The organism is Pseudarthrobacter sp. 1G09, from assembly GCF_050038305.1.
Taxonomy (GTDB): Bacteria; Actinomycetota; Actinomycetes; order Actinomycetales; family Micrococcaceae; genus Arthrobacter; species Arthrobacter equi.
In genome coordinates this window covers 1-56,377 of sequence record NZ_CP188306.1, presented here as the reverse complement: position 1 = coordinate 56,377, position 56,377 = coordinate 1, and the positions used below count along the sequence as shown (strand labels likewise).

The window sequence follows — 56,377 nt, the reverse complement described above, 5'->3', positions numbered from 1 at the left end:
AGGGCGGAAAGCTCTCCATTGCCAGCACCGTCCCGCTGTCCAACAAGCGCGACCTGTCCATCGCCTACACCCCCGGTGTGGCCGAGGTCAGCCGCGCCATCCACAAGCAGCCGGAGCTCGCCCGCACCCTGACCTGGGCCGAGCGCCTGGTGGTCGTGGTCAGCGACGGCACCGCAGTCCTGGGCCTGGGCAACATCGGTGCCAGCGCCTCCCTGCCCGTGATGGAGGGCAAGTCCGCACTCTTCAAGAGCTTCGGCGACCTTGATTCCATTCCCCTGGTCCTGAACACCAGCGACGTCGACGAAATTGTGGAGACCCTGGTGCGCCTGCGTCCCAGCTTCGGCGCCGTCAACCTCGAGGACATCGCCGCACCGCGCTGCTTCGAGCTCGAGGAAAAGCTGATCGAGGCCCTGGACTGCCCGGTCATGCATGACGACCAGCACGGCACCGCCGTGGTGGCGCTGGCCGCCCTGACCAACGCCGCCAAGGTGACCGGCCGCAGCCTGGACAGCCTGAAAGTTGTGGTTTCCGGTGCCGGTGCCGCGGGCATCGCCGTCGCCGAAATCCTCCTTGCTGCCGGCGTCCCGGATGTCGTCCTGCTGGATTCCCGCGGCGTCATCAACAGCACCCGCGCCGACCTTGCTGCGGACACGTCCAGCAAGAAGGCTGACATCGCCGGCCGCAGCAACCCCCGCGGTGTGGAAGGCGGCCCGGCCGAGGCCCTCGCCGGAGCCGACGTCTTCATCGGCGTCTCCTCCTCAAAGCTGGACGAGGCACACCTTGCCCTGATGAACCAGGACGCCATCGTGTTTGCCCTCTCCAACCCGGACCCCGAGGTCCTGCCGGAGGTCGCCGCCAAGTACGCCGCCGTGGTGGCCACCGGCCGCAGCGACTTCCCCAACCAGATCAACAACGTCCTGGCGTTCCCCGGTATTTTCCGTGGCGCCCTGGACGCCGGCGCCCGCCGGATCACCCCGGCCATGAAGCTGGCGGCGGCCAACGCCATCGCCGAGCTCGCCGCCGAAGACCTGTCTGCCGACTACATCGTGCCCAGCCCGCTCGATCCCCGGGTTGCCCCCGCGGTGACCGCGGCCGTCGCCGCGGCGGTGGAAGCGGAGTAGTCCACCCCCTGATCACGCCCGACGGCGGTGCCTCCTTCCCCGAAAGGAGGCACCGCCGTCGGGCGTTAACGCGGTCCGGACCGGCAGGCGCGCCACCCTAGACTGGGTGCCATGACTTCCGAGACCGTGGTGACCATCCTGTGCGGCCTTGCGATCCTGGTGGGTGTGGCGGGGACCATCATCCCCATCCTGCCGGGCAGCATCCTCATCGGGGCCAGCCTGCTGGCGTGGGCGATCTGGGGCGGCGCAGGTCCAGCCGGATGGGTGGTCTTTGCCATCGGCATCATCTTCGTGGCAGCCGGGATGGCCGCCGGGGCCGTGCTCACCGGGCGGAAGCTCAAGGAGCATGCCATTCCCAGCCGCAGCATCGTGGTGGGCCTGGTGGCGGGTGTGGCCGGCATGTTCATCATCCCGGTGGTGGGCCTGTTCGTTGGGTTCGCCGCAGGCCTGCTGCTCAGCGAAGTCCTGCGCACCCGCAACCTGCCCACCGCGGCCCGGTCCAGCTGGGCCGCCCTCAAAGCCACCGGCATCGGGATGCTCGCCGAATTCGGGCTGGCGTGCCTGGCCGCCAGCGCCTGGGTCATCGGGGTGTGGATTGCAGCTGTGAACGGGTAGGTTCCCCTGCGCCGTCCGGCAGCGGCCCGGCGTTCGTTAGCATGGAAAGATGACTGCCGGGGACAGCGCACCGATCTACTGGGACAGCCGTGACCTGACGCCGTTCGGCCAGGCCCACCTGCGCACGCCTGTACACGACCTTGCCGGGGGAGTGGGCGGCCTGCTGACCGGAGTGCTGGGCGCCCGCAACCCGTCGCTGCTCGCGATCAACGGCGAGGTACCGCGGCTCCGGCGGATGCCCCGGCCGGCCAAGGAGGTGCACGACGCCGTCTTCTCCAGCCGTGAACCCGAGCGGCTGATCGCCCTGGCCCGCACCTACCCGGGCTGGGCGGGCCTGTGCTACCTGATGTCCGGGCTGCTGGTGTACCAGCACGGCGGGTACCTCCGCGCCTCGGAGCTGCTGCAGCGCGGGCTCACCACCCGGAACGACGACGACGCGAACCGCTACTCCGCCACCTACCTGCGGCGCATCGTCACCCGGATCGAACTGGCCGAACGGGTGGAGGTTCCGGTCCTGTTCAGCGAGGAATCGGTGTTCCTGGCGCTGGCCCACGCGCTGCGCGAGACCGGCCGGACCGAGGCGGCGCTGGACGCCCTCACCGGGCTGCCGCCGTCACTCCCCATGGCCCTGGCCCGGTGCTCGCTGGCCCTCAGCCTGGGCCGGAGCCGCACCGTGATCGACTGGACCGAGGGGCTCCTGAACGCCGATGACCTGTCTGCCGCGCTGCTCCTGGTCCGTGCCCGCGCCCTGCGCCGGGAAGGCCGGCTCGACGCCGCGCAGCAGGCCATCACCGAAGTGCTGCGGCGCCGCAAGACGCACCTCGCGCTCCGGAACGATGCCCTGACGGATAAGGCGCTGCTCCTGCTGGACTCCAGCCGGCGCTCGCTCAATCCGCGCGACTGGGGCCGGCGGCACGAGGATCCGGTGCCGCAGCGCGAAATCGCCGCACCGGTTCCCATCCGCAAGGACGAGGAAATGCGCCGCATCTGGGAACAGGACTGGAAGAACCTCAGCGAGGACTAGGCGCGGCCCGCCACCAGGGGAACCAGCTGTTCGCCGAGCAGCACTGTCCCCAGCAGGACCATGATGATCCCGCTGGCCAGGGTCACGGCCCGCGCCGCCCCGGGCCTGCTTTGCAGCAGCGTGCGGGACAGCAACGCCACGGCCGTGTAGACCAGCCCGGCCAGCGCCACGAAGGTCATGCCCAGCAGCCCGGACTGCACCGGCACCGGCAGTGAAGCGTCAGCGCTGACGAACTGCGGGATCAGGGCAACGTAGAACAGCAGGCCCTTCGGGTTGATGCCGCTGGTGCCCATGCCTTGCAGGAAGGTGCGCAGCCGCGTTGCGCCGGGGCGTCCGGCGGCGCCTGCCGCACTGAAGGACGCCCCGCGCCACGAGCGGAGCGTGCTGATGCCCAGCCACATCAGGTAGCCGGCGCCCACAAGCGTCAGCCAGCCCAGGACACCGGGCATGCCGGTCAGCACCGCGGCGAGGCCAGCCACCAGCAATGCGGTGTGCAGGACGTAGCCGCCGCACAGCCCGGCCACGGCGGGCACGAAACTGCGCTGTCCAAGCCCTGCCGTGATGGAGTAGGCCCAGTCCACGCCGGGGGTGCAGGCGAGGGCCGCGGCCACCAGCACAAAGGCCAGGAACAGCTCCGGATTCATGGTTTCTCCTGTCAGGGGATCTTTCAGGAGTAACTGTAGGAACTTTCGGGCCGGAAGTGCTGTCCGGTTTTCGCGCGGCGCGCGCGTCCAGCAGTAGGATTTTTGCGTGATAGATGCCATTGACAGGAATATCTTGCGCCACCTCAAAGAGGATGGGCGGATGACCGCCACGGCGCTTGCCGCCAAAGTGGGATTGACGGTGGCTCCGTGCCACCGCCGGTTGCGCGACCTGGAGCAGTCAGGGGTGATCCGGGGCTACAAGGCGGACATAGATCCCGGGGCCGTGGGCCTGGGGTTTGAGGCGATTGTCTTCGTCACCCTGCGCCAGGTGGACCGGCCCACCATGGAGATCTTCGAGAACCGCGTGGCGGGCAACCCGAACATCGTGGAGGCGCAGCGGCTCTTCGGTTCGCCGGACTACCTGCTGAAGGTCATCGCTGAGGACCTGCCCGCGTACCAGCGCTTTTACGACGCGGAGCTGACATCCCTGCCCGGCGTGGAACGGCTGACCTCCACCCTGGTGATGAAGAACCTCAAATCGAACGCCGGCCCGCCGGTGTAGCGGCCGCCCGTTGCCTTAGGCGGCCGGGCGGACGTGGACGATGATCACCTGGGTGTCCTTGCCGCCGTCGTACCTCAGGTCGTAGTTTACATCCAGGCCGGTGGCCGTTCCGGAGGTGATGGAGAAATCGCTCTTTCCCTGCGGGTCGCGTTCGGTGCTGCTGATCCACCGTTCCGCGGAGTCCTCATCGATGCCGTACCGCTGCACGCCGCCACGGATCAGGGCGAAGTACTCCTCGGCGGACTTTGCGGTGAGGAAGTAGGTGACCTCGCTGAAGTCCGTGCGCTTGTCAGTGGTGTTGAACCGGATGCGGTCCGTTTCGCCCGTAATTTCGCCGTTGGGCGCCACGATGGTCAGGTTGATCTTTCCGGCCCCGCGGGTGTTGATCTCGGGTCCGTAGCTGTCCGGAGTCACCTGGACGGTGGCTTTTTCCAGCGTGCCGGAGCTCATGTCCAGACGTGCGGCCCCGGTGCTGCGGATGGTCTCTACGCCGGTGGCATCAAGGGTGGAAAATTCAGAGGTTTTCACGGTACTCCCTGCAGAAGGTGATGAGGCGGAGGACGGAGTGGCGGGATCGGGGGCGGACAGCTGACAGCCGCCCAGGGCGACGGCGGCGGCCAGGACCGGCAGGAGGAGTACGACGCCGGATGCACGCCTTTGCTTCCCGGCTGCGGCCGTGTGGGGGGTCGTCACTGGTGGACCTCCGCGTCGAAGCCGTCCAGGAAGCGGTCCATGATCTGGGGGATGTTGTTGGTGGGCCGGTACTGGTCCACCCGGGTGTCAAAGTCGGAGCCGATGATCTGGGCCGCCCGGTCCGGGTCCGAGGCCAGCAGGTCCTGGTAGGCGGGCAGGGTGTCCTGCCGGATGAGTTCCCAGCGCTGGTCTGCGTTGGCAATGTTGCCGTCCGGGAAACCGGTGGTGAAGTCGGTGCGGAACTGCGTGGGGTTGTCCCAGTTGGTGAACGGCACGTTCTCCGGCCCGGGGCTCTCCACGCTGAAGGTGTAGGGGAACACCTCGGCGTAGCTTCTGGCCCCGGGGATGGAGGGCTCACCGGCCAGGGTCACCATGTACGTCACGGCTTCACCGCCGGGGTGGCTGCGCATGTTGTCGTAATCGTCGGCGATGATTTCGTTCTGCTCGCGGTAAAGGAGGGCGGTGTTGCCTTCCTGGACGCGGTCCGGGTCGCCGGAATCGATATTGGCCCAGGCCTCCGCCGTTCCGGCATCGATGGCGCCGGAATCATGGAGCCGGTTGATCTCGGCCAGGCCGCCGTTGAGGTACGCCTGGTGCTGGCGCGCCTGGTCCAGGAAGATCTCCTTGTTCATGTCCAGCATGCTGGTTTCGTAGAAGCGGATCTCGTCATCGGTCATTCCGGCCAGCTGTTCGATCTGGTCCAGGATGGGTAGCGGGACGTTGGACGCCGGATTGTTGGCGATCTGCTGCGCCAGGTCCCGCATCATGGCAATGTCGCGGAAGCCGCCCGCGAAGGACGGCCCGATCATGTTGGCCATACCGGCCCACTGCAGGTCCGGGTTGGCGAGGTAGGCCTGGCCGTAGAAGTCATAGACGCTGCGGATGGTGTCCCAGTTGGCTTCCGTGCCGTTGGCGGTGTCCCAAGTGGCCGGATCGATGCCCATGTCCAGCATGGCCTGGTTGTTCCAGTAGGAGCTGAGAAAGTCGGCATACTCCGGGGAATTCTTGTCGATCAGGCCGGAGTCTGCGGCCGCGTCCATGGCAGCCTTGGCGGCTTCCGGGTTGGCCAGGGCCCACTGCCTGAACTCCTCGCCCTGCAGGTAGTCACGGCGCTCGTCCGGCGTCATCGAGTTCAGGGTGTCGGTCAGGTCCTGCGCTGTTCCGCCGCCCCCGCCCGCCTGGCCCGCGCCCCCACCACCGCCGGCGCCGTTGCTGGCCCGTTCCTGTTCGTCCGCGTTGGCCAGCAACGCATTGGACGCCGTTTCGAGCCCGGCCGTGGCGGACCTCAGCAGCTTGATGTGGGAGGAGGTCCATTCGCTGCGGAACCTGTCGCCGTCGTGCCCTTTCCACAGCCCGGAGCTGATGGTGCTGTTGAGCTGCTGGCCCAGGGCGTTGAGCCGGTTGGCGCCGCCGGCGAGGTCCTTGGCGAGCTGCCGGAGCTGGGCCACGTCGCCGCCGTAAAAGGTACCCGCCATGATGATTCCCCCTGTGTGGATGTACCGTGCCAGCCTAGCCGGGAAGGTAAGGCGGGGCGATGGGGAGGGCTATCCGTCCAGCAGCCCCGTGGTGCGGTAGGGAATGACTTCGCGCAGGAACATGCTGGTGGAGGTTCGGACGATTCCCGGGCACAGCCGGATTTCCTCCGATACCCGGTAAAGGTCATCCGGGCTGGTGGCCACCACCCGGATCAGGAGGTCCGTGTCGCCGGCGGGTGCGTGGCATTCGAGGACCTCCGGAATGTTCCGCAGGGCGGCGATGGCCTCATTGAGGTGGCTTTGGTCCAGTTCTGCGCTCACCGACGCTGCCACACCGCGGCCCAATGCCGCGGGAAGGACCCTGCTGCTGTTGGGCCGGAGCGCGCCGGCCGCCGTCATCCGCTCCAGGCGAGACTGCACCGTCCCGCGCGCCAACCCCAGCCGCTGGGCCAGCACCATGATGGGAACCCGGGGGTCCTCGTCCAGCGCCCGGAGGATCCGCCGGTCCGTGGCGTCGAGTCCCTGCAATTTGCCCACTTTCTGCTGACGGGGTCAGCCTGGATTAGTCAGATTGACTACCGAATGAATGGCCGGTTGCACCAACTGTATGGCTGGTGCTGAAATGTTGGCAACACGGCAGCGGCTACCGCCACTGCCCGCAGGCCACCGGCCTCCGGCACACCACCCGGGCGCCGCGCACAGCTTCCCGCAAGGAGGCCGCCGCTGATTGACTCTTGTTCACGCATCGTCTTTCCGCACCCACTGACGAGAGCCCCTGGGCTACCGATCCGCCGGATGTCCGGTCATATCGGTGGCTGAGGGGCTCTTGTGGTGTTCCGCATAGGCTGGAGGAATGACTTCGGCCGGACGCTTCGCCCCCAGCCCCTCCGGCGAACTGCACGTGGGCAACCTACGTACCGCCATCCTTGCCTGGCTCTTTGCCCGCTCCACCGGCCGCAGCTTCCTCCTGCGCGTTGAGGACCTGGACAGGGCCCGCGCCGGGGCCGAGGCCGTCCAGTTGCGTGACCTGGCCGCGATAGGGGTGGACTGGGACGGTGCGGTGGTCCGGCAGACTGCACGCGGAGCCTTGTATGAGGAGGCCATCGGGCGCCTGCAGTCAGCAGGCCTGACCTACGAGTGCTTCTGCACCCGCCGTGAAATCCAGGAAGCCCCCTCCGCCCCGCATGCTCCCCAGGGCGCCTATCCGGGCACCTGCCGGAACCTTGAACCCGCGGAGCTGGAGTACAAGCGGTCCACCCGGCCGGCGGCCATCCGGCTGCGCGCCGACGTTGCGGAGTTCACGGTCCGGGATGTCCTGCACGGCGCCTACACCGGAGTGGTGGATGACTTTGTGCTCCGCCGCAACGACGGTGTCACCGCATACAACCTGGCAGTAGTGGTGGACGACGCCGAGCAAGGAATTGACCAGGTGGTCCGCGGCGACGACCTGCTTCCCTCGACCCCCCGGCAGGCATATCTCGCCTCGCTTCTGAATATTCCGGTGCCGGAATATGCCCACGTCCCGCTGGTCGTGAATTCCGACGGCGTCCGGCTGGCCAAGCGCGACGGCGCCGTGACGCTCGGCGACCTTGACGCTGCGGGCGTGCCAGTGGGTGAGGTCCGGAACCTGCTGCTGGCGTCGCTCGGGCTGCCGCCGGGGACGCTGAGCCAGGCGCTCGGGGCATTCCACCCCGCCGAACTGCCCACCGCGCCCTGGACCTGGAAAGGCGTCGTCAACAATCGTTGACGTCCGGCTTTTTGTCAACTAATGTTGACGCCATGGAGGTGGACCGGATGAAGGCACTCGTTGGATCAATGGACGGCAAAGGCCCCGCCGAGGCCCTATATGCCGTTGCGGAGCTGCAGAAGGAAGTCAGCCGGGCGGAGGCGGCCCTGGTGCGCGGCGCCAGGCAGGCCGGCTTGTCCTGGGAAGCCATTGCGCTGTGCCTGGGCGTCACCAAGCAGGCGGTGCACCGGAAGTACGGCAAACAGTAAGCCTTAGGCAGGCAGTTCAGGCTCCGCTGTCTCCAGCTTCGACAGGGCCGCGTGCACCCGGTCGCTGCCGCGCTTTTCGTCGATGACGATCGAGGCGGCCAGGGCGGCCACGATGACCAGCAGGCACACGGGGACGGAGGCGCCTGCTGCCGCCAGGGCTACCGCGCCGCCCTGGACAGCGATGACGCCCGCTGCGGCCGCGACGACCGTGCGGTCGGTTCCCATCATCACGCTGTACAGCCAGGTCAGGGTTGCCTTGAAGACAGCCACCGGAATGGCGATGCTCGCCACGGCCGCCGCGGCGCTGATGTGGGCCTCGTGGTCGATGTAGTAGGCGGCCACATGGAGGCCGGCGCCGGTGGCGGCGATGGCCGCGAAGATGGGGATGTGGCCGTAGCCGAACAGGTAGGACCGGTGCCGCCGCAGGTGCAGGGCCCGCCCGGCAGGCAGCATGAAGTACACCCACCACATTCCGAAGGCCAGCGCCGTTCCGCCGAATCCCACCAGGGCCGCGTCCATGGTCCAGCCGCTGTTGGCTACAAACGCGCGCAACGTCTCGATGGCCCCGATCAGGCACTCACCCAAGGCAATGATGGCGAGCAGGCCGTACCGTTCGGCGATGTGGTGGGCATGCCACGGCGTGGTTGCCCTGCGCTCGGCAAAATAAGGCGTGGCCATTTCCAGCGCCACCAGCGGAACCACCATCAGGAGGGTGGCTGCAACGCCGGTGTCGAGGATCAGCACCGCCACCCAGCCCAGCTGGACGATGGCCAGGTACCGGGCGTAGCGCAGGCAGGTCTCGCGGCGGGCAGGGTCCTGGCGGGCAGCCCGCATCCACTGCGCCACCAGGGCCAGGCGCATCAGGATGTAGCCGCCCACAATGACCCGGTTGTCCATATGCTGCCCCTCGACGATCGAGTGGAACATCGGTTCAATTCCCATGGTGAGGATCAGGACGCCCACGATCTGGACCATGGTGACCACGCGGAACACCCAGTCGTCGGTGTCATAGGCGCTGGCGAACCAGGTGAAATTGATCCAGGCCCAGATCACGGCGAACATCGCGAACGCGAACCCGATCAGCCCGGGCAGCACGTGGGCCTCCGCGATTTCGTGGGCGAACTGGCTTCCCGCGACGCCGAAGGCAATCACGAACGTCAGGTCGAAGAAGAGTTCCAGCGGGGTGGCTGCCCGGTGTTTCTCATGCGGATCGCGGCCGCCCATGCGCGCGAACGCATGCCGGAGGGGGTTTGAGGACATGCCTCAAAGATAGCCGGACAGTGCCGCTCAGACCCTTCCCAATGCGTCGATGTCTTCGAGGAAGTCCTGATGCACTTCGGCGCTGACGGTGGTGCGGGTTTCGGCGATCGCGGCGAGGTAATCCTTGGTGGAGGGCCCCTTCCGCACCGCTTCCCGGACGGACGGCCGCGCATCCGAGCCCAGCCCGCCGTCGCTGTCCTTGCCGTAAACAACGTTTTCCAGGGCCCTCTGCGAGGCGCTCCGTGCCGCGTACTCGATGTCCGCCGGCGAGAACCCCTCGGTCCGCTCCACGAGGAGCTCCACGTCCACGTCATCCGCCACGGGCGCGGGGATGAAGCGCTGCCACATGGCGTTGCGGGCCTGGCGGTCCGGCAGGCCAATAGGGATCACGTAGTCGAACCGGCCGTGCCGCAGGAACGCGGTGTCCAGGGCGCGGATGAAGTTGGTGGCGCAGACCAGGAGCCGGCCGGGCTGTTCCCGGAACGCCGGGATAATCTTGAGCAGTTCGTTGGTGACGCCCTGCAGGGGTGACGGCGGGTCCCCGGCACGCTGGGAGGCGATCTCCTCCACCTCATCAATGAAGACCACCGCGTGCTCAAGCTCGGCGATTTCCAGGAACGTTTCACGCAGCGCCCCGGCCAGGCCCTGCGGGTCCGCGGCGAGGCGGGACGGGAACACCTCCACGAAGGGCCATTCAAGGCGGGAGGCGATGGCTTTGGCGAAGGTGGTCTTGCCGGTGCCGGGAGGGCCGAAGAGTACGACGGCGCGCGGCGGCACCACGCCGAATTCGTCCGCGAGGTCCGCTTCGGCGAGTGGAAGCACCAGCCGGCGCTCCAGGAGTTCCTTTTCCTTGCGCATGCCGGCGACGTTCTCCCAGAGGTCGCGGGCGAGGACGCGTCCGCCGAGCTGGCCGAGCGCGCCGAGTTCCTGCCGCTGCACGGGGATGGTGCGTTCGAAGTAGCGCAGGTTCTTCTTCAGTGCGAAGCCGCGGCCCAGGAACGCTTCCACCCGGGTTTCGGATTCGGGCATCAGGGCCGAGAGCTTGTTCAGCCCGTGCGGTGCCATCCGGTTTTCGACGGCGGCCAGCAGCGAGGTGCCGATGCCCCGGCCCCGGTACTCCGGCAGGGTGGCCAGGAACACGATCCAGCCCTGGTCATGCGCGGCACGCCCTACGGCGGCGCCCACCACCTGGTCACCCAGCACCGCAACCACTGCATGGTCCTTCTCGCAGGAGGCCAGGACCTCGGAGAGTGCGTAAACCGGCTCCACGTTGGTTGCCTTGAGCGTCTCCCACAGGTGCAGGATCCCGTCCAGGTCCGCCGAATGGAAATCCCTGATCCGCCAATTGGTCATGCCGTCACTCCTGTTGGTTCCCCGTTGAACTGCCCATGGTCTCTACTGCAGCGAGCATAAGCGATGTGATGGACGTTGCCCGTTGCGGTCCCGTTGCATGACGGGCTGCCGGCGGCGGTTCCTTTGGGTGCCAAGCAACTCCGGGGTGCTCCGCAGGGTAGCCGGGGGCGTTGAGCCTGTCCGGCCCGAAGAGTAGCGTGTGATGGACATCACCCAAACCCCTAGGAGCAACCATGCCACATCTGGGACGCCGGGTAGGAGCCTTAACGGCTGCGCTGGCGATGAGCGTGACGTCCGGAGCCATCATGAGTCCGGCCTCGGCCCACAAGTGGGACGACGAACCCGAGAAGAAAGCCACCGCCACCGGATACGGGGGAGCGGTCAGCACGGTGGACGCCGATGCTTCCGCCGCCGCCATCACCGTGCTCCGCAAGGGCGGCAACGCCGTGGACGCCGCCGTCGCAGCAGCGGCAACCCTGGGGGTGACGGAGCCCTACTCTGCCGGCATCGGCGGAGGCGGCTACTTCGTGTACTACGACGCGAAGAGCGGCGAGGTGCACACGCTCGACGGCCGGGAGACTGCACCCGCGGCGATGCCGAACGATGCGTTCATCGATCCTAAAACCGGAAAGCCGTACAACTTCTCCCCGGAACTCGTCACCAGCGGCGTCTCCGTGGGCGTCCCCGGCACGGCGGCCACGTGGGAGCGTGCGCTGGAACGCTGGGGCAGCCTGAGCCTCGGCGATGCCCTGAAGCCTGCCATTGACGTGGCGGACAACGGGTTCACCGTGGACGGCACCTTCAACCTCCAGACTGAAGAAAACAAGGTGCGCTTCTCAGCCTTCCCGTCCACCAGCGAGCTCTATCTTCCGGGAGGGGCAGCCCCCGCCGTGGGGTCGGTCCTGAAGAACCCCGACCTCGCCGACACCTACCGCTTGCTCGGCGATGAGGGCACTGACGCCTTCTACAAGGGGCCCCTCGCCGAAGAGATTGCCGCCACCGTCCAGGAACCACCGAAGACGGCTGATACTGCGCTTCCGGTGCCCAAGGGGTACATGACCGCCGAGGACCTGGCCGACTATGAGGTACTGAACCAGGACCCCACCCACGTCAGCTATCGGGATTACGACGTCTACGGCATGGCACCGTCCAGCAGTGGCGGCACCACGGTGGGCGAGGCCCTGAACATCCTGGCCCCGTTCGAACTGCCGGACCTCGTGAAGGGCAAAGGCAACGCCAAGAACCAGTCCGATGTCCTGCACTACTACCTTGAAGCGTCAGCCCTCGCCTTCGCTGACCGCGCCAAGTATGTGGGCGATCCGAACTTCGTGAGGGTTCCCACCGAAGCCCTCCTTGACGACGTCTTCGGCAAGGAACGCGGCTGCGAGATCGATGCCCGGAAGGCGGCCGTCAAGCCCGTGGCAGCCGGTGACGTGGAGAACTACGACGGCACCTGCGACGTAAAGCCGGCAGCGGCCAGTGACGTGCCGGACACCGAGAACATCAACACCACCAACCTCACCGTCTCGGACAAGTGGGGCAACGTGGTGGAGTACACGCTCACCATCGAGCAGACCGGTGGCTCGGGCATCGTGGTTCCCGGCCGTGGCTTCATCCTGAACAATGAACTCACGGACTTCTCCACCGAGTACAAAGCGGACGACCCCAACCGGATCCAGCCCGGCAAGCGGCCCCGTTCCTCGATGTCGCCCACCATCGTGCTCAAGGATGGTGACCCGTTCCTGGCCCTCGGCTCACCCGGCGGCTCCACCATCATCACCACGGTGCTGCAGACCCTGGTGAACAGGATCGACCTCGGCATGAGCATTGAAGACGCCGTGGCCGCTCCCCGCGCATCGCAGCGGAACACCGCCAATGTGACAGCGGAACAGGGCTTCATCGACTCGCCCTCGGGCAAGGTCCTGGCGGCGCGGTACGGGCATACGTTCACCGCCGCCGGAACTCCCGGCACGTCGACGGCTGAAATTGGCGCCGCAACGGCCATCGAGTTTCATCGGGACGGCCGCGTGACGGCGGTCGCCGAACCGGAACGGCGCGGTGGCGGATCGGCCATGGTGGTCAAACCCGCCAGGTGATCCGCGGCTGCCGTCTGGCAGCTGCCCTTAAACCCCGACGGCGGCACCCGGGCTCTGTATTCCAGAACCCGGGTGCCGCCGTCGGACGTTGAGAAGCGCTATTTCTTGAAGGTGCCTGCCGGGGGGTTGGCAACCACCGGTGCGATGCCGGTGTGGCCTTCGCGGGTTTCGGCGATTTCGTGGATGCGTTTGCGGCAGGCGTACCAGCCGAAGACCATCAGGACTGAGGCGATGGCTGTGACCATCATGGTCAGGGGTGAGTCGATGAAGACCATGATCAGGACGCCTATCAGGAAGACCAGGGAGAGGTATCCGGTGTAGGGGGCGCCGAACATCCTGAAGGAGGGCCGTTCCACCCATCCTTTGTCGGCCCAGCGTTTGAGCTGGATCTGGCACAGGACGATGGTGGCCCAGGTCATGATGATGCCCACGGAGGCGATGTTCAGGACGATCTCGAACGCTTCGGCCGGGACCAGGTAGTTCAGCGGCACACCGAGGAGCGAGACGGCGGCGGTGATGGCGATGCCGCCGTAGGGGACGCCGGCTTTGTTCATGCGGGACGCGAACTTCGGGGCGGAGCCGTTGACGGACATGGAGCGGAGGATCCGTCCGGTGGAGTACAGGCCGGCGTTCAGCGAGGACAGTGCCGCGGTGAGGACCACCAGGTTCATGATCACGTCCACGCCCTGGACGCCGATGGAGCCGAAGAACGTCACGAACGGGCTGACGCCCTTCTGGTAGGACGTGTACGGGAGCAGCAGGGCCAGCAGGATCACGGAGCCGACGTAGAACACCGCGATGCGGAAGACTACGGAGTTGATGGCCTTGGGCATGATTTTCTCGGGGTTCTCGGTCTCGCCGGCGGCGGTGCCGACCAGTTCGATCGAGGCGTAGGCGAACAGGACGCCCTGCATGAGGATGATCATGGGCAGCAGGCCGTTGGGGAACACGCCGCCGTTGTCCGAGAGCAGGCTCAGGCCCACTTCCTGCCCGTCCACGGGGGTGCCGAAGATGACGAAGTACGTGCCCACCAGCAGGAACGCGACCAGGGCGGCGACCTTGATGAGGGCGAACCAGAATTCCATCTCGCCGAAGACCTTCACAGAGACCAGGTTCAGGCTCAGGACCACTACCAGGGCGATCAGGGCCCAGGCCCACTGCGGCACGTCAGCCATCCAGGGGACGTAGTTGCCGAAGAAGTGCATGTAGAGCGCCGCAGCGGTGATGTCCACGATGGTGGTGGTGGCCCAGTTGATCCAGTAGAACCAGCCGGACACGAACGCGGCCTTCTCCCCGAAGAACTCACGGGCGTAGGACACGAAAGACCCGGACGAGGGGCGGTGGAGCACCAGCTCGCCCAGGGCCCGCAGGATCAGGAACGCGAAGAAACCACACACCGCGTAAGCGATCACCAGCGACGGGCCGGCCGCGTTCAGGCGCCCGCCGGCACCAAGGAACAAACCGGTACCAATGGCGCCGCCGATGGCGATCATCTGGATCTGCCGCGGCTTCAGGCTCTTGTGATAACCCTTATCCTCGGCATGCAGCGAGGACTCGGAAGCGTGGGCATGACCACCATCGATGACGTGGTCTGGGAGTTGGGACTGACTCATGGGTGTCCTTACAGACGGGGGATGTTGGGTGGGCCCATGCCCGCCGGGTTCCCTGGCCGAGCTTGCGAGGCCAGGGGGCGGGTGGGGACTACTTGCTGAGGTTGGCGAGCCGTTCGGGGCTCAGGAGTTCCTGCAGTTGGGTGGCGGTGAGGAGTCCGTGTTCCAGGACCAGCTCGGCCACGCCCTTGCCGGTGGCGAGGGCTTCCTGCGCGATGGCGGTGGCGGTGGCGTAGCCCAAGTGGGGGTTCAGGGCGGTGACCAGGCCGATGGATTGCTCCACCGTGAGCCGCAGGTGTTCGGTGTTGGCGGTGATGCCGCGGATGCAGCGGGCCGTCAGGGTGCGGCAGGCTGCTTCGAGGTGGGAGATGCTCTTGTGGAGGCTGTGGACGATGACGGGTTCGAACGCGTTGAGCTGAAGCTGCCCGGCTTCGGCGGCCATGGTGATGGTGACGTCGTTGCCGATCACTTCGTAGGCCACCTGGGAGACCACTTCCGGGATCACCGGGTTGATCTTGCCGGGCATGATGGAGGAGCCGGACTGGACTGCCGGCAGGTTGATCTCGCCCAGGCCGGCGCGCGGGCCGGAGGAGAGCAGGCGGAGGTCGTTGCATATCTTGGAGAGCTTGACGGCCACCCGCTTGAGCACGCCGGAGAGGTGGACGAACGCGCCCACGTCCTGGGTGGCTTCGATGAGGTCGGCGGCGGTGACCAGCGGCAGGCCGGTGACCTCGGCCAGGTGCCGGCAGGCTGCGTCGGCATAGCCGGCCGGGGCGTTCAACCCGGTCCCGATGGCGGTGGCACCGAGGTTGATTTCGTGGATCAGGAGTTCGGCTTCGGCCAGCCGCAGCCGGTCCTCGCCGATGGTGACGGCGTAGGTGCCGAATTCCTGGCCCAGGGTCATGGGGACGGCGTCCTGGAGCTGGGTGCGGCCCATCTTCACCACGGTGCGGAACTCCTGGGCCTTGGCGGCACAGGCCTCTTCCAGTTCAGCCAGGGCGTCCAGGAGTTCCCGGGCGGCGAAGATGGTGCCGAGCTTCACCGCGGTGGGGTAGACGTCGTTGGTGGACTGGCTGAGGTTGACGTGGTCGTTCGGGTGCAGCCGCGCGTAGTCGCCCTTGGGGTGGCCAAGGATTTCCAGGGCGCGGTTGGCGATGACCTCGTTGGCGTTCATGTTCGACGACGTTCCCGCGCCGCCCTGGATGACGTCCACCACGAACTGCCCGGCAAGCTTGCCGTCCAGGATGTCCTGGCAGGCCTGCTCGATGGCTGCGGTGCGTTCGGCATCCAGCAGGCCAAGGTCCCGGTTGGTTCGGGCAGCGGCAAGCTTGACCGCTGCCAGGCCGCGGACCAGGTGCATGTTGGTGGAGAGCGGCTGCCCGGTAATGGGAAAGTTCTCCACAGCGCGCAGGGTATGCACGCCCCAGTACGCCTCCGCGGGAACGTCGCGGTCACCCAGCAGGTCGTGTTCGGACCGGAAATCTTCGGCGGTTGGTGTGATGGTCATAGGGGGTCCTTACGGGCGTCGTTGTCTGGTTCGGACAGAAATTAGTTGAGGAAGTCGGTGGCCTGCAGCCGGCCCACCTCGTGGCCGCCGCCCAGCACGGGGGCGGTGGCGATGGGGGCCAGGGGTCCGGTATCAAGTCCCAGCGCGTCGAGGAGCCGGACGGTGGCGGGCATCCTGGCGCGGTCGCCGCCGTCGGAAATCTTGACGGCTGCTGCGCTGCCGTCGGCCAGGCCCACCAGCTGGACGCCTTCGAAGCCGTCCTTGGCCACGGCGCCCGGCACCAGGCGCATGAGTTCGGTGACGTCCCGTCCCTCGCCCGCCACCATGTGGGGGTGCTGCTGCATGGCGAGCCCGACGGCGGCTTCCGCGCTTCGGGAAGCCGGCCCGCCGTCGTCGGAGGTTCCGTCCGCCTGGCCGGCGGCGCGCGCAATGATGCCGAAAGCGCGGGCCATGCCGCGGAGGGTGAGGGCGAACAGTGGGGTTCCGCAGCCGTCGGTGCTGATGGCGGCGGGTTCTTCGCCGGTCAGTTCGTTGACGGTGGTGGCAACGAGCTGCTGGAGCGGGTGGGACGGCTCAAGGTAGCCCCGGACCGGCCAGCCGTTGATGACGCAGGTGGCGGCCATCGCGGCGTGCTTGCCCGAGCAGTTCTGGGTGATCTGGGTGGTTTCGCCGCCGTTCCGCAGCCATTCCCCGCGTTCGGCCGTGCCGTAGGGGAGGTCCGTGCTGTTTTCGAGGTCGGCGGTGCTGAGGCCGTGCAGTTCCAGGATGCGGAGGGCGCCGTCCCGGTGGCGGCTGTCGCCGGAGTGGCTGGCGGCGGCCAGGGCCAGGAGGTCTGCGGGGAGGTCCAGCCCGGCCCGGACCATGGCCACGGCCTGGAGCGGCTTGAGCGAGGAGCGCGGGTAGAAGGGGGCTTCCGGATCGCCCGCGGTTGCGGCGGTGGAGCCGTCCCTGCGCAGGGCGAGGGCCGATCCGTAGTGGACGCTTTCCACCAGGCCGCTGCGGACGGCCGCCACCAGGGGAGCGTGCTGCGGCAGGGCCAGATGGTCCGGGGCAGGGGTGCGGGCAGCGGAAAACGCGGGGGAGGGCATGGTGTCCTTGGGGTTGCTGGCGGGTTATTTGTTGAGGATGGAGTCGAGGGCGTGGCCCACGGCTTCCAGATGGCTGGCCATGGCGGTCCGCGCGTCCTCGGCGGATCCGGCCTCGATAGCGGCGAGGATGAGCTGGTGTTCGATGTCCGAGGCGTGCTGGCGGTCAGCCACCATGTTAAGGGTCTCCGACTGGTGGGCCAGGGCGTCGCGGATATCGGCCACGACGCTTTCGAAGACCTTGTTTCCGCTGGCGCGGGCGATGGCGGCGTGGAAGGTGGAGTCCAGTGCCACCCAGGATTCGGGGTCGGTTTCGGTGGCCATGGCGGCCATGATCTGGCGGAGGGTGTCCAGCTCGTCCTCGGTGCGCCGCTCGGCGGCCAGGCCGGCGGCGGGGACTTCGATGTGCGGACGGGCCTCGGTCAGGTCGCGGGCGGAGTACTGCCCCAGCGTCAGGTCGTTGGCTACCTTGTTGGCCACCACGAACGTGCCTTTGCCGGTCTTGGTGACCGTCAGGCCCAGTGCAGTGCAGGAGCGGAGCGCTTCCCGGATGACGGAGCGGCTCACGCCATACTGCTGGGCGAGGGTGGCTTCGGAGCTGAGTTTGCTGCCCACGGGAACCAGGCCGGATTCGATGTCCACGCGGATCGCGTTGAATACCGCTTCGGCGGCGCTGAGCCGCGCGAGGGGGAACGCAGGCTGTCCTGCTGTCCGGCTGTCTGACAGGTTCACGCTTAAAATATGGCACCGGTCACATGGGGGTGTCAAGCCCCACTTTGCGGCCGCCCTGGAAGACCGGTACGAACGTGCCGTTCATGCTTTGCAACCCCCTATCGCGACCAGTTCAGCGCTGCTACATTGGGCTTAACCGGCACGATCGTGCCTCAGGAGGTTGGCATGACCACAGCAATGGACCTGGTTGCCACGGAGGTCCGCGCCAGGCGCACATCATTGCGGCTCACCCAGCGGGACCTCGCCGACATGGCGGGCGTATCGGAGCGGTTCGTCAGGTTCGTGGAGCGGGGAAAGCCAAGCGTCCAGCTGGATTCGTTGCTTGCGGTCCTCGATACCCTGGGCCTCGAACTGCGCATCGCTGACAGGGCCAGCCAGGCGGAGCGTTCCCTGGTCGGCCAGGGCCGTTCCGGGAGTGAAGCGCCGTGAGGCACCGCGTCGCGGACGTCTACAAGGCAGGGGTTTTGGCTGCGCGGCTGGAGCGGTACGACGGCGGAACGAAGTTCAGCTACCTTCCCGCCTATCTGGCCGGCGGCAGGCCCGCCGTCGCATCCTCCCTTCCCCTTACCGGGGAACCGGTCGTGTCCGCCGCAGGTGCTGCACCGCCATACTTCACCGGCCTGCTGCCGGAGGGCCGGCGCCTGAATGCGCTGCGCCGGTCCATCAAAACCAGCGCCGACGACGACCTGTCCCTGCTGATCGCTGCCGGCGGGAACCCCGTGGGCGACGTCCAGATCATCGGCCACGGTGAACCGCTGGATCCGGATGAGCATGCGGTGGAACTGGACCCGCGGCAGCCGGTGGACTTCGACCAACTCCTCGGCGACCCGGACCTGATCGACCCCGTGGCACTCGCCGGCGTGCAGGACAAGCTGTCCGCCGGGATGATCTCGCTGCCCGTGGCCGCCAAGGGGAAGCGGTTCATCCTGAAGCTCAATGCCCCCGAGTTCCCGCACGTGGTGGAGAACGAGTTTGCCATGTTCCGTTACGCGGCCAAGCTGCGGCTTCCGCTGAGCCGGGTGGGGCTGATCCGGGACGTTGCCGGGCGGCCGGGCCTGCTGGTGGAACGCTTCGACCGCGTGCCGCCGTTGGAGGCAGCGGCCGGGGCCGGTTCCGACGAGGTCCTGCGGCTCGCCGTCGAGGACGGGGCCCAGGTGCTCGGTCTGTACCCGGCGGACAAGTACAACGTGGGGTACGGGCAGGTGTGCCGGGCACTCGCTGAGCACTGCGCCGCGCCGCTGCCGGCACTCCGCAACCTTGCCCTCCAAGGAGCGTTCGCCTGGCTGACCGGCAACGGCGACCTGCACGCCAAGAACGTGTCTATGGTGCAGGATCCCCGGGCCGGCTGGGTGATCGCGCCCGTCTACGACATCCCCTCCACGGTCGTCTACGGCGACAAGACGCTCGCGCTGGCCATCGACGGCAAGCGGATGGGCATTTCCCGCCGCCACTTCCTGGGCTGGACCGCGGGCCTCGGGCTTCCGGAGCGCGCCGCATCTAATATCATCGACCTGGCGTTACGGGCCTCGGGGCCGCTGCTTGCCGACCTTGAGGCAGGCACAGCATTCGCGGGCGCCGCACCTGATGGAAAGAACGACGACGGCAGGTCGCCGTTCCCGGACATGGTCACCAGGACCTGGGTCAAGGAGCTGAAGCACCGCCGCCGCCTGTTCGAAGGGTAGGCCTTCGCGGCCCAGGGCGGCCGTGCTGCCCGCCCGGGCTGGTTCACAGGTGCTGGATGCCCGCCCGCTGCATGGCGTCCTTGTAGATCTCCACGTTCTTGGTGAGGATCTCTTCCTGCTTTGTATCCGAGACGGCGAAGGCACGCCCGCCAAGCGCGGTGGCCTTGTAGATCTTGATGCCGCTGTTCTTCAGCGCCGAGTGGTAGGTCTTCTCGTAGAGCGTCAGGAAGGTGGACGCGTCCGTTCCGTGGGCGATGATGGCCGAGACGCGGGAGTTGATCTTGAGGAACTGACGGAACGGGCGGAGGCCATCCGTCTTCTCCTGGATACTCAGCGCCGAGGGGCTGCCGCTTTCCCGCACCCAGGGGTATGCGTTCCAGGGCATGACGTAGCGGGGATCCAGCTCGGCCAGTTCGTAGATCTGGGTTGCGCGGCGTGCCGCCTCATCGTCGTTGTTGTGGGACACGAATCCGGATTCAGTGCCCTTCCCCGGGCTCACCTGGAGGCTGACGATCCGGCATTCATCCTCGTCGTGCACCGGGTCGATGTACGGGACGGTGGAGCCGGGCTTCTTCTCCATGAGTTCCTCGCAAAGCTGGGTTACCTTCGCGATGTTCGGTTCCTGTAGCAGGGCTTTCTTTTCGTCCCAATCAATCGTCACGATCTCTCCCTCAGCAGCACGGCGTCCAGAAACAGGCGTCTGATGCCACTCTACGCTTCTCCGCAGAGGGGTGGGCAGGGGAAAAACACGGACTGGTTCCGGCTGCCGGGCTGGCCGCCGCCGGCGATGCTGTTCAATAAGGAGCGTGCAGTTCACCAGGAAAGGCCTGAAAGCCGATGGTTTCGCAGGCTTTAGACCCATCGACGATCTCGACATCACGCGCATCCCAGAGGGAACCGGGCTGTTCGTCGTTATTGCGCCGGCCGGGTTTCTGCCCCGCTTCCTGAAAAGGAGCACCGCCGGCGTCTTCAAGAAAAGACAGCCGTCCCTCCCCGAGCCGGCTCTCCGGGCCGAGTGGGTGGAGTCGGCATCAGTCCTCTACCTCGGCAAGGCCGGCCCCGGCAGCAAGGGCAACCGGGGACTGAGGCGCCAGATTCAGGAGTTTGTTGATTTCGGTCGAGGGAAGCCGCCAGGTCACTGGGACGGGAGGCTCATTTGGCAGTTGGCCGATGCGACCGACTTGGTTGTGGCCTGGAAAGAGCTGCCGGCTGAGCAATTGAACCTGGTGGAGGCCGGCTACCACGCAGGCTTTGTGGCGGAGTTCGGGAAGCTGCCGTTCGCGAATCTTGTCCAGGCACGCGGCAACACCACCCGTTGAACGGCAAAGCGGCCCGGCAGGCTCCGATACCTAGTGCTGCGAAGCCGCCCATCCGCCGTCGTACGTAAAATGGCCGCCCACCAGCGTCGCCGCGACGGGCATCGCCGCCAGCCCGGAGTCCGGAACAGCCAAAGGATCAGCGTCAAGAAGCACCAGGTCTGCCGGGCTGCCCACCTGCACGGTGCCGCGGCCCCTGGTGGAGGCGGCCAGGGCCTGTTGGCGGGTGATGGCCTCCTGCGGCTGCCACGGATCGCGGCCGTCGAAGGAAGACCGGGTGGTGGCGGCCGAAACCGCTGCCCAGGGATCGAGCGGGGCCACCGGGGCATCCGATCCCAGCGCCAGGGTGGCACCTGCGTCCAGCAGTGACCGCAGTGGAAAGGCCCGGTCTGTCCGCCCGCTCCAGTTGGCGTCGGCGGCGTCCCGGTCATCGAGCGCATGCACCGGCTGCACGCTGGCCACCACGCCCAGGGCGGCGAAACGGGCAAAGTCCTCCCGCCGGACAAACTGGGCATGCTCGATCCGGCCGCCGATGCCGGCATACCCGAACGCGTCCAGGGCCACCCCGTTGGCGGCATCACCGATGGCGTGGACTGCCGGCACGAACCCGGTGTCCCGCGCCCGCCGCAGCAGGGCACGCAGCTCGTCAACGGGAACGGTCAGCAGGCCGTGCCCGCCAAAAGGGTACGGCTCCACGCAGTACGCGGTCCGGGTGTTCAGGGACCCGTCAATCAGGACTTTCAGCGGGCCTGTGCGCAGCAGGCCGTTGCCGCCGGGTACCTCCCTGCCCGTCCGCAGGCCCTCGGCCGCAGCCCGTTCCAGGTCCGCCGGGTACACGCCGGCCTCCACGCGCAGGCTGTCGAAACCGGCGGCCATCCGCCGCAGCCACGGATCGCGGTTCCACGTCATCTCAAAATCCACCACACCCACCACGCCCCTGGCGGCGGCATTCCTTGCCGCCTGGCTGACCCAGCCGTCCACCACGGCAGCCGGCAGCCGGCCCAGCTCGCGGGTCAGGAGGAAGGCAGGTTCCTCGCGGAGCAGCCCCGTGCCGTCCACCCGCAGCCCGTAACGGCGGGCGGCAGCGGTGTTCACCCACACGCAGTGCAGGTCGTGGCTGATGAGCGCGGCCGGCCGTTCCCCGGCGGCGGCATCGAGCATGGCCAGCGTGGGCGTATCCGGCCACAGGGCATCACGGAAGCCCACACCCACAGCGGTGATCGGGTGGCCGGGTCCGGCCCCGTCCGCACCAGCGGGATCCGCGGCAATGAAGCGTCCGACGGCGGCTGCCGCCTCCCGCGCGGACGTCGCCGCGGCGAGGTCAAGCCGGTTCGCGTGCAGGGCCCACTGGGTGACATGGACGTGTTCGTCCCACAGGCCCGGGATGATGAACCGGCCGGCGCAGTCGACAGTCCTGAGGGGCCGGGCCTTGTGCGCCAGCGTCCCCGCCGGGCTGATCCCAGCCACCACCCCGCCGCGGAGGTGCACATCGAGGGGTGCCTTCGAACCGGGGCGGCGTACGGAGGCCAGGACAAGTTCCACGGCAGCCGGCATCACTGTGCTGCTTTCACTGTGTTGCAGCCATAGGTGATCTGCTCACTGCCCGCGGCACGTCATGCGGACCCGCGGAGGCGGTCCATCTCCCGGCGGTCCTTCTTCGTTGGCCGGCCGGTGCCCCGGTCCCGCTGCGGGATGCCCAGGGCTGGGGCCACGGGCCGTGGCGGAGTGTGGTCGGTGAAACAGTGCGACGCCACTTCCGCGCCGACGCGTTTGACGATCAGGCGGCGGACCTCGAGGATCCGTTCGTAGCCGGGCATCCGGACCGTCACCGTATCGCCAGTGACGAGGGTGGCGGATGCCTTGGCCGGTGTGCCGTTGAGCCGGACGTGGCCGGCGCGGCAGGCTGCGGTGGCGGCCGAACGCGTCTTGTAGGCGCGGATGGCCCACAGCCACGCGTCAATGCGGGCGCTGGCGGGGGAGGAGGGAAGGCTCGTCATGGTTGGCACCGAGTATAGCCCCGGCACCCGCGCGCCAGCCCTAGGCGACCGTTACCCGGACCTGCTGCACCATGTTGTTGGCCATGCCCTGGTAGTTCCAGTTCTGCTCCAGGGGCTGGGTGGCGCCGGTGGCATCGGTGGCGCGGCAGGACAGCACGTGTTCGCCGGGCCCGGCCACCCACGGCAGGGTCCACTTCCGCCACGCGAATCCGCCGAGCGGCTTCCCGAGCTGCGCCGGCAGCCAGGCCCCGTCGATGCCGATTTCCACGCCGGTCACAGCACCTTCACCGGACCACGCCCTGCCCTGCAGCAGGACAGGGCCCGCGGCCAGGGTCCGGTTCCGTGTGAGGAAGTCCGGAATGCCCGGCGGAACCATCAGCGAACGTACCCTGATGCGCGAAACCGGCGTGCCGGCGTCGTCCGCGGAATCCTGGTAGCGGTAGGCGACGTGCTGCTGGAAGCCCGTAAAGGGGGCGGTGACCACTTCGATGGATTCCAGCCACTTCACGCTCGTCATGCCGTACCAGCCGGGGACCACCAGGCGCAGGGGGTAGCCGTGCTGGGGTGGGAGCTCGAGGCCGTTCATCGTGTAAGCAAGCACGACGTCCGCCCGCATGGCCTCGCGGATCGGCAGGCTGCGCGCGTACCGCTGCCGGACGCCGCCCTGGATCCCGGCGTCGGCACCGGTGAAGACGACTTCCCGGGCGCTGGGCAGGACGCCCGCCCTGGCCAGCAGGTAGGCGAGCGGGACACCCGTCCAGTACGCCGTCCCCACGGCTTCAAGGACCCAGGGCTGGCTGATGGGCCGGGGACTGAGCAGGGAACGGCCGTTGCCGGCGCACTCAAGCGTCACGGGGACGGTGATGGCAGGGTCCTTGTGCAGGGCCGCCATGCTCAGTTCCAGGGACCGTTCCACCGCCCCGCCGATCAGCAGGTGCCAGGACGTTGCATCGATGTCCGGAATATCGAAGTGCGTGAGGACATAATGCAGGCCCGGTGGAGTGACGTCACGGCGCATCGCCTCCAGCGGCATGGAGTGGTTGCGGGCCGAGAGCTGGAGTTCCTCCGCGGTCAGCGGGCCGGTGGTGGGACCCGCGGGCGCCATGCCTTCCGGAGTTTCCGCCTGGACGGACTGCAGGTTGTGTTGGGTCTGCGTCATGGCGCTGCGATTCTGTGGGGCGGATGGCGGGGCGGTGGTTCCTTGCCTCTGGTTTACGCCCGCCCCGCGCGCCCGTCAACGCCCTAAAGACGCAAGAAAAGCTACAGCACGGGCCGCGTCAGGAACTCCGCGAGGCTGATGGGGTCCTGGCCCGTCAGCCCATGCACGTCGAGTGAAATGCCCGCCATCTCGCCTGCCGCCATGGCGGTGTACGTGCTGACCCAGGCATCCACCTGCCACTTCGGCGCGTTGTAGGGTGCCCGCGACGCGTAGGCTTCCTCCAGCGTCTCCGCCTGGTAGGTGACGTCCCTGCCGGTACCTTCGCTGATGATCTCCGCAGCCCGGGCCATGGAGAGCTCTTCGGGGCCGGTGAGCTGGTAGGTCTTGCCCTTGTGGATGGCGGGGTCCCGCAGCACCGCAACCGCACTGCGCGCAATGTCCTCCCGGGCCACCCCGGAAAACACGCCATCACCGGCCGGTCCCTTGATGACCCCCTGGTCATCGGTCATGAGGGGCAGGAAGTCCAGGTAGAAGTTGTCCCGCAGGAACGTGTAATCCATCCCGGAGGCCCGGATCCGCTCTTCGGTGGCGTAATGGTCCCGGGCCAGCGTGAACGTGGCATCCGGGGCCGCCCCGTAAAAGGATGTGTACACCACGTGCTGCACCCCGGAGCCGGCCGCGGCATCCACGAACGCAAAGTGCTGCTGCAGCCGGTCCTCCGCCTCGGCTGCGGACACCATGAACAGCACCCGGACCCCCTCAAGGGCAGTCCGGGTGGCCTCCGCGTCCCCGTAGCTGCACACGGCGGTGGCGGCCCGCTCCAGCTCAGGCGCGCGGGACGGGTCCCGCACCAGTAGGCGCTGGGCGAAGCCGGCGCCTGCCAGTTCCCTGGCCACCATGCCGCCCAGCCCGCCGGTAGAGCCGGTGACCGCAAGGTCCGGCAGGTCCGCCGCCATGCGCCTAGGCTTCCCGCGTGGCGGGCGACTTGGTCTGGGCGGGGTCGCGTTCGGCGAGGGCACCGATGGCGTCGTCGATCTTCTTCAGCACGTCCGGCTCCAGCTTCACACCCGCGGCAGCCACGCTGTCGGCGATCTGCTCCGGCCGTGAGGCGCCCACGATGGCGGAAGCCACGTTGGGGTTCTGCAGCACCCAGGCCACAGCCAGTTGCGGCATGGACAGGCCTGCCTCCTCCGCGATTGGCTTGAGGTCCTGCACACCCTGCAGGACGTCGTCGCGCATCCACCGCGAGATCATCTTGGCGCCGCCCTTTTCGTCGGTGGCACGGCTGCCTTCGGGTGCCGGCTGGCCGGGCAGGTACTTGCCGCTCAGGACACCCTGTGCCATGGGTGACCAGACGATCTGGGACACGCCCAGTTCCTCCGACGCCGGCACCACCTCGGCTTCGATGACGCGCCAGAGCATGGAGTACTGCGGCTGGTTGGAGATCAGCTGGAAGCCCAGTTCCCGGGATAGCTTGTGCCCCTCCCGGAGCTGGTCCGCGGTCCACTCGCTGACGCCGATGTAGAGAGCCTTGCCCTGGCGGACGATGTCCGCGAACGCCTGCATGGTCTCCTCGAGCGGCGTTTCGAAGTCGTACCGGTGGGCCTGGTAGAGGTCGATGTAGTCCGTCTGCAGCCGGCGCAGCGAGCCGTTGACGGAATCCATGATGTGTTTGCGGGACAGGCCAAGATCGTTCTTGCCCTTGGGCCCGGTGGGGCCGAAGACCTTCGTGAAAATCTCCAGCGATTCGCGGCGCTCTCCCTTCAGGGCCTCGCCGAGGACCGTCTCCGCCGCGGTGTTGGCATAGACGTCGGCAGTGTCGAAGGTGCTGATGCCGGCGTCGAGGGCAGCGCGCACGCACTGGGAGGCGACGTCATTCTCCACCTGGGAGCCGTGCGTCAACCAGTTGCCAAAAGTGATTTCCGAGACTTTGAAACCGCTGTTTCCGAGGTATCTGAATTCCATGGGCTTCACGCTAGCGGAGATGGTTGCTCAGGGTAAGGGCCGTCCACCGTTGCGTGCAGCGTCGGATTCCGTCCGCTTCTGCTCCTGGCCGTGCTTGAGTACCTGCTGGGCGGAAAGGGACACCAGCGATCCGGTGTCCAGCGGCGGCAGCACCTGCGGAGCCTGTGGCTTCGTGAAGGAATGCGGGACTTCGCGGACGGGGCGGTGGTTGTGCAGCGCTGATTCCACGAGCGGTGCCACGGACTCCACCTTCTCCGCCGGAACGGCTGGATCCGGGAGGTCCCGCACGGAGAGCTTGATTTCGGGGTTCGCGGCGCGCTCCCGGGCCGTGGCGCGGGCGTCGGCTTCAGCCACGGCGGAAGCCCAGTCCTCGGCCAGGACGGGTTGCTCGCGGCGGGTTCCGGAATTACGGGCGACGGCGGTGCCCACCGCCGATTTCGCCAAGCCGGACTTCGCGAAAGCAGACTTTATGCGTGCTGGCTTGAGTGCCCCGGGCCAGCCGCGCGGTGCTGGTGCGGAACCTGCCGGAGCGCCGTTGCCGGACTCGCCAAGGCGGGTGCCGTACAGCTGGACCAGGGGCATCCCGTCTTTCCGTTTGCCCTTGCCGAACAGCCGCATCATGACGACGGCGGCCAGCCGGCCCACACCCGCGAGGAGCAGGGTGATGACGCCCAGGAGGAAGAGGATGAAGAAGATCAGGAAGGCGACGCCCACCGTGCCCAAAAAAGTTAGGTTGAGGACGAGCGTGTCCGGATTTTCCACGTTTCATCTCTCCTCTCTGCCTTCAGCTGGGCCCGCGGCGGCGCCCCCACGCACGGCAGCAGCTTCGTATCCACCTTACGGATTTTTGCGCCGCCTTGCCCCCGGCGCGGCGGCCGTCCGCGGGGTTGTAGCAAAGCCGTTACCGGATATGACAGCACCCCGGTATGACAAAAATCGGAGCACAGGACCGTTGCCCCTGCCTGTCCGGGGATCAGTACGCCTCCTGTTGCGGCCGGTTCCATTCAGGCGGGGCCGAAGCATCCACCGCGGAGCAGCTGATGCGCTCCCGGTACACGGCTTTCGTGCTACTGGACCGGGACTACCTGCTCAGGACGTGGCACCCGAATACGGCCCCGAGGAATCTGCAGCTGGACCCGGAAATGCAGTGGCGGCGGCTGGACATTGCCGCCACCGGGGGTGGTGGGCCTTTCGACACCGCGGGGACGGTGGAGTTCAAGGCGCACTACCGGCACACCGGGGAGCGGGGCGTGCTGCACGAGGCCAGCAGGTTCGTCCGTTCGGACGGCCGGTGGTTTTACGTGGACGGGGACATCCTCGACTGACTACTCGTCGTAGTCGCTGTCCGGTGTGAATCCTGCCCGGTCAACCTTCCGGTGGAAGTGCATCCCGGCCAGCCCGCCCAGCACCGCGCCCACCAGCGCAACCACGGCCACCACGACGGCGGCGATGATGCTGGTCGTGGTCAGCTCACCCTCGTTGATGGGGATTCGCGGAAAGCTGTTGAGGTTGGCCAGCACGTTGAACTGCTGTCCGGCCACCAGGCCCAGGACAGCGATGACGATGGCGGCGATCAACGCCCAGACCCACACCATGAGGCCCTGCTTGGCGCCGTTGAAGCGCGCCATCCGGCCGGCCACGTAGCCGCCGGAGTAATAGGAAACAAACAGAATCACCAGCAGCACAATGATGCCCACCAGGCCCACCGTGCCGCTGTTCCGGGCGGCCTGGTTCACAGCCTCGTTGACATCCGTGTTGTTGGCCAGCCCCACGGCGGTGCCGGCTGCGGCCACCAGGGCAGTGAGCAGGACGGCCATGCCGGTTGCGGTCAACCAGCCAAAGAAGGCGGAACCCACCTTGATGCCGCCGAACTGTTCCTTCTCCCGGGCGATCGCGGTTTCGCGGTCGGTCAGGTTCGGGTTCACGGCCGCGGCCGGGACAGCTGCGGTCCGCGTGGCCCCCATGGATCCGCTGCGGTCCGCATAATCCCGGTCGGCGTCGGCCCGCTCGGCGTAGACCTCCCGGGGGTAGTCGCGTTCGGCGGATGCGGCCGGCGCCTCGGAGTACGAACGCGTGGCGTCGCCGGCGGACGTCCGGTCGATGGGACGCGTTGCATTGTCAGCCGGGGTCCGGTCGATGGAGCGGGTGGCCTGGCTCTCCGCGTCACCGGCGCGGCCGTTTTCGCTGCGCCCGTCCTGCCGCGCTCGCCGGGGAGGGAGGTTCTCTGGGTCCGTTGAGCTGCTCATGGATCCACTCAACCACCGCCCCACCCCGATAGCAAGGATGCTTACGATTCTGTGACCTGCGGTTCTACCGGTATCTGCGGTGCAGGTTCTCCTTCGCCGAGGGCCCGTGGGAGGCGTCGGCAATCCACGGTCCGGTGCCCTCGGACTGGTCCAGGACCCCTTCCTCCAGCCAGGCGTAATCCCCGGCGAGGACCTTGCGCGTCAGGTTGTGGTCGCCGTCGTCCGTATTACGCCAGAGCTGGTCGAAATATTCGTCCACGCGCACCCGCGCCTGCTCGCAGTAGGCTTCGGCCAGTTCGTAGGCGCCCGCCGCCCGCCCGGGATCTGTTCGCAGCAGCATCTCCGCACGCGAGCAGCACGCGGTCATGGCGAACAGTTCAGCACCGATGTCCACCACGCGGCCCAGGAAGACCTGTTTGCGCTCGAGCTTCGCCTGCCACCTGCCCATGGCATAGAAGGTCTGGCGGGCCAGGCGCCGGGAGGAGCGTTCCACGAACCGCAGCTGCCGGGCCAGCCGGCCGAACTCGCTGTAGGAGCGCGGGTCCATCCCCGCGCCGGCCACCAGCTTGGGCAGCCATTTGGCGTAAAAGCCGGAGGCGCCGAGGGCGGCCCGGGCTTTATCGGACAGGCTCGCATCCATTGAGGCCAGGTCCCCCGCGGCAGCCAGGTGCGCGTCAACGGCTTCACGCGCAATCAGCAGGCGCATGATCTCCGAGGACCCTTCGAAGATCCTGTTGATCCGCAGGTCACGCAGCTGCTGCTCGGCGGGCACTGCACGCTCCCCGCGTGCGGCCAGGGACTCTGCGGTCTCGAAACCACGCCCGCCACGGATCTGGACCAGCTCGTCAGCGATCCGGCAGCTGATTTCCGTGGCCCACAGCTTTGCCAGGGCGGCTTCGATCCGCACGTCCTTCTGGCCCGCGTCCGCAAGCTCGGCGGCGAGCTCGAACACGGCATCCAGTGCGAAGGCGGAGGCCGCGATGAAGGCAATCTTCTTTCCCACCGCCTCGTGCTCGCCCACGGGCCGGCCCCACTGGGTGCGGGCGTTGGACCATTCGCGGGCGATCTTCAGGCTCCAGCGCCCGGAAGCGACGCACAGCGCAGGCAGGGCCAGCCGCCCGGTGTTAAGGGTGGTCAGGGCAATTTTCAGGCCCTGCCCCTCGCGGCCCAGCCGGTTGGCCGCGGGCACCCGCACCTGGTGAAAGCGGGTGACGCCGTTTTCGATCCCGCGCAGGCCCATGAAAGCGTTACGGTTCTCCACCGTGATCCCGGGGGAGTCCATCTCCACCACGAACGCGCTGATCCCGCCCTTATGCGGGGTGCCGTCGGCGTCCGTGTGCGCCGGGACCACCGCCATCACCACCACCAGTTCCGCGATCACCCCGTTGGTGGTCCACAGCTTTACGCCGTCCAAAAGGTAGGCCTCGCCGTCGTCCGTGGGTGTGGCGGTGCTGCCCAGCCTGGCGGGGTCGCTGCCCACATCCGGTTCGGTGAGGAGGAACGCGGTGATGGCGCCGGCCGCGCAGCGCGGCAGGTACTCCTTCTTCTGTTCCGGTGAGCCGAACACCTTGACCGGCTCGGGCACGCCAATGGACTGGTGCGCCGAAAGGAGCGCGCCGAGGCTCGGGTGGACGCTGCCCAGCAGCGCAAGAGCACGGCCGTAGTACACCAGCGAGAGGCCCAGCCCGCCGTACTCCTCGGGGATCTTCATACCGAAGACGCCCAGGTCCGCCAACCTGCGGATGTACTCGTCGGGAATCTGTGAAGCACGCTCAATCACTCGGCCGTCCATGGTCCGGGCATACGCGGTGAGCCTGGCCATGAACGCTTCACCATGCTCCACATCCGCAGGATGGGGCGTGGGCCACGGGTGGACCAGGCTGAGGTCGAAGTTGCCCAGGTAGAGGCCCTTGGCGAAGCTGGGCCGGTCCCACCCGGTCTCCCGGGCGGCCTCGGCCACGGCACGGGCTTCATCCGCGGTGACGCCGGAACCGATCTTGCCGGCGGGGACGGGCGTTTCTTCAGCCGGTGCGTCAGTGGACGGGCTGTGCGTGGCGGAGGTCATGGGTTATCTCCTTGGCCGGAATGGCCGGTGAAGCCATGGATCCGCCGGGTTGGAGAACCCTTCAGCTGTCCCTCAATATTACCCGCGGGTAAGTTCCGGTGCCAGGGGAAGGCTGGGCCGGAAAGTCCGCAGCCACGTCCACGCTCTTTGCATGGTGCACCAGCCGGTCCCAGCCGGCATTGATGCCGTGGACCACCGCCAGGAGCGTGCTGGACACCAGCACCCAGGCGAGCTTTCCCGTACCCAGCACCAGGAGCGCAACCAGCCCCGATGCCAGAACGAAGGCAGCCAACAGGCCGCCAAAAGCCAGGGTCCCCATGAAGACCAACGTGGATGTGTCCAGAGCGCTCAAATCAAACTGCATGTGTCCCCCTGCGGCGTTGCTGTGGTGAGAATCTGCTGTGGCCAAGCGGCGAAGGCCGGTAGCAGAAAGCGTAGGGTGGGCCCCGCGCGGCGAGCCAGAGCGCGGCAGCAGGAAACAGCTGTTGATACGGGATCGATACCCTACCGCCAGGTAGGTCACGGAGCGGTTGCGGCGGTCCCCCCGAACGCGCTGCGTTAACCTTGTAGTTGGCCGTTTTCCGGTCCGCCCCCACCGCCCGCCCCGCCAACAGTCCAAGGAGAATGTGTGCCCCGCTCCGCCAGGTCATCCGCTGACGCCATCAGCGCCCGGCTCCGGGACCTCGAACTCCTCACCAAGGGACCCGCCTGGGCCCTCACCCGTTCGGCGCCGTGGGTCATCGCGGTGCTGCAGGCGTCCTTCACCCGCACCCGCCCGCAGCTTCCGCTCGAGGAATTCCATGCCGACGTCGACTCCTTCCTTGAGGAGCTCCGCCGGCAGGACCCCGGGCTGGGTGGCGGCGCCAACGGCAAGTCGTTCGGCGACGAGTGGACGCGCCGGCAGTTCCTGACCCGCCGGAACCAGTCGGGCCAGATCGTCTACGAAGTCACCGAGCCCGCCGCCCGCGTGCTCGCATTCCTGGACAGCCTTTCCAGCGAACGGTCCACCCTCAACGGGTCCCGGCTGGGCACGCTGCTCGGCGATGTCGAAAAGCTCGCCAATGAGACCAACCCGGACCAGAGCGCCCGGCTTGAGGCCCTCGAGGAGGAAATCGGCGAGCGGCAGCAGCTGATCGAGGACATCAGCAGCGGCGAGTTCGACGGCCTGCTCGATGACGACCAAGCCGTGGAGGCCGCGGGCAACATCCTGGACCTGGCCGCCAGCTTGCCCGCCGACTACAAGAAGATGCGCGACCGGATCGAGGAACTGGTGGGCGGCCTCCGCAACCAGATCATCGAGGAGTCGCTGACCAAAGGCGCCACGATGGCGCAGGTGCTGGAAGCGGACAAGCGGCTCCGCCAGAGCCCGGAGGGCAGGACATTCCGTTCGTTCACCGCGTTCCTGGAGGATCCGCAGCAGCAGCTTCGCTTCCGCTCGGCCATCGGCGAGGTCCTCGGCCGGCAGTTCGCGGACGACCTCTCGCCGGAGGACCGCGAGACACTGAAGAACCTGGTGGCAGAACTCCGCCAGCAGCACAGCCAGATCCAGCGCATCTACGGCAAGCTCAGCGAAAGCCTCAACACGTACGTCCAGAGCGATGACTTCCGCCAGTCGGTCCGGTTGCGGCAGGTCCTGCGCGAAGCCGAGCACGCCATCCGGTCCCTGCCGTACGAGCGCGACCGGCCAGGCCTGGTTCCCGGACCGGTCCTGTACAACGCGGGTTTCGAGGCGCTGTCCATGGTGAAGCTGTTCGACCCCGACGAATTCGCCGCACCGCCCAAACTGGCCGACCCCATCGCGTTCAGCGACTCGGACCGCGTGCGCTCGCCAAGGACCGGCAAGGCCAAACCGGCGGTGGTCCGCGCCACCATGGCAGGAGCGAGGACCCTGGGCGACGCCTGGGATCAGCTGCCGCCGGAAGAGCGGCACATCAACTCCATCCGGGCCCTCCTGTCCGAGGCGCTGCACGGGGGCGCCACCTTCAACCGCGAAACGGTGGACGGCCTGGACTTTGAACAGATAGACGGCACAACCCGGCGGGCCTACCTGCCGGTGGTCACGCTCGCAAAGGATTCACATGACTGAAGAGATGACGGCACCGCCCGCCGAGCCCGTACCCGCCCCATCGGTTGAGCCTGCCGAAACCCGTGATCCGGTGGTTGAGCCTGCCGAAACCGCGGAGGCCCCGATGCCGGCCAGCCACGTCACCGGCGTGGTCACCCCGCGCGACACCTTCGTGGACGGAGCCGCGCTGTTCCCCGGCGACACCGGCGTGCTGAACATGAAGGTGCGGCAGGCGCTGGTGAAGCTTCTCAAAGGCCCTTACATTGACGGCGGCCGGGACGAAAAGCTGTGGACGGTCCTCCTGGACAACCAGGTGATCCTGCGCAGCCGCCTTTCGGAGCTGTTCCTCAGCATGCAGCTGGACCATGAACGGAAAATCGCCGTCCTGCGCCCGGTGGACCCGGACGTGATCGGTGGCAGCGCCCGGTCCAGCATCCTGCGGCAGCAGCGGGCCCTCAGCCGGGTGGAAACCATCGTGCTGCTCCGGCTCCGGCTCCTGCTGGACCGGCACGTCACCGCCCAGACTGACCCCACCATCACACGCGAGGAAATCACGGACCTCGTGGCGCACTACCAGCCGTCCGGCCAGCAGGACGCCCTCCGCGACTCGGACGTGGTTACCCGTGCGATCACCAAGCTCCTGGCCCGCCAGCTCCTGCTGCCCACGGGCCTTGACGACGTTTACACCATCTCCAACGCCCTCCCGCTGGCCCTCCCGTTCGAGAACATCGGCGACATCCCGGCCCACATCGAAGCCCTGGTGGCCGCGTCAACGGACCAGTCCGGAACGGAACCGCTCCTGGACCTCGACGCAGATCCGGCGGCTGAGCCCGCCGATAACGAGGACGACGACACCGAGGCCGCCAAGTGACCATTCCGAGCATGCTCCCGCTGGGCGAAGAGACGAACCCCGGCCAGATGAGGCTGGCGCTGGTCCAGGTGGTCAACTGGGGCACGTTCCACGGCGCGCACACCATGCGCGTGGACCGGAACGGAACCCTGCTGACCGGCAACTCCGGCGTGGGAAAGTCCACCCTCTTCGACGCCATGCTGCGCGTTTTCGATGCCAGGCCGCGGTCCAACGAGGCCGCCGCCCAGCGGTCGGGCGGTGCTGTGGAGGACAAGCGCACCACCTTCACGTACATGCGCGGCAAGGTGGGCGACAAGGCCGTGGGCGAGGGCTCGGCGAGTGCCTTCCAGCGCCCCGGTGCCACCTGGTCCGCCGTCGGGCTGACGTTCGACAACGCTGCGGGCACCCGGGTGACCGTCTCGGCCCTGTTCGACCTGCCGAAGAACGGCACGGAATCGAGCGTGGGCCGGTTCTACCTGATCGACAATGTTCCGCTGGACCTTGATGCGCTCGAGGGCATCGCGGACAAGCGGTTCACCAAGGGCGCGTTGGAAACGATCTTCCCGCACGCCCAGGTGTTCGATGTCCACAAGGCCTTCGCCGAGCGGTTCCGGCGCCTGCTGGGCATTAGCTCGGACCAGGCGCTTCCGCTGCTGCGGGTTATCCAGGCGGGCAAAGGCCTGGGCGGCAGCGTCAACACGTTCTTCCGCGACCAGGTGCTGGACGCCCCCGCAACACTGACGGCGGCTGACGACGTGGTGGAAGAGTTCAGCAACCTGATGTCCATCCGCCAGCGCCTCGAGGACGTCCGGCAGCAGCGTGACCAGCTGGCGCCGGTTCCGGGGCTGAACCGCGAATACGCCCAGTCGCTCCTGGACGCCAACCGGCTCCGGGAGCTGGCGGGCGGCGAATTCGAGGCGTACAGGCAGCGGCTCGCAGTCACCGTCCAGCAGAAGATCCTGGCCCGGTTCAAGGAACTGGCGCAGGCCAAAGCCAAGGAACTCGGTGCCGAGCGCTCGGTCCGTGATGGCCTGGCCAAGGACCTGCGGCAGCTGGAAACGGACTACAACAGCCAAGGCGGCAACGCGATTTCCGCCATTGAGCAGTCGCTGGAGAACGCCAGGGTGGGGCTGCGCCTCCGCCGCCAGGTTGAACAGGCTGCACAGCAGGCACTGTCCGACGCCGGGCTGCAGCTTGAGTGGACGGCCTCAGGCTGGGAGCAGGCACACGAGCAGGCCGCCGCCCGTTCCGCGGAGCTGAAGGACGATTCGCAGGCCCTGCAGGAGCTGAGGTTCGAGGCGTTCGACGCCCACGCCAGCCGCAAGCGCGAACTGGCCGCGGCTGAGCAGGAACTCGTGTCGCTGAAGACGCGCAAATCCCTGCTGCCGCCGTCGAGCATTGAAAACCGTGCCGCCATTGCCGCGGCCACCGGCGTCCCCGAGGACAGGATGCCGTTCGCCGGCGAGCTGATGGACCTGGCCGAAGGGGAGGAGCGGTGGCGGCCGGCGGCCGAGCGTGCGCTCCGCAACCTGGCCACCACGCTGCTGGTCCCGGGCGAACATTTTGGTGCCGTCACCCGCTACCTCAATGACCACAACGTCCGGGGTGCGCTGCGGGCCGTGGACGTCTCCAAGCCACTTGCCGGTGGTGCGCTGGCAGTGGAGGACGCACGCGACGGCGACCTGCTCACCAAGCTGGACATCCTCGCCAGCGGTGCGGCTGCCGAGGCGGGGGAGTGGGTGCGGGAACGCATCGCCCTCGACTTTGCCTATCCCTGCGTGGAAGACCCGGACCAGCTCGCTGCGCTGGACAGGGGCCTGAGCCTGGGCGGCGTGGTCAAGCGGAACCGCCACACCGTGGAGAAGGACGACCGGTTCACCAGCCGCCAGGACTACGTGCTGGGGTTCGACAACGCCGCGAAGCTGGAACTCGTGGCCGGCCAGGTGGAGGACCTCCGGCAGGAAGTGGCCAAGGCAGCCGAGCTGGCCCAGAGCCGGGAGGACTCCCACCAAGGCATGAGCCGGCAGCTCGAAGCGCTCCGCCGGATCGCCGAGGACGACAGGCCTTGGGACCAGGTCTCGGCAGCCGTCGCAGCAGAGGAACTGGCGGGCATCGAGCAGCGGCTCAAGGATGCCCTTGCCGCGCAGGCGGACCTGGAGCCGCTGCGCGCCACCATTGAGGAGGTCCGGCAGAAGCACCAGTCCAGCACCGAGTCCGCGGCCGTGCTGCAGAGCGAGTACAAGGCGCTCGACAGGCAACTGACCGCTGCCGATTCCCTGCTGGAAGCCGCGCGCCACCGCCTGGCCGAGGCACCTCCGTCGGACGCCACCGTGACGGCGCTGGAACCGTACTTCGCCGACTTCGGCGACGTGACGGAGATGCACGAGCTGGACAACCTGGCCAACAGGGTGCGGACCGCACTCCAGGGCGAGCTGCACGCCGCCGAATCCCGGGGACAGGCCACCGCGGAGCGGCTTACCCGCATCTTCGAAGGCTTCGTCCGCGAATGGGGCAGCGCCATCTCGGCCGACCACGGCACCAGCATCGGCGCCGCCAGCGAGTTCGAGGCGCGCTACCACGCGATCGTCAACGACGGCCTGCCGGCGCAGGAAGCCGAATTCCGGCAGTTCTTCAACCAGCGCACCCATGAATCCTTCAGCACCCTGCTGCACCTCCTGGATGAGGAACGCCGCTCCATCACCAGCAGGATCCTGCCGCTGAACGGCATCCTGTCGCAGGTGAACTTCCACGAGGGCAGCTTCCTGGAACTGGACATCAAGCAGACCCTGCCGCCCACCGCGAAGCAGTTCAAGGATGCCATCCAGAACGCGCTGAAGGCCCGGCATACGCGGCCCGCGAAAACGGAGCCGGGTGCGGAACGGGACGACGACGCCGAGCTCACGGCACGCTACAAGTCCCTGGAAACGCTGGTGAAGCGCCTGGGCTCGCAGGCTCCGGAAGACCGGCGCTGGCGGGCCGAGGTGCTCGACGTCCGCGGGCACCTGTTCATCCAGTGCAAGGAGCACCGCGAGGTCACCGCCCCCTCGGCCACGGGAAAGAAGGCCGGCAAGAAGACCGAGGTGTTCATGCACGCAGACACCGGCTCCATGTCCGGTGGTGAGCGGCAGCGGTTCACGGCGTTCATCATGGCCGCCGCCCTCAGCTACCAGCTGGGCATCGCCGAGCAGGGTTTCACCACGTACGGCACGGTGATGATGGATGAAGCCTTCGTGCTTGCCTCGGAGGAATTCGCCGGCGCCGGGATCAAGGCCCTGCACGAGTTCGGTTTCCAACTGCTGTTGGCCGCGCCCGAGAACGTGATCGACCTGTCCCGGCACCTGGGCTCTGTGACTGAGATCCTCAGGGACCGGCGCACCAACCGTTCAGGCGTACTGACCGCGCCGGTGATCCGGCCCCGCGAAGGCGAGGAGGGGGCCTGGCGGTCCGAGGCGAATCCGGTGGACATCGTGCTGCGCTGACGGTCTGCCGCCGCGAACCTGGACAGGGATAACAAACTGATGGATTTATCCGTCAGGTTCTGGTGTGCCGTGATTTGGGTGTGCCACCCTTGGGAGCAAAACACCACCACGCCATCCCGATCCCCATAAGCAACTGCGGAACGCTGGGTCCCGCAGTTGCCTCCGAAGAAACTCACGGCGCCCTCGTGAAAGGCAGCCATCATGCACCCAGCCCGCCGCCTCGCCGGACCCCTCGCAATGGCCACTGCGGCCGCCTTCTTCCTGGCAGGCTGTACCTCCGGCGGGCCGGCAGAATCCGGCGGCGGGGGCACCTCAGCGGCCGTCACAGTTCCTCCTTCAACGGGGACGCCGGAGCCGGCAGCTCCGTCCGCGTCTGCGTCCAGTGGAGATCCTGCTGCCGCCGGGCTGGCGACCTTCACCTTCCCCGACGGCAGGCTCTCCTTCACGCGCCCGGCGGACTGGAAAGCCGAGGTCTTCGAGGCCTCGGCGTCACCCTATGTGGGAACGGCCACCATCTACGACGCCAGCGACAAGCAACTGGTCAGTATCTATTACGGGCAAATCGCCGATGGCGTCTCCGGGCCTGTGACCAGGACGGTTTTTGAATCCGTGCCGGTTCCCGGGCTGCAGGGCCGGTCCACACCGGAGGCGCATGCATCGTTCTACGTGGACTGGGACGACGACGATGCCATCTACCACCTGCAGTTGACCGCGGGCGCTCCGGCAACGGGCCCCCGGGACGCCGTGAAGGGAATCATCCTCCTGGGCGACCGCGTGCTGACGGCCGAAGTACTGTTCGATGACCAGCAGTTCCCCGACGACAAGTCCGCGCGGGCCTGGTTCGCCGGCAGCCAGGGGCAGGCGCTGAAGGCTATTTTGGCCAGCTTCACCTTCCGCTGACCGGACACGGGAAGGCCCTCCCATGATGCAGGGAGGGCCTTCCGAGGTGTGGCGTCCGGGCAGCTACTTGGACTGCACCCTGCCCAGGAACTGCGCGGTGCGGTCCTCGAGGCCCCGGATCTGGCGGACCACGACGGCGGCCGGGTCCGGGTTGATCTCGTTGGCCGGGGGTTCCTTGCGGACATTGCCGGAGCACAGGAAATCTGCGCAGATCAGGGTGCCCACGGTGTTGCCGTTGCGGCCGGACTGGCCGGCACGGCGGGCCACCCAGAGCAGCACGTCTTCCTTGGAGAACACGTCGCGGCACAGTTCGCACAGGACGGAGCGGTTCTTCCGGGCGCCGCCTTCGGGCGCCCGGAGCAGGACTCCGGTGAGGCCCTTGGGGCCGGGAACCACGAGATAACCGCGAAGCGGCATCTTGGGGTCCCGCCAACCGAGGAAGTCGAGGCTGTCCCAGTCCAGGTTGTCGAAGTGCTGGGGCAGGTTGAGTTTGGCGGCCTCGGAACGGCTCGCGTTGACGAAGGATGAGCGGATTTGCTGGGGCGTGACTGATTGCATGGCGAAACTTTCGTGAGAAGGGGCCCGGCAGCGGGCAGCAGCCCGGGATGAGGGCTCGATGAAAAGTGGAGTCAGCAGTTGTCCGCGAAGCAGGCCAAAACGGCCACCCCGCATTCCGCGGCAGCGGCGGGGCGGAAAGCCTCCGGCGTGCGCATTGCTCCTCGATGTCCCGATCTCTTAAGAGTTTGTCCGGCCGTTCCGTAGCGGACCCGGTCCCTGCCATCCTGCCAAACCTTGGAAATCCTGTCCAAGATCACCTCGGTTGTGTCCTTCGTCACCTTGGGGAATAAGATACGAAAAGCTTTCGTAATAGGTGTGAGCATAGGCTAGCCTTACTTAAGTTCGCATCACTCACTTAAGGAATTTCATGGCTTCCTCCCTGTTCACGGGCCCCAGCACCACCCGCCGCACGCTGCTTAGGTCAGCTGGGGCGTCGGCCATTCTGGCCGTCGCGGTGACGCTCTCCGCCTGTTCCACCGGCCCGGCAACGTCTACTTCCGATGCCAGCGCAGCCACTTCCAGCAGCGCACAGTTCCCGGTCACCATCGACCACGTGTTCGGCCAGACCGTCATCGAGAAGCAGCCCACGCGGGTTGCCACGGTCTCCTGGGTGAACGACGACGTCGCCATTGCCCTGGGAGTTGTCCCCGTAGGCGTTCCCAAAAACGATTGGGGCGGCAACGACAAGGGCTCCACCCCGTGGAAGGACGCTGCCCTTGAAGAACTCGGCGCCGGGTTCGGCACGGACAAGGCTCCGGTCCAGTACTCGGAGGCTGACGGCATCAACTTCACCGAGATCGCCAAGCTCACCCCTGACGTCATCCTGGCTGCCTACTCCGGCCTGACCGAAGAGGATTACAAGAAGCTGAGCGAAATCGCCCCGGTGGTGGCGCACCCCGAGCTGGCTTACGGAACATCCTGGCAGGACGCCACCACCATCGTGGGCAAGGCGCTGGGCAAGGACGCCGAAGCTGCCAAGCTGGTCTCCGACACCGAGGCCACCGTCAAGGAAGAGGCGGCGAAGTACCCGCAGATCAAGGACAAGACCTTCATCTACGGCTACGCCCTGCCGTCCGACCGCACCCAGACCGGCATCTACACGGCCAACGACAACCGGCCCAAGTTCCTGTCCTCCATCGGCATGAAGCTCGCCCCCGTTGCGGAGCAGGCATCGGCCGGCTCTAAGGAATTCTTCGTGCCGTGGTCCGCGGAGAAGGTCAACGAGCTTGATTCGGACATCTTCCTCAGCTCGGTGGAAGACGCCAGCGAAGCCGACGCGATCAAGAAGGACCCCCTGCTGGGACAGATCCCTGCCGTCAAGAGCGGTGCGTTCGTGGCAGACGCCAACAAGAGCCTGGTCCTCGCCATCTCCGCTTCCTCGCCGCTGAGCCTTCCGTGGGCGCTGGACACGTTCCTGCCCGAGCTGGCCACCGCAGCGGATGCCGTGAAGTAGCACCGGTTCCGTGACGCAGAGTTCGACGACGGCGGCCCCCCAGGCCGCAGGCCCTGGCACTGTGGTGCCGGGGGCGGCAGCCCGTGCCCCGGGGAGCGCCCGCGCGTTTCCCGGCAAGCGCGCCGCCTGGCTGCTGGCCGCCGTCGTCGTACTCGCTGTCCTGGCAGGTGCATCCCTCGCCGTCGGGGCAAGGGGCCTGCCGCTGGGCACCGTCTGGGACGCGCTCACGCAGTTCGATCCCGCCAACGGTGACCACGCAGTGGTCCACGCCCGTATTCCCCGCACCATCCTTGGCCTGCTGGCCGGCGGTGCGCTGGGCCTGGCCGGGGCCGCCATGCAGGGCGTGGCACGCAACCCCCTTGCCGATCCCGGAATCATGGGCGTCAACGCGGGGGCCGCCCTGGCCGTGGTGACCGGCATCTATGTCTTTGGCGTCGGCTCACTGTCCGGCTACATCTGGTTCGCGTTCATCGGCGCTGCCGTGGCCGCCGTCGTGGTCTATTTCATCGCGTCCCTCGGCCGGGACGGGGCCACCCCGGTCAAGCTTGCCCTGGCAGGTGCCGCACTTAACGCCGGCCTGTACTCGCTCATGAGCGTCATCCTGGTCTCCAGCCAGGACACCCTTGACAAGTTCCGCTTCTGGCAGGTGGGCGGCATTGCTGGCCGTGACTGGTCCGTGGTGCTGGCGGGGCTGCCCTTCCTGGCCGCAGGGGCCGTCATTGTGCTGTTGACGGGCCGGATCCTCAACAGCCTGGCGTTGGGTGATGACATTGCCCGCGGCCTGGGGCAGCGCGTTGGCCTCGCCCGGGGCATCACGGCCCTTGGCATCGTGCTGCTGTGCGGATCCGCCACGGCGATGGCAGGCCCCATCGCTTTCGTTGGCCTGGTCATCCCGCACGCTGTCCGCTTCCTGGCCGGCCCGGATTACCGCTGGATCCTGCCGTTCTCCCTGGTCCTGGCACCCGTGCTGCTGCTCGGCGCGGACATTGTGGGACGCGTGGTGCTGCTTCCCGGCGAGGTGCCGGCCGGCATCATGACCGCGCTGATCGGCGCCCCCGTGTTTGTGTGGCTGGTCCGCCGCGGGAAGGGAGCCGGACTGTGACCCCAACCCCCACAACCCCGGTTGCCCCATCAGATAAGGCTGCCAAAATCGCCCCTGGACGGCTCCAAGCGATAGGGCAACGCCGGGGACGGACCCTCCTGAACCGGACCGCCTTCCTGGCCGCCGGCGTCGTGATCCTCTTCTCCGTTTCCGTGCTGCTGGGCAGTTACACGGTGACCATCCCTGATTTCTTCACCATCGTCTTCAACCACCTGACCGGCGGCCCCAGGATCCCCGGTGCCAGCTTCATCGTCATGGAGAACAAGCTCCCGCGGGCGGTCATAGGAACCATGATCGGGCTGGCCTTCGGGCTGGCCGGCGCACTCTTCCAGACCATGCTCCGCAACCCCCTTGCCAGCCCGGACATCATCGGCATCAGTTATGGCGCCAGCGCCGCAGCCGTGGTGGCCATCGTGATTTTCGGCGCGTCAGGTGCAGTGGTGTCCGGCGCCGCGCTGGTGGGGGCCCTGGCCGTGGCGGGCCTGATCTACGCGATTTCCAGCGGCGGGATCCGCGGTGGCGGCCGGGGCAATGCCGCCGGCAACCGGCTGGTACTGGCCGGCGTCGGAATCGCTGCCGCCCTGCACGCCGTGGTCAACTTCCTGATGACGCGCGCTGACATCCGCACCGCCGCAGACGCCCTCGTGTGGCTCAACGGTTCCCTGAACTCCGCCAACTGGGACCGCGCCGGGATCCTGTTCCTGGCACTCGCCGTGCTCCTTCCCGCTGTGGGCGTCATCGCCGGGCCGCTGCGCATCCTGGAACTGGGCGACGACACCGCGGCAGGCCTGGGCATCCGGGTCAACGCCGCCCGCCTCGCCCTGGTCATCATCGCCGTCACCCTCGCGGCGGTGGCGACGGCGGCAGCCGGGCCGGTCTCGTTCGTCGCCTTCCTCGCCGGTCCCATCGCCCGGCGCTTCACCGGGAAAGCCAGCCTGCCGGCGTCGGCCCTGGTGGGTGCCGTCATCGTCCTGGCCGCGGACTTCCTCGCCGCCAACCTTGCCCCGCTGGTGCTGGACGGAACTGTCCTGCCGGTGGGCGTCATCACCGGCGCGCTCGGTGCCCCGTTCCTGCTGTGGCTCCTGGTCACGAACAACCGAAAGGACGCCTGACGTGGCAGTTCTGAACGCCAAGGACCTGACGCTGAAGTATGACCAGCGCTGCGTGGTGGACGGCCTCAGTGTCGAAATCCCCGAAGGCAGGGTGACCATGATCGTGGGCGCCAACGCCTGCGGAAAATCCACCCTGCTCCGCGGACTGTCCCGGCTCCTTAAACCTGCCGGCGGCGCTGTCACGCTGGACGGCAAGGACATCCACACCCGCCCCGCCCGCGAACTGGCCCGCACCCTTGGCCTGCTGCCGCAGCATCCCACCGCACCGGACGGCATCACCGTCCGCGACCTGGTGGGCCGCGGCCGGTACCCGCACCAGGGTTTCTTCCGCAGCTGGAGCGCCGGGGACTTGTCCACACATGATCTCGCGGTGCAGCGTGCGCTGGAGGCCACCGAAACGCTTGCCCTCGCGGAGCGGAACGTGGACGAACTCTCCGGAGGGCAGCGCCAGCGGGTGTGGATCGCCATGGCCCTGGCGCAGGAAACCGACATCCTGCTGCTGGACGAACCCACCACCTACCTTGACCTGGCCCACCAGGTGGAAGTCCTGGACCTCGTCACGGACCTGAACCGCAGGCGCGGCACCACCGTGGCGATCGTCCTGCACGACCTCAACCTCGCGGCACGCTACGCAGACAACGTCATCGCCATGAAGGCCGGCGCTGTGGTGGCTGAAGGTACCCCCCGCGAGGTTGTGACCGAGGACCTGGTACGCAGCGTCTTCAACCTGGAATCCCGCGTCATCCCGGATCCCGTTTCCGGAACGCCCCTGATCATTCCCATCGGCCGCCATCACGTCCCCACCGAACTGGAGCTTGTTTCATGAAGACCCGCGACGCCGCATCCACCAGGCCCATGAACACCAAGACCATGAACACTGAACCCATGACGCTGGCCTTCGAGGTCACCGTCTCATCAGTGCAGGAGCTCAGCCCCAACTTCCGCCGGATCACGTTCGGCGGCTACTGCCTCCGCGATTTCGGCGTCCACGGCGACACCCTGGACCTCCGGATCAAGCTGATGATCCCCTCCGTCGCTGCCGACGGAACGCAGATCCCCCTGCCGGTGTTCGAAATGAGCGAATCGGGCTGGTACCGCGAATGGCTGGCCATGGACCCTGCCGTGAAGGGCTCAATGCGCACCTACACTGTGCGCGACGCCCGGCTGGACGAGGTGTACCCGGAAATCGACGTCGACTTCGTCATGCACTTTGACGACCACGGAAACGGCGGACCCGCCGCCAACTGGGCCCTGAACGCCAAGCCCGGCGACGCCATCACCATCATCGGCCCCAACAACCGCGCCGCGCACTGCGTCACCGCCGAAATCTACTCCGGCATCGAATGGCGGCCGGGCCTGGCCCAGCGCGTCCTGCTCGCCGGTGACGAGACCGCCATCCCGGCCATCTCCGCCATCCTCGAAAGCCTCCCGTCCTACATGACCGGCCACGCCTTCCTCGAGGTTCCGGAAGCCGGCGACTTCCAGCAGCTCAGCTCGCCGGCGGACATCGAGATTACCTGGCTTGCCCGCGGTGCAGCGATCGGGCGGTCCCGCCCGCACGGCCAACTGCTGCAGGACGCGGTACGCAAGGCCGTTCCCGTGCCGGGCTGGGTGGGCATCAAAGCCTCCGACGCCGGCGCAGGCCCCGAGCCCGAAGACGTCAACGTGGACGAGGACATCCTCTGGGAGACCCCGTCCCGGATGGAAAGCGCCGCCATCAGCGCCACCAAGAACCCGGACATGCCTGCCGGGGCCATGCCGTTCTACGCCTGGATCGCGGGCGAAGCAGCCGTCATCAAGGACATGCGCCGGTACCTGGTGCGGGACGTGGGCATCGACCGGAAGCAGGTTGCGTTCATGGGTTACTGGCGGCAGGGCAAAGCCGAGGGGTAAGCCTTCCGGGCCCCGCCCTGGTGCGGCGGCAACGCCATTTCGCCGTCGCCACAGCAGGTCACCTGAGCGTCACCTCGGCTTTCCCTGCGCTTTCCTTAGTGCGGTTAGGTTGGGCGGGTGGTGCCCTCTGAATCTTTGCTTCCCAGTTCCGGGCGGCGGGTGTTTGTCGCCCTGGGTGACTCGTTTACCGAGGGCGTGGGGGACCGGGATGGGCGCCTGCCCAACGGGGTCCGCGGCTGGGCGGACCGGGTGGCCGAGAAGCTCGCCAAGGCGCAGCCGGGCTGGAAGTATGCCAACCTCGCCATCAGGAGCAAACGGCTCCGGCACATCATCGATGAACAACTGGAACCGGCTTTGCGGATGCGGCCGGCGCTGGTCACGCTGTACGCGGGCGGCAACGACATCCTGGACCTGAAAACTGACATGTCCACGCTCATGGCGGACTACGAGGAACTGGTGGCCCAGCTCGCCGCCACCGGGGCCACGCTGGTCCTTTTCACCGGCTTCGACGTGAAGGTTTCTGCCCTGCTCGAGCCGCTGAAGAAGCGAAACACCTTCTACAACCAGCAGGTGCGGGCCATCGCGAAGGAATACGGTGCGGTGCTGGTGGACTACTGGTGCCTGGACGCCTTCCATGACAGGCGCATGTGGGACACGGACCGGCTGCACATGTCCAAGGCCGGCCACAAGTACCTCGCCGGGCAGGTCCTGGACCAGCTGGGTGTGCCGCACAAAATCAGGCCCAAGGACTGGGAGCCGCCCACCCCGCTGACGCTGCGGGAATGGGAGCGGCGGCAACGGCGGTGGGTCCACGACTGGGTCCTGCCCCTGTTCGGGCGCAAGCTGCGCGGCGTCACCCTGGGGGATGAGCTCACGCCGCGCTGGCCCGAACCCGTCAAGGTGCCGCGCAAAGGCGGCCTGAAGAAGCTCACCGCAGGGGCGTCCGACGGCGGGGCCGCGCCTTAGCGGTTGGAGCCCGCCTCGGCCGGGGGTGCCGGCGGGTTGTCCAGCAGGATCTCGTAGCCGGGGGCAACGCGTCCTGCATGGAACTCCACCACTTCGAAGTCCGCGACACCGTTCGAATAGAAAGGGTCCTGCTGAAGGCTCGCATCCAGGACTGACCGGTCAGCCTGGGAGAGCAGCAGCCCGCCGGTCCGGGGGACTTTTCGGCCGGCGGCGATGAAGACGCCGTCGTCGAAGGCCTTCTGCAGCCAGGCGATGTGGGCGTCGTTGTGGAAGTCCACGATGTCCTGCGGAACCCGGTAGGTCAGGGAGACAACATACATGCGCCCAGATTACCGGCTTTGCCGCACCCCGGGACTGTAGACGGCCTGCGGACCGGCTTGACCGGCCTGTCCGTCGGTTGAAGGATCAATCGTAGAATGGGTGCATGACCGAACCGCGCTGGCTGAGTGCCGACGAACGCCGTGCCTGGCTGGCCCTGGTAAGCATCAACACGCTGCTGCCGGCCGCGCTGGACACCAAGCTCCATGCAGCAGGCAAGCTTTCCCTCTTCGACTACACCGTGCTGGCCATGTTGTCGGAATCGGACCAGCGGTTCCTGCCCATGAGTGAGCTCGCCGCGCGCACCAGCGCCTCCCTGTCCAGGCTTTCGCATGTGGTGACCAAGCTGCAGAAGCGCGGCTGGGTGGAACGCCGCCCGCACCCGCGCGACGCCCGGGTCACCATCGCCCACCTCACCGAGGAAGGCATGTCCACCATCGTGGGCCTCGCGCCCGGCCACGTGGAAGACGTCCGGAACCTCTTCCTCGACGCCCTCACGGAAAAAGACGTCGAGGACCTGGCCCGGATCGGTGAAAAAGTGGTGGGCCGCCTGGATTCGGACCATTGGATCCTGCGCGAAACCCAGCCCTGACCCCGGGACCCCGCCCGGGATTGGTTGCTTCCGGCAACGGGTGGCAAACTAACCGGATGGACTTCACATCCCGGTTTGTTGCCCTCGGCGATTCCTTCACGGAGGGCGTGGGCGACGACGACCCGGCCCGCCCCAACGGCGTCCGCGGCTGGGCTGACCGCGTGGCCGAGCAGCTTGGCGCGGGGGACCCCGGCTTCGGATACGCCAACCTCGCCATCCGCGGCAGGAAACTCCGGCAGATCCTCGCTGAACAGGTGGACGCCGCCGTCGAACTTAAGCCCACCCTGGTGAGCATCTACGCCGGCGCCAACGACATCCTGCGCCCCCGGATCGACATCGACGACCTGCTGGCCGAATACGACGACGGCGTCCGCAGGCTGAGTGCCACAGGCGCCACCGTGGTGATGTTCACCGGGTTCGACGCCCGCGGCTCCAAGGTTTTCGGCACCATGCGCGGCCGCACCGCCATCTACAACGAACTGGTCCGCGGGATCGCAGGGGACCATAGCGCCCTGCTGGTGGACTACTGGCGCTTCAGTGAGTACTACGACTGGGGCATGTGGGCGCGGGACCGCATGCACATGTCCGCTGCGGGGCACGCCAACATGGCCAGACGGGTGCTGGAAGTCCTCAAGTACGAGCACTCCATCGATGTTCCGCCGATGACGCCGGTTCCGCAGCTCAGCGGAACGGATGCACTGCGCGCCAACGCCCAGTGGTTCCGCGAGTACGCCGCGCCCTGGGTGGCCCGGCGGGTTACCGGCAAGTCCTCGGGCGATAACCTGGCCCCCAAGTACCCAAGGCTCACCAGGCTCCCGCAGCAGATCTAGCGGTGGAACGCCGGGGTGGCCAGGAGTGAGCCGTCGGCGTGGACTGCCAGGACCGCAACATCCCACTGGTCGGTGGCGAGATAGAGCATCGGCATCCCGCCGGAGACGATCGCCGTGGCCAGGATGTCCGCCGTCACCACGTCCGCGGCTGCAACAGTGACCTGGACGAAGTCGGAACACCCGTCCACCCGCCAGATGTGTTCGCCGCGCTCGGCCGAGCCTGACGTGGCCAGGGCTGCGTGCTCCTCGACCCCGCCCAGGGCATAGCCGCCGATCAGGGCGTGCCTGTCGGCCGGATCGACGATGCCGGCTTTCCACACTCCGCCGGAGCCCGGAACTGGTGAGCCGCTGACCAGGATGTCGCCGCCGGCATTGAGGCACCAGTCGCGGCGGCCCAAGGCAAGCAAGGACCGCCCGGCCTCGCGGATCGCGTGGCCCTTGATGAGCCCCGAAAGGTCCAAAATCCCGTCCGGTCGCTCGGGCGAGAAGGCTCCCCCGGTCAGGAGCCGCCATTCGTGCGCCTCAGCATACCGGGCGCGCATCTCCGGCGAGGCGCTGCGGAGCGTCAGTTCGCCGCCGGCCAGGCGGCTCGCCTCCGACGCCGGGCGGTACAGGCTGAACGTCTGGTCCAGTTCCTGGAACAGGCGTTCGACGACGTCGGTTGCGGCTGCGAGTTCGTCCTGGGTTTCCTGCCCTGCCGCGGGGGAGTCCGCGAAGGTCAGGCTGATGACGGTTCCCATGCACTCAAAGGTCCGTGACGAGAGGTTGGTACCCGTGTCCGATGACCGGAGCGGATCAGAGGTTCGCGGCATCGATGGCTGCCTGGAGTGAGGTGAGGTAGGCGGTGCTGGTGACGGTGGCACCGCTGATGGTCTGGACGTCCGCCGACTGTGCGGCCAACACCTCGGTCCGCAGGAGCGGCGCCGCACGGTTGCTGATCTGGATCGACTTGCGGTCGTCGTCGGTCAGGTGCAGGGCCGTCACGTCCGTGATCTTCCCTGAGGCCACAGTGATCTGGACCTGCACTGCACCGAACCTCGTCTGGACTGCGGCGCCCTGGTAGGTGCCGGCCGTTGCCGTGCCACTGCTTGAGGAGCCGGAGCTGCTCGAACTGCCTGAAGAGCTGGACCCGCTCGAGGAGCTGGACCCGCTGGAACTGCTGGAGGAGCCCGAGGACCCGGTGGTCCCGGAGCTGCCCGACGAACCCGGCCCGGACGTGCCCGTCCCTGTCGAACCCGTGGATCCTGCCGTCGTCGTACTTGAACCGGCCGCGAGGGTGCTGGCGCCCCCGGCCTGGGTGCCCGCCTGCCAGCCTGCCAGGAGGATGCCGGCGGACGCGACCGCTGCGGCGAGTGTTCCTCGTGCTTTCACCAGTCAAACCTTTCGTGATGGATCTGTTCTTCGGGGACTCCGGCCTGCCGGACGTCAGCGATGACGCTGTCCGCCCAGCCTGTGGGGCCGCAGACATAGACGTCGGATTCTGCGACGTCGGGGACGAAAGCCGTGAGCCCGTAGCCGCCCCGGACTGCTTCCTGGGGCAACCAGCTGGAGCTGACGCGTGACCTCGGGCCCGGAAGGTGGAAGAGGCGCACGCCCCGCGAGCGGCACAGGTCCAGGATTTCGCTGCTCAGGTAGAGTTCCTGCTCGGTGTGGCCCCTCAGCAGGACGCTCGCTTCGCCGGGAGCGAACGGGGTGGTTTCGAGGAGGGCCCGCAGCGGCGTGATGCCGATGCCGGCGCCGATCATCACCACTTTGTTCCGGGTCCGGGCGCCGGTGCTGAACAGCCCGTACGGACCTTCGACGGCAACCCTGGTCCCCTTCCGGAGCCGCACCAGCTGCGCGGAGCCGGCGCCAAGGTTGCGCACCGTGATGCGCAGGGTGCCTTCGCCGTGCGGTCCGGTGATGGTGGGTTCGGCGGACAGGCTGAACGGGTGCGGGTGCCACCAGATTCCAGGCGCCAGGAACCGCCAGATGAAGAAGCGTCCACCCGTTTCTGCCAGCCTGTCCAGCTGCCGGCCCGCCATGAAGATGTTGATTACGCCCGGCGCCTCAACCTCCACCCGGGACACCGTGAGCTGGTGCCGTGACGTTGCCATGATGGGTTGCAGCAGCCGGAAGTACACCAGCGCCGCACCGGTGGCGATGCAGACGGCCAGCCAGTACCAGCGCTGCCAGGTGCCTTCCGCAAACAGCCCGCCCACGCTGAACTGGTGCGGCAGGGACGTGCCCACCGCAGCGTAGGTGAGGAGGTGGACCACGTACCAGAATTCGTACGGGAAGCGGCGCCGGACCGCCACCAGGGAGGTCACCACCACGGCGATGAAGAGCACCATGGATACGAACGCAAGCCACATGTCCGGGACCTGCTGCCAGAGGGAGATGGACTCGCTGACCGGGTCAAGGCCTTCCGCCATGCCGTATCCCACGGCCAGCAGGAAGCCGTGCGCCAACAGCAGGTACAGCGAGGGTTTGCCGAGTTTGCGGTGGAACTCCAGCGCCCGGTCATGGCCGATAGTGCGGTCGACGTACGGAATCCGGGCTGCCAGCAGCAGCATCAGCAGGACCAGGTCCATGCCTGCCAAACCGGCCACGACCCCGGCCGCGGTGAATGCGGCGGCGACGGTGTTGACTCCGGCTGCACCGCCGTCGGCAAGCCAGAGGGCCACGGCGGCGGCTACGGAACCCCAGGCAATCACCGTCAGGAGGGCCGCCCTCAGCAGCCGTTGCCGGCGCTGGCGGCTGAACCACCCGCTGTTGTACTGGACGGGAAGCGGAGTGGCGGAACCGGACAGGTGCGAAGGCCCCGGCCGGCCGGAGCTGTTGTGCGCCGGAGGTGCCGGCAGGGACTGCGTTCTCATGTACCTAAGATGCGCCGCCAAGCTTTCATTCAGCTGTGAAAACGGGTGTGCGCCACCTGTGACCCCGCGGCGCTGCACGGGGCGTTCGCAGGAAGCGCTTATACACCTAAACGCCCCGGATTGGTCTTTAATTGCGCCACCTCGTAGACTTGGAAGGCGCTAAGTGCGCGGAGCGTGCGCAATTGCTCCGGTGGCCCGGTAATTTTCTCCAGGGTAGCCGGTAGTTAGGGGCTCAAGTTGCGTGACTAACCGTTCACCCTGATCACTTTGGGTCGCTCTTAGACGCATGATCCTGCAGCAGATATGCGGATCATTACATTCAATTCTTGAGGAGAAGTCATGGCAGCACACTGCCAAGTGACCGGAGCCGAGCCGGGCTTTGGGCACAGCATTTCGCACTCGCACCGCCGCAACAAGCGTCGGTTCGATCCGAACATTCAGAAGAAGCGCTACTGGGTTCCGTCCCTGCGCCGTAACGTCACGCTGCAGGTCTCTGCTCGTGGCATCAAGACCATCGACGTACGCGGCATCGACGCAGTCGTCGCCTCGATCCTGGCTCGTGGGGTGAAGCTCTAGTGGCTAAGGACAAGGACGTACGTCCGATCATCAAGCTCAAGTCGACCGCGGGCACGGGTTACACCTACGTAACCCGTAAGAACCGTCGTAACGATCCGGACCGCATGGTCCTGAAGAAGTACGACCCCAAGATCCGCCAGCACGTCGAATTCCGAGAGGAGCGCTAAACATGGCTAAGAAGTCCAAGATTGCTCGCAACGAGCAGCGCAAGGTCATCGTTGAGCGTTACGCTGCGAAGCGCCTCGAGCTGAAGAAGACCCTGGTTGACGAAAACGCAACCGACGAAGCACGCGAAGCAGCCCGCCTGGGCCTGCAGAAGCTGCCCCGCAACGCGTCCCCGATCCGTCTGCGTAACCGCGACATCATCGACGGCCGTCCCCGCGGTACCTTCCAGAAGTTCGGTATCTCCCGTGTTCGCTTCCGCGACATGGCTCACCGCGGTGAGCTCCCGGGCATCACCAAGTCTTCCTGGTAATCCAGCACCGCTGATTCCAGCTGCTTGAGAAGAGCCGGCAACCAATTGGTTGCCGGCTCTTCTGCATTTAGCCCACTCCGCGGGTGGTGGTTGGGCATGTCTCCGCCCCTGTGCGGCAGCACACACAGCGGAATTACGACGGCGGGAGGCGGCTTGGGTGCCGGCTGGGCCGTTTCACCGCGGAATCCCGGGGATGTTCTCCGCCGGGAGGGCCGGTTTGCGGTGGCGCCGCAGGGCGTGTATTGTTTTCTAAGTCGCCGCGGGGGAGACAGTGAAGAACTGATCACCGGGCGGCCAAAAACCCCAAATAAACGCCAGATTCTGGTTGCTCTTCAGGGCGCTGGAAATTGGTGGGGGCGGTCTTCAAATCGATGCGGGTCCTGAAAGATGGATTTGCTTCGGGGTGGGTGATCGGGTAACTTTGGAAAGTTGCTCCGGAGCGATCTTGGACCTTTGTGGGTTTGGGTGGTGCCGGGTGTGTCTGTTGTTTGAGAACTCAATAGTGTGCCAAGTTTGTTGATACCAATTGTTTTATTGATTGGTTGTTTTGGCTGTGTTGTCCACCCCGTGGATGGCATGGTTTTTACAGCTGGTTTCAAATTTTGTGCAGCCTGGTTCCGCGTTATTTCCGTGGTTTTTGGTTGTGTCTGTTTGTTTTCAACGGAGAGTTTGATCCTGGCTCAGGATGAACGCTGGCGGCGTGCTTAACACATGCAAGTCGAACGATGATGCCAGCTTGCTGGTGGATTAGTGGCGAACGGGTGAGTAACACGTGAGTAACCTGCCCTTGACTCTGGGATAAGCCTGGGAAACTGGGTCTAATACCGGATATGACTGATCATCGCATGGTGGTTGGTGGAAAGCGTTTGCGGTTTTGGATGGACTCGCGGCCTATCAGCTTGTTGGTGGGGTAATGGCCTACCAAGGCGACGACGGGTAGCCGGCCTGAGAGGGTGACCGGCCACACTGGGACTGAGACACGGCCCAGACTCCTACGGGAGGCAGCAGTGGGGAATATTGCACAATGGGCGAAAGCCTGATGCAGCGACGCCGCGTGAGGGATGACGGCCTTCGGGTTGTAAACCTCTTTCAGTAGGGAAGAAGCGTAAGTGACGGTACCTGCAGAAGAAGCGCCGGCTAACTACGTGCCAGCAGCCGCGGTAATACGTAGGGCGCAAGCGTTATCCGGAATTATTGGGCGTAAAGAGCTCGTAGGCGGTTTGTCGCGTCTGCCGTGAAAGTCCGGGGCTCAACTCCGGATCTGCGGTGGGTACGGGCAGACTAGAGTGATGTAGGGGAGACTGGAATTCCTGGTGTAGCGGTGAAATGCGCAGATATCAGGAGGAACACCGATGGCGAAGGCAGGTCTCTGGGCATTAACTGACGCTGAGGAGCGAAAGCATGGGGAGCGAACAGGATTAGATACCCTGGTAGTCCATGCCGTAAACGTTGGGCACTAGGTGTGGGGGACATTCCACGTTTTCCGCGCCGTAGCTAACGCATTAAGTGCCCCGCCTGGGGAGTACGGCCGCAAGGCTAAAACTCAAAGGAATTGACGGGGGCCCGCACAAGCGGCGGAGCATGCGGATTAATTCGATGCAACGCGAAGAACCTTACCAAGGCTTGACATGAACCGGAAACGCCTGGAAACAGGTGCCCCACTTGTGGTCGGTTTACAGGTGGTGCATGGTTGTCGTCAGCTCGTGTCGTGAGATGTTGGGTTAAGTCCCGCAACGAGCGCAACCCTCGTTCTATGTTGCCAGCACGTGATGGTGGGGACTCATAGGAGACTGCCGGGGTCAACTCGGAGGAAGGTGGGGACGACGTCAAATCATCATGCCCCTTATGTCTTGGGCTTCACGCATGCTACAATGGCCGGTACAAAGGGTTGCGATACTGTGAGGTGGAGCTAATCCCAAAAAGCCGGTCTCAGTTCGGATTGGGGTCTGCAACTCGACCCCATGAAGTCGGAGTCGCTAGTAATCGCAGATCAGCAACGCTGCGGTGAATACGTTCCCGGGCCTTGTACACACCGCCCGTCAAGTCACGAAAGTTGGTAACACCCGAAGCCGGTGGCCTAACCCTTTTGGGGGGGAGCCGTCGAAGGTGGGACTGGCGATTGGGACTAAGTCGTAACAAGGTAGCCGTACCGGAAGGTGCGGCTGGATCACCTCCTTTCTAAGGAGCACCTACGGTTGCTGTCCTGGATGTATGTCCGGTGGTGGTGGTTGTCAGGAGTAATGCCCGTTGCACGGACGAATGTTTCGTGGCGGGTGCTCAAGGGTGGAATATCAACAAATAGCGGCCGCGTGTTTCTTTGTCCTGTTCAGTACGGATCTGCCTTTGGGTGGTCTTGGAACGGTGGGGCGGGGGAGTGGGTGGTTTAGTGTTTGGCACACTGTTGGGTCCTGAGGCAACAGGACCGGGGAGGGCCCTTGTGGGGTTCTTGTCGGTACTTTGTTTCTGGTTTCCCTGCTGCACCGATCATGCATGGTGATCCCTTTGGGGGTTGTGTGTGGGGTGTGTGGTGTGGGGTTGTTGTTTGAGAACTACATAGTGGACGCGAGCATCTTGTATAAGAAGCAATTTCCAAGAATATGAACCTGGATCTGGTTCGTGCGCCTTTGGGTGTGCGGGACGGTTTCTGTGGTTCTCTCGTGAAGTAGTTTTTGATCTTTGTGGTCAAGTTTTTAAGAGCACACGGTGGATGCCTTGGCATTAGGAGCCGAAGAAGGACGTAGGAATCTGCGATAAGCCTGGGGGAGTCGATAACCGGACTGTGATCCCAGGGTGTCCGAATGGGGAAACCCCGCTGAGCGCGCGAGTGACTCGGTGACCCGCATCTGAACACATAGGGTGCGTGGAGGGAACGCGGGGAAGTGAAACATCTCAGTACCCGCAGGAAGAGAAAACAATAGTGATTCCGTTAGTAGTGGCGAGCGAACGCGGATCAGGCTAAACCGTTCCATGTGTGATAGCCGGCGGGCGTTGCATGGTCGGGGTTGTGGGACATTACGTGTCAGTTCTGCCGGGCTGACGGGGTGTGGGTGTGCGTATAGGTGAACGGTCTTGAAAGGCCGGCCAGAGAGGGTGTTAGTCCCGTAACTGTAATGCGTTGCACCGCCTTGTTGATGTATCCCAAGTAGTACGGGGCCCGAGAAATCCCGTGCGAATCTGTCAGGACCACCTGATAAGCCTAAATACTCCCTAATGACCGATAGCGGACCAGTACCGTGAGGGAAAGGTGAAAAGTACCCCGGGAGGGGAGTGAAACAGTACCTGAAACCGTGTGCTTACAATCCGTCGGAGCAGCCTTGTAGTTGTGACGGCGTGCCTTTTGAAGAATGAGCCTGCGAGTTAGTGTTACGTCGCGAGGTTAACCCGTGTGGGGCAGCCGTAGCGAAAGCGAGTCTGAATAGGGCGTTTGAGTGGCGTGATCTAGACCCGAAGCGAAGTGATCTACCCATGGCCAGGTTGAAGCGACGGTAAGACGTCGTGGAGGACCGAACCCACTTCAGTTGAAAATGGAGGGGATGAGCTGTGGGTAGGGGTGAAAGGCCAATCAAACTTCGTGATAGCTGGTTCTCCCCGAAATGCATTTAGGTGCAGCGTTGCGTGTTTCTTACCGGAGGTAGAGCTACTGGATGGCTAATGGGCCCTACAAGGTTACTGACGTCAGCCAAACTCCGAATGCCGGTAAGTGAGAGCGTAGCAGTGAGACTGTGGGGGATAAGCTTCATAGTCGAGAGGGAAACAGCCCAGACCACCAACTAAGGCCCCTAAGCGTGTGCTAAGTGGGAAAGGATGTGGAGTTGCGAAGACAACCAGGAGGTTGGCTTAGAAGCAGCCATCCTTAAAAGAGTGCGTAATAGCTCACTGGTCAAGTGATTCCGCGCCGACAATGTAGCGGGGCTCAAGTACACCGCCGAAGTTGTGGCATTCAAATATTAGCTAAGCCCTTGTGGTTCAGGCGTTTGGATGGGTAGGGGAGCGTCGTGTGGGCAGTGAAGTCGCGGTGGAAACCAGCGGTGGAGCCTACACGAGTGAGAATGCAGGCATGAGTAGCGAAAGACGGGTGAGAAACCCGTCCGCCGAATGATCAAGGGTTCCAGGGTCAAGCTAATCTGCCCTGGGTAAGTCGGGACCTAAGGCGAGGCCGACAGGCGTAGTCGATGGACAACGGGTTGATATTCCCGTACCGGCGAAAAACCGCCCATGTTGAACAGGGGATACTAACTGCCCGAGACCTGCCCGACCGTCCTTTGGACGGAAGGGTTTTGGTGGAGCGCAGGACCTGATCCTGGGAGGCAAGCGTATTAACAGGTGTGACGCAGGAAGGTAGCCGAGCCGGGCGATGGTTGTCCCGGTCTAAGGATGTAGGGCGAGTGGTAGGCAAATCCGCCACTCATGATGCCTGAGATCTGATGGGACCCCCGTTTGGGGGGATTTGGTGATCCTATGCTGCCGAGAAAAGCATCGACGCGAGGTTTTAGCCGCCCGTACCCCAAACCGACACAGGTGATCAGGTAGAGAATACTAAGGCGATCGAGAGAATTATGGTTAAGGAACTCGGCAAAATGCCCCCGTAACTTCGGGAGAAGGGGGGCCCCAACCTTGAACGGACTACGCGTCCGGGAGGGGATCGGGGCCGCAGAGACCAGGGGGAAGCGACTGTTTACTAAAAACACAGGTCCGTGCGAAGTCGCAAGACGATGTATACGGACTGACTCCTGCCCGGTGCTGGAAGGTTAAGAGGACCGGTTAGCCTCACGGCGAAGCTGAGAATTTAAGCCCCAGTAAACGGCGGTGGTAACTATAACCATCCTAAGGTAGCGAAATTCCTTGTCGGGTAAGTTCCGACCTGCACGAATGGAGTAACGACTTCCCCGCTGTCTCAACCATAAACTCGGCGAAATTGCAGTACGAGTAAAGATGCTCGTTACGCGCAGCAGGACGGAAAGACCCCGAGACCTTTACTATAGTTTGGTATTGGTGTTCGGAGTGGCTTGTGTAGGATAGGTGGGAGACGTTGAAGCCCGGACGCCAGTTCGGGTGGAGTCATCGTTGAAATACCACTCTGGTCACTTTGGACATCTAACTTCGGCCCGTAATCCGGGTCAGGGACAGTGCCTGATGGGTAGTTTAACTGGGGCGGTTGCCTCCTAAAAAGTAACGGAGGCGCCCAAAGGTTCCCTCAGCCTGGTTGGCAATCAGGTGTCGAGTGTAAGTGCACAAGGGAGCTTGACTGTGAGAGAGACATCTCGAGCAGGGACGAAAGTCGGGACTAGTGATCCGGCGGTACATTGTGGAATGGCCGTCGCTCAACGGATAAAAGGTACCTCGGGGATAACAGGCTGATCTTGCCCAAGAGTCCATATCGACGGCATGGTTTGGCACCTCGATGTCGGCTCGTCGCATCCTGGGGCTGGAGTAGGTCCCAAGGGTTGGGCTGTTCGCCCATTAAAGCGGTACGCGAGCTGGGTTTAGAACGTCGTGAGACAGTTCGGTCCCTATCCGCTGCGCGCGCAGGAAATTTGAGAAGGGCTGTCCTTAGTACGAGAGGACCGGGACGGACGAACCTCTGGTGTGTCAGTTGTACTGCCAAGTGCACCGCTGATTAGCTACGTTCGGATGGGATAACCGCTGAAAGCATCTAAGCGGGAAGCTCGCTTCGAGATGAGATTTCCATACACCCTCGGGTGTGAGAGGCCCCCAGCCAGACCACTGGGTTGATAGGCCGGATGTGGAAGCGAGGACTAACGACTCGTGAAGCTGACCGGTACTAATAGGCCAACAACTTACACCACACAGATACATACAAAACTCTGCTTGCGTCCACTATGTGGTTCCCAACCAACAACCCCTGTTGGCCGGAACCCACAACTAAATAACAACACCACAATGTTGTAACCACACTGGATTTCCCACACCACCCCCCACACCGGGGGTTGGTGACGGGTCAAAGGGTTACGGCGGCCATAGCGTGGGGGAAACGCCCGGTCCCATTCCGAACCCGGAAGCTAAGACCCACAGCGCCGATGGTACTGCACCCGGGAGGGTGTGGGAGAGTAGGACACCGCCGGACATAACATTGGTCGAGGCCCCAACCAGCAACGGTTGGGGCCTCCCACATTTAACACCCACCCAC

Annotated in this window: 51 protein-coding genes and 3 rRNA genes (1 of these 54 cut by a window edge); 29 read left to right on the top strand and 25 right to left on the bottom strand. The window is 66.0% G+C overall.

Going from position 1 to position 56,377, the window contains the following annotated elements; genetic code table 11:
- The 3 genes from ACP3TD_RS00270 to ACP3TD_RS00260 form a co-directional block, all read left to right on the top strand.
- Positions 1-1,121 carry the 3' portion of an NAD(P)-dependent malic enzyme gene (locus tag ACP3TD_RS00270; protein ID WP_426764774.1) on the top strand. The gene continues 79 nt to the left of window position 1, outside the view, so 1,121 of the gene's 1,200 nt are visible here — the last part of the coding sequence; its start codon lies beyond the left edge, outside the window; its stop codon occupies positions 1,119-1,121.
- 111 nt (positions 1,122-1,232) lie between these two features.
- The gene (locus tag ACP3TD_RS00265; protein ID WP_426764773.1) at positions 1,233-1,736 is read left to right on the top strand and encodes a DUF456 domain-containing protein; all 504 of its coding nucleotides are present in this window, start codon (positions 1,233-1,235) and stop codon (positions 1,734-1,736) included.
- A 49-nt stretch (positions 1,737-1,785) separates the two neighbouring features.
- Complete coding sequence (locus ACP3TD_RS00260) at positions 1,786-2,760, top strand: hypothetical protein (protein ID WP_268160486.1); 975 nt, start codon at positions 1,786-1,788, stop codon at positions 2,758-2,760.
- Here ACP3TD_RS00260 and ACP3TD_RS00255 read toward each other — a convergent pair.
- Positions 2,757-3,404 (bottom strand): LysE family translocator, encoded by a 648-nt coding sequence (locus ACP3TD_RS00255; RefSeq protein ID WP_426764772.1) that lies wholly within the window; start codon positions 3,402-3,404, stop codon positions 2,757-2,759. The two genes, ACP3TD_RS00260 and ACP3TD_RS00255, sit on opposite strands and share 4 nt — an antisense overlap.
- Positions 3,405-3,510: 106 nt before the next feature.
- Here ACP3TD_RS00255 and ACP3TD_RS00250 point away from each other — a divergent pair, with 106 nt between their 5' ends.
- A complete protein-coding gene (locus tag ACP3TD_RS00250) occupies positions 3,511-3,966 on the top strand; it encodes an Lrp/AsnC family transcriptional regulator (RefSeq protein WP_426764771.1) in 456 nt (151 codons plus the stop codon).
- Between the two features lie 15 nt (positions 3,967-3,981).
- Here the strand turns inward: ACP3TD_RS00250 and ACP3TD_RS00245 are convergent, their stop codons facing one another.
- The 3 genes from ACP3TD_RS00245 to ACP3TD_RS00235 all read right to left on the bottom strand — a co-directional run bounded on the left by ACP3TD_RS00245 (position 3,982) and on the right by ACP3TD_RS00235 (position 6,662).
- A complete protein-coding gene (locus ACP3TD_RS00245; protein ID WP_426764769.1) occupies positions 3,982-4,659 on the bottom strand; it encodes a hypothetical protein in 678 nt (225 codons plus the stop codon).
- Positions 4,656-6,134, bottom strand: a complete 1,479-nt coding sequence (locus ACP3TD_RS00240; protein WP_426764768.1) for a WXG100 family type VII secretion target — start codon at positions 6,132-6,134, stop codon at positions 4,656-4,658. Before ACP3TD_RS00240 ends, ACP3TD_RS00245 begins: the two co-directional genes overlap by 4 nt.
- A 69-nt stretch (positions 6,135-6,203) precedes the next feature.
- Positions 6,204-6,662 (bottom strand): Lrp/AsnC family transcriptional regulator, encoded by a 459-nt coding sequence (locus ACP3TD_RS00235; RefSeq protein WP_426767091.1) that lies wholly within the window; start codon positions 6,660-6,662, stop codon positions 6,204-6,206.
- 325 nt (positions 6,663-6,987) lie between these two features.
- On the opposite strand from ACP3TD_RS00235, the gene gluQRS reads away from it, so the two are divergent.
- Both gluQRS and ACP3TD_RS00225 read left to right on the top strand, forming a co-directional pair.
- The gene (gluQRS, locus tag ACP3TD_RS00230; RefSeq protein ID WP_426764767.1) at positions 6,988-7,881 is read left to right on the top strand and encodes a tRNA glutamyl-Q(34) synthetase GluQRS; all 894 of its coding nucleotides are present in this window, start codon (positions 6,988-6,990) and stop codon (positions 7,879-7,881) included.
- Between the two features lie 47 nt (positions 7,882-7,928).
- Positions 7,929-8,129 carry an AsnC family protein gene (locus ACP3TD_RS00225; protein ID WP_426764766.1) on the top strand — a complete coding sequence of 67 codons (201 nt, stop codon included), beginning with the start codon at positions 7,929-7,931 and terminating at the stop codon, positions 8,127-8,129.
- 3 nt (positions 8,130-8,132) lie between these two features.
- On the opposite strand, the gene ACP3TD_RS00220 is transcribed toward ACP3TD_RS00225, so the two are convergent.
- Positions 8,133-9,389: a low temperature requirement protein A gene (locus ACP3TD_RS00220; protein WP_426764765.1), complete on the bottom strand. Its 1,257-nt coding sequence runs from the start codon at positions 9,387-9,389 to the stop codon at positions 8,133-8,135.
- A 27-nt stretch (positions 9,390-9,416) separates the two neighbouring features.
- Positions 9,417-10,742 (bottom strand): ATP-binding protein, encoded by a 1,326-nt coding sequence (locus ACP3TD_RS00215; RefSeq protein WP_426764764.1) that lies wholly within the window; start codon positions 10,740-10,742, stop codon positions 9,417-9,419.
- A 233-nt stretch (positions 10,743-10,975) separates the two neighbouring features.
- Here ACP3TD_RS00215 and ggt point away from each other — a divergent pair, with 233 nt between their 5' ends.
- Positions 10,976-12,838: a gamma-glutamyltransferase gene (ggt, locus tag ACP3TD_RS00210; RefSeq protein ID WP_426764763.1), complete on the top strand. Its 1,863-nt coding sequence runs from the start codon at positions 10,976-10,978 to the stop codon at positions 12,836-12,838.
- A 98-nt stretch (positions 12,839-12,936) separates the two neighbouring features.
- Here ggt and ACP3TD_RS00205 read toward each other — a convergent pair whose 3' ends face one another.
- The 4 genes from ACP3TD_RS00205 to ACP3TD_RS00190 form a co-directional block, all read right to left on the bottom strand.
- On the bottom strand, positions 12,937-14,451 hold the full coding sequence (locus tag ACP3TD_RS00205) for an amino acid permease (RefSeq protein WP_426764762.1): 1,515 nt from the start codon (positions 14,449-14,451) through the stop codon (positions 12,937-12,939).
- A gap of 88 nt (positions 14,452-14,539) precedes the next feature.
- On the bottom strand, positions 14,540-15,955 hold the full coding sequence (locus ACP3TD_RS00200; protein ID WP_426764761.1) for an aspartate ammonia-lyase: 1,416 nt from the start codon (positions 15,953-15,955) through the stop codon (positions 14,540-14,542).
- Between the two features lie 41 nt (positions 15,956-15,996).
- Positions 15,997-17,043 (bottom strand): asparaginase, encoded by a 1,047-nt coding sequence (locus tag ACP3TD_RS00195; protein WP_426764760.1) that lies wholly within the window; start codon positions 17,041-17,043, stop codon positions 15,997-15,999.
- 24 nt (positions 17,044-17,067) lie between these two features.
- Complete coding sequence (locus ACP3TD_RS00190) at positions 17,068-17,772, bottom strand: FadR/GntR family transcriptional regulator (protein WP_426764759.1); 705 nt, start codon at positions 17,770-17,772, stop codon at positions 17,068-17,070.
- 165 nt (positions 17,773-17,937) lie between these two features.
- Here ACP3TD_RS00190 and ACP3TD_RS00185 point away from each other — a divergent pair, with 165 nt between their 5' ends.
- Positions 17,938-18,201 (top strand): helix-turn-helix transcriptional regulator, encoded by a 264-nt coding sequence (locus ACP3TD_RS00185; protein WP_426764758.1) that lies wholly within the window; start codon positions 17,938-17,940, stop codon positions 18,199-18,201.
- Positions 18,198-19,454: a type II toxin-antitoxin system HipA family toxin gene (locus ACP3TD_RS00180; protein ID WP_426764757.1), complete on the top strand. Its 1,257-nt coding sequence runs from the start codon at positions 18,198-18,200 to the stop codon at positions 19,452-19,454. Before ACP3TD_RS00185 ends, ACP3TD_RS00180 begins: the two co-directional genes overlap by 4 nt.
- 43 nt (positions 19,455-19,497) lie before the next feature.
- On the opposite strand, the gene ACP3TD_RS00175 is transcribed toward ACP3TD_RS00180, so the two are convergent.
- The gene (locus ACP3TD_RS00175; protein WP_426764756.1) at positions 19,498-20,115 is read right to left on the bottom strand and encodes a uracil-DNA glycosylase; all 618 of its coding nucleotides are present in this window, start codon (positions 20,113-20,115) and stop codon (positions 19,498-19,500) included.
- 145 nt (positions 20,116-20,260) lie between these two features.
- On the opposite strand from ACP3TD_RS00175, the gene ACP3TD_RS00170 reads away from it, so the two are divergent.
- Positions 20,261-20,773: a hypothetical protein gene (locus tag ACP3TD_RS00170; RefSeq protein WP_426764754.1), complete on the top strand. Its 513-nt coding sequence runs from the start codon at positions 20,261-20,263 to the stop codon at positions 20,771-20,773.
- 30 nt (positions 20,774-20,803) lie between these two features.
- Here the strand turns inward: ACP3TD_RS00170 and ACP3TD_RS00165 are convergent, their stop codons facing one another.
- The 6 genes from ACP3TD_RS00165 to ACP3TD_RS00140 all read right to left on the bottom strand — a co-directional run bounded on the left by ACP3TD_RS00165 (position 20,804) and on the right by ACP3TD_RS00140 (position 26,653).
- On the bottom strand, positions 20,804-22,324 hold the full coding sequence (locus tag ACP3TD_RS00165; RefSeq protein ID WP_426764753.1) for an amidohydrolase: 1,521 nt from the start codon (positions 22,322-22,324) through the stop codon (positions 20,804-20,806).
- Positions 22,325-22,383: 59 nt separating this feature from the next.
- On the bottom strand, positions 22,384-22,767 hold the full coding sequence (locus tag ACP3TD_RS00160; RefSeq protein WP_056078390.1) for an RNA-binding S4 domain-containing protein: 384 nt from the start codon (positions 22,765-22,767) through the stop codon (positions 22,384-22,386).
- A 40-nt stretch (positions 22,768-22,807) separates the two neighbouring features.
- Positions 22,808-23,926 (bottom strand): sulfite oxidase, encoded by a 1,119-nt coding sequence (locus ACP3TD_RS00155; RefSeq protein WP_426764751.1) that lies wholly within the window; start codon positions 23,924-23,926, stop codon positions 22,808-22,810.
- A 101-nt stretch (positions 23,927-24,027) separates the two neighbouring features.
- A complete protein-coding gene (locus ACP3TD_RS00150; protein WP_426764750.1) occupies positions 24,028-24,882 on the bottom strand; it encodes an SDR family oxidoreductase in 855 nt (284 codons plus the stop codon).
- A gap of 4 nt (positions 24,883-24,886) precedes the next feature.
- Positions 24,887-25,891 carry an aldo/keto reductase family protein gene (locus tag ACP3TD_RS00145; protein ID WP_091716649.1) on the bottom strand — a complete coding sequence of 335 codons (1,005 nt, stop codon included), beginning with the start codon at positions 25,889-25,891 and terminating at the stop codon, positions 24,887-24,889.
- Between the two features lie 27 nt (positions 25,892-25,918).
- The gene (locus ACP3TD_RS00140; protein WP_426764748.1) at positions 25,919-26,653 is read right to left on the bottom strand and encodes a hypothetical protein; all 735 of its coding nucleotides are present in this window, start codon (positions 26,651-26,653) and stop codon (positions 25,919-25,921) included.
- Positions 26,654-26,817: 164 nt separating this feature from the next.
- Here ACP3TD_RS00140 and ACP3TD_RS00135 point away from each other — a divergent pair, with 164 nt between their 5' ends.
- The gene (locus tag ACP3TD_RS00135; RefSeq protein WP_426764745.1) at positions 26,818-27,216 is read left to right on the top strand and encodes a YchJ family protein; all 399 of its coding nucleotides are present in this window, start codon (positions 26,818-26,820) and stop codon (positions 27,214-27,216) included.
- Here ACP3TD_RS00135 and ACP3TD_RS00130 read toward each other — a convergent pair whose 3' ends face one another.
- From ACP3TD_RS00130 to ACP3TD_RS00120, 3 genes are all read right to left on the bottom strand, one after another.
- Positions 27,217-28,137, bottom strand: coding sequence for a TIGR04086 family membrane protein (locus ACP3TD_RS00130; protein ID WP_426764744.1), 921 nt, complete (start codon positions 28,135-28,137; stop codon positions 27,217-27,219). It lies immediately after the preceding gene.
- A 64-nt stretch (positions 28,138-28,201) separates the two neighbouring features.
- Entirely contained in the window at positions 28,202-30,202 is a 2,001-nt protein-coding gene (locus tag ACP3TD_RS00125) for an acyl-CoA dehydrogenase family protein (RefSeq protein ID WP_426764743.1), read from the bottom strand.
- A 61-nt stretch (positions 30,203-30,263) separates the two neighbouring features.
- Positions 30,264-30,566 carry a hypothetical protein gene (locus tag ACP3TD_RS00120; protein WP_426764742.1) on the bottom strand — a complete coding sequence of 101 codons (303 nt, stop codon included), beginning with the start codon at positions 30,564-30,566 and terminating at the stop codon, positions 30,264-30,266.
- 264 nt (positions 30,567-30,830) lie between these two features.
- Between ACP3TD_RS00120 and ACP3TD_RS00115 the strand changes: the two genes are divergently transcribed.
- From ACP3TD_RS00115 to ACP3TD_RS00100, 4 genes are all read left to right on the top strand, one after another.
- Entirely contained in the window at positions 30,831-32,288 is a 1,458-nt protein-coding gene (locus tag ACP3TD_RS00115; RefSeq protein WP_426764741.1) for a DUF3375 family protein, read from the top strand.
- Positions 32,281-33,138, top strand: a complete 858-nt coding sequence (locus ACP3TD_RS00110; RefSeq protein ID WP_426764740.1) for a DUF4194 domain-containing protein — start codon at positions 32,281-32,283, stop codon at positions 33,136-33,138. The genes ACP3TD_RS00115 and ACP3TD_RS00110 overlap by 8 nt, the downstream gene beginning before the upstream one ends.
- A complete protein-coding gene (locus ACP3TD_RS00105; protein WP_426764739.1) occupies positions 33,135-36,596 on the top strand; it encodes an ATP-binding protein in 3,462 nt (1,153 codons plus the stop codon). Before ACP3TD_RS00110 ends, ACP3TD_RS00105 begins: the two co-directional genes overlap by 4 nt.
- 201 nt (positions 36,597-36,797) lie before the next feature.
- A complete protein-coding gene (locus tag ACP3TD_RS00100) occupies positions 36,798-37,496 on the top strand; it encodes a hypothetical protein (protein ID WP_426764738.1) in 699 nt (232 codons plus the stop codon).
- A 63-nt stretch (positions 37,497-37,559) separates the two neighbouring features.
- Here ACP3TD_RS00100 and ACP3TD_RS00095 read toward each other — a convergent pair whose 3' ends face one another.
- Positions 37,560-38,054 carry an FBP domain-containing protein gene (locus ACP3TD_RS00095; RefSeq protein WP_426764737.1) on the bottom strand — a complete coding sequence of 165 codons (495 nt, stop codon included), beginning with the start codon at positions 38,052-38,054 and terminating at the stop codon, positions 37,560-37,562.
- 367 nt (positions 38,055-38,421) lie between these two features.
- On the opposite strand from ACP3TD_RS00095, the gene ACP3TD_RS00090 reads away from it, so the two are divergent.
- The 6 genes from ACP3TD_RS00090 to ACP3TD_RS00065 all read left to right on the top strand — a co-directional run bounded on the left by ACP3TD_RS00090 (position 38,422) and on the right by ACP3TD_RS00065 (position 44,580).
- Positions 38,422-39,507: an iron-siderophore ABC transporter substrate-binding protein gene (locus tag ACP3TD_RS00090; protein ID WP_426764735.1), complete on the top strand. Its 1,086-nt coding sequence runs from the start codon at positions 38,422-38,424 to the stop codon at positions 39,505-39,507.
- Positions 39,508-39,517: 10 nt separating this feature from the next.
- Positions 39,518-40,609, top strand: coding sequence for a FecCD family ABC transporter permease (locus tag ACP3TD_RS00085; protein WP_426764734.1), 1,092 nt, complete (start codon positions 39,518-39,520; stop codon positions 40,607-40,609).
- Positions 40,610-40,656: 47 nt separating this feature from the next.
- Positions 40,657-41,721 carry a FecCD family ABC transporter permease gene (locus tag ACP3TD_RS00080; protein ID WP_426767089.1) on the top strand — a complete coding sequence of 355 codons (1,065 nt, stop codon included), beginning with the start codon at positions 40,657-40,659 and terminating at the stop codon, positions 41,719-41,721.
- 1 nt (position 41,722) lies between these two features.
- Entirely contained in the window at positions 41,723-42,547 is an 825-nt protein-coding gene (locus ACP3TD_RS00075) for an ABC transporter ATP-binding protein (protein WP_426764733.1), read from the top strand.
- Positions 42,544-43,614 (top strand): siderophore-interacting protein, encoded by a 1,071-nt coding sequence (locus tag ACP3TD_RS00070; RefSeq protein ID WP_426764732.1) that lies wholly within the window; start codon positions 42,544-42,546, stop codon positions 43,612-43,614. The genes ACP3TD_RS00075 and ACP3TD_RS00070 overlap by 4 nt, the downstream gene beginning before the upstream one ends.
- 120 nt (positions 43,615-43,734) lie before the next feature.
- A complete protein-coding gene (locus tag ACP3TD_RS00065) occupies positions 43,735-44,580 on the top strand; it encodes an SGNH/GDSL hydrolase family protein (RefSeq protein WP_426764731.1) in 846 nt (281 codons plus the stop codon).
- Here ACP3TD_RS00065 and ACP3TD_RS00060 read toward each other — a convergent pair.
- Positions 44,577-44,900: a YciI family protein gene (locus ACP3TD_RS00060; RefSeq protein ID WP_426764730.1), complete on the bottom strand. Its 324-nt coding sequence runs from the start codon at positions 44,898-44,900 to the stop codon at positions 44,577-44,579. The genes ACP3TD_RS00065 and ACP3TD_RS00060 overlap by 4 nt on opposite strands.
- Positions 44,901-45,004: 104 nt before the next feature.
- On the opposite strand from ACP3TD_RS00060, the gene ACP3TD_RS00055 reads away from it, so the two are divergent.
- Positions 45,005-45,490, top strand: coding sequence for a MarR family winged helix-turn-helix transcriptional regulator (locus tag ACP3TD_RS00055; RefSeq protein ID WP_056078341.1), 486 nt, complete (start codon positions 45,005-45,007; stop codon positions 45,488-45,490).
- A 56-nt stretch (positions 45,491-45,546) separates the two neighbouring features.
- Complete coding sequence (locus ACP3TD_RS00050; protein ID WP_426764729.1) at positions 45,547-46,320, top strand: SGNH/GDSL hydrolase family protein; 774 nt, start codon at positions 45,547-45,549, stop codon at positions 46,318-46,320.
- Here the strand turns inward: ACP3TD_RS00050 and ACP3TD_RS00045 are convergent.
- From ACP3TD_RS00045 to ACP3TD_RS00035, 3 genes are read right to left on the bottom strand one after another with little or no spacing between them, the layout of a single operon-like run.
- Positions 46,317-47,060, bottom strand: coding sequence for an FAD:protein FMN transferase (locus ACP3TD_RS00045; RefSeq protein WP_426764728.1), 744 nt, complete (start codon positions 47,058-47,060; stop codon positions 46,317-46,319). The two genes, ACP3TD_RS00050 and ACP3TD_RS00045, sit on opposite strands and share 4 nt — an antisense overlap.
- A gap of 55 nt (positions 47,061-47,115) precedes the next feature.
- Positions 47,116-47,691 carry an FMN-binding protein gene (locus ACP3TD_RS00040; RefSeq protein ID WP_426764727.1) on the bottom strand — a complete coding sequence of 192 codons (576 nt, stop codon included), beginning with the start codon at positions 47,689-47,691 and terminating at the stop codon, positions 47,116-47,118.
- Positions 47,688-49,178: a ferredoxin reductase family protein gene (locus ACP3TD_RS00035; protein ID WP_426764726.1), complete on the bottom strand. Its 1,491-nt coding sequence runs from the start codon at positions 49,176-49,178 to the stop codon at positions 47,688-47,690. Before ACP3TD_RS00035 ends, ACP3TD_RS00040 begins: the two co-directional genes overlap by 4 nt.
- Positions 49,179-49,517: 339 nt before the next feature.
- On the opposite strand from ACP3TD_RS00035, the gene rpmB reads away from it, so the two are divergent.
- From rpmB to rrf, 6 genes are all read left to right on the top strand, one after another.
- Positions 49,518-49,754, top strand: a complete 237-nt coding sequence (gene rpmB / locus ACP3TD_RS00030; RefSeq protein WP_015938871.1) for a 50S ribosomal protein L28 — start codon at positions 49,518-49,520, stop codon at positions 49,752-49,754.
- Positions 49,754-49,921 carry a 50S ribosomal protein L33 gene (rpmG, locus tag ACP3TD_RS00025; RefSeq protein WP_013602737.1) on the top strand — a complete coding sequence of 56 codons (168 nt, stop codon included), beginning with the start codon at positions 49,754-49,756 and terminating at the stop codon, positions 49,919-49,921. The genes rpmB and rpmG overlap by 1 nt, the downstream gene beginning before the upstream one ends.
- A gap of 2 nt (positions 49,922-49,923) precedes the next feature.
- On the top strand, positions 49,924-50,229 hold the full coding sequence (gene rpsN, locus ACP3TD_RS00020) for a 30S ribosomal protein S14 (protein ID WP_015938870.1): 306 nt from the start codon (positions 49,924-49,926) through the stop codon (positions 50,227-50,229).
- Positions 50,230-50,886: 657 nt separating this feature from the next.
- A 16S ribosomal RNA gene (locus ACP3TD_RS00015) occupies positions 50,887-52,407 on the top strand.
- Positions 52,408-52,909: 502 nt separating this feature from the next.
- Positions 52,910-56,036 (top strand): 23S ribosomal RNA (locus ACP3TD_RS00010).
- 161 nt (positions 56,037-56,197) lie between these two features.
- Positions 56,198-56,314: ribosomal RNA gene (gene rrf / locus ACP3TD_RS00005) — 5S ribosomal RNA — on the top strand.
- Together the 16S, 23S and 5S rRNA genes form the textbook arrangement of a ribosomal RNA operon.
- Positions 56,315-56,377: the final 63 nt, after the last annotated feature.

Bases quoted from the DNA above. Each gene is read 5' to 3' on its own strand.
- ACP3TD_RS00070 (WP_426764732.1), top strand. From the start codon at position 42,544: ATGAAGACCCGCGACGCCGCATCCACCAGGCCCATGAACACCAAGACC.
- ACP3TD_RS00185 (WP_426764758.1), top strand. From the start codon at position 17,938: ATGACCACAGCAATGGACCTGGTTGCCACGGAGGTCCGCGCCAGGCGC.
- ACP3TD_RS00205 (WP_426764762.1), bottom strand. From the start codon at position 14,451: ATGAGTCAGTCCCAACTCCCAGACCACGTCATCGATGGTGGTCATGCC.
- ACP3TD_RS00220 (WP_426764765.1), bottom strand. From the start codon at position 9,389: ATGTCCTCAAACCCCCTCCGGCATGCGTTCGCGCGCATGGGCGGCCGC.
- ACP3TD_RS00150 (WP_426764750.1), bottom strand. From the start codon at position 24,882: ATGGCGGCGGACCTGCCGGACCTTGCGGTCACCGGCTCTACCGGCGGG.
- ACP3TD_RS00145 (WP_091716649.1), bottom strand. From the start codon at position 25,891: ATGGAATTCAGATACCTCGGAAACAGCGGTTTCAAAGTCTCGGAAATC.
- ACP3TD_RS00060 (WP_426764730.1), bottom strand. From the start codon at position 44,900: ATGTATGTTGTCTCCCTGACCTACCGGGTTCCGCAGGACATCGTGGAC.
- ACP3TD_RS00155 (WP_426764751.1), bottom strand. From the start codon at position 23,926: ATGACGCAGACCCAACACAACCTGCAGTCCGTCCAGGCGGAAACTCCG.
- ACP3TD_RS00165 (WP_426764753.1), bottom strand. From the start codon at position 22,324: ATGCCGGCTGCCGTGGAACTTGTCCTGGCCTCCGTACGCCGCCCCGGT.
- rpmB (WP_015938871.1), top strand. From the start codon at position 49,518: ATGGCAGCACACTGCCAAGTGACCGGAGCCGAGCCGGGCTTTGGGCAC.
- ACP3TD_RS00160 (WP_056078390.1), bottom strand. From the start codon at position 22,767: ATGACGAGCCTTCCCTCCTCCCCCGCCAGCGCCCGCATTGACGCGTGG.
- rpsN (WP_015938870.1), top strand. From the start codon at position 49,924: ATGGCTAAGAAGTCCAAGATTGCTCGCAACGAGCAGCGCAAGGTCATC.
- ACP3TD_RS00100 (WP_426764738.1), top strand. From the start codon at position 36,798: ATGCACCCAGCCCGCCGCCTCGCCGGACCCCTCGCAATGGCCACTGCG.
- ACP3TD_RS00260 (WP_268160486.1), top strand. From the start codon at position 1,786: ATGACTGCCGGGGACAGCGCACCGATCTACTGGGACAGCCGTGACCTG.
- ACP3TD_RS00255 (WP_426764772.1), bottom strand. From the start codon at position 3,404: ATGAATCCGGAGCTGTTCCTGGCCTTTGTGCTGGTGGCCGCGGCCCTC.
- ACP3TD_RS00095 (WP_426764737.1), bottom strand. From the start codon at position 38,054: ATGCAATCAGTCACGCCCCAGCAAATCCGCTCATCCTTCGTCAACGCG.
- ACP3TD_RS00055 (WP_056078341.1), top strand. From the start codon at position 45,005: ATGACCGAACCGCGCTGGCTGAGTGCCGACGAACGCCGTGCCTGGCTG.
- ggt (WP_426764763.1), top strand. From the start codon at position 10,976: ATGCCACATCTGGGACGCCGGGTAGGAGCCTTAACGGCTGCGCTGGCG.
- ACP3TD_RS00240 (WP_426764768.1), bottom strand. From the start codon at position 6,134: ATGGCGGGTACCTTTTACGGCGGCGACGTGGCCCAGCTCCGGCAGCTC.
- ACP3TD_RS00125 (WP_426764743.1), bottom strand. From the start codon at position 30,202: ATGACCTCCGCCACGCACAGCCCGTCCACTGACGCACCGGCTGAAGAA.
- ACP3TD_RS00135 (WP_426764745.1), top strand. From the start codon at position 26,818: ATGACAAAAATCGGAGCACAGGACCGTTGCCCCTGCCTGTCCGGGGAT.
- ACP3TD_RS00035 (WP_426764726.1), bottom strand. From the start codon at position 49,178: ATGAGAACGCAGTCCCTGCCGGCACCTCCGGCGCACAACAGCTCCGGC.
- ACP3TD_RS00200 (WP_426764761.1), bottom strand. From the start codon at position 15,955: ATGACCATCACACCAACCGCCGAAGATTTCCGGTCCGAACACGACCTG.
- ACP3TD_RS00130 (WP_426764744.1), bottom strand. From the start codon at position 28,137: ATGAGCAGCTCAACGGACCCAGAGAACCTCCCTCCCCGGCGAGCGCGG.
- ACP3TD_RS00045 (WP_426764728.1), bottom strand. From the start codon at position 47,060: ATGGGAACCGTCATCAGCCTGACCTTCGCGGACTCCCCCGCGGCAGGG.
- ACP3TD_RS00225 (WP_426764766.1), top strand. From the start codon at position 7,929: ATGAAGGCACTCGTTGGATCAATGGACGGCAAAGGCCCCGCCGAGGCC.
- ACP3TD_RS00120 (WP_426764742.1), bottom strand. From the start codon at position 30,566: ATGCAGTTTGATTTGAGCGCTCTGGACACATCCACGTTGGTCTTCATG.
- ACP3TD_RS00110 (WP_426764740.1), top strand. From the start codon at position 32,281: ATGACTGAAGAGATGACGGCACCGCCCGCCGAGCCCGTACCCGCCCCA.
- gluQRS (WP_426764767.1), top strand. From the start codon at position 6,988: ATGACTTCGGCCGGACGCTTCGCCCCCAGCCCCTCCGGCGAACTGCAC.
- ACP3TD_RS00195 (WP_426764760.1), bottom strand. From the start codon at position 17,043: ATGCCCTCCCCCGCGTTTTCCGCTGCCCGCACCCCTGCCCCGGACCAT.
- ACP3TD_RS00090 (WP_426764735.1), top strand. From the start codon at position 38,422: ATGGCTTCCTCCCTGTTCACGGGCCCCAGCACCACCCGCCGCACGCTG.
- ACP3TD_RS00215 (WP_426764764.1), bottom strand. From the start codon at position 10,742: ATGACCAATTGGCGGATCAGGGATTTCCATTCGGCGGACCTGGACGGG.
- ACP3TD_RS00265 (WP_426764773.1), top strand. From the start codon at position 1,233: ATGACTTCCGAGACCGTGGTGACCATCCTGTGCGGCCTTGCGATCCTG.
- ACP3TD_RS00050 (WP_426764729.1), top strand. From the start codon at position 45,547: ATGGACTTCACATCCCGGTTTGTTGCCCTCGGCGATTCCTTCACGGAG.